The organism is Streptomyces sp. NPDC054783, from assembly GCF_053611725.1.
This window is the reverse complement of sequence record NZ_JBSHAY010000017.1, coordinates 56894-112427: the sequence shown is the minus strand read 5'-3', so window position 1 is coordinate 112427 and position 55534 is coordinate 56894. Positions and strand designations below refer to the sequence as shown.

At 71.5% G+C, this 55534-nt stretch carries 50 protein-coding genes, 2 tRNA genes and 1 pseudogene (2 of these 53 cut by a window edge); 20 read left to right on the top strand and 33 right to left on the bottom strand.

All coding sequences use genetic code 11. The features are described from left to right. A pseudogene (locus tag ACWGJ5_RS27460) lies at positions 1-183 on the top strand (MerR family transcriptional regulator); it begins 470 nt to the left of the window's first position. Positions 184-206: 23 nt separating this feature from the next. Here the strand turns inward: ACWGJ5_RS27460 and ACWGJ5_RS27455 are convergent. Continuing rightward, positions 207-1583 carry an amidase gene (locus ACWGJ5_RS27455; protein ID WP_453312338.1) on the bottom strand — a complete coding sequence of 459 codons (1377 nt, stop codon included), beginning with the start codon at positions 1581-1583 and terminating at the stop codon, positions 207-209. Positions 1584-1615: 32 nt separating this feature from the next. Next, a complete protein-coding gene (locus tag ACWGJ5_RS27450; RefSeq protein WP_453312337.1) occupies positions 1616-2566 on the bottom strand; it encodes a D-2-hydroxyacid dehydrogenase in 951 nt (316 codons plus the stop codon). A 138-nt stretch (positions 2567-2704) separates the two neighbouring features. Here ACWGJ5_RS27450 and ACWGJ5_RS27445 point away from each other — a divergent pair, with 138 nt between their 5' ends. The 3 genes from ACWGJ5_RS27445 (at position 2705) to ACWGJ5_RS27435 (ending at position 5439) form a co-directional block, all read left to right on the top strand. Then, positions 2705-3505, top strand: coding sequence for a maleate cis-trans isomerase family protein (locus tag ACWGJ5_RS27445; RefSeq protein ID WP_453312413.1), 801 nt, complete (start codon positions 2705-2707; stop codon positions 3503-3505). Next, positions 3502-4239 carry a maleate cis-trans isomerase family protein gene (locus ACWGJ5_RS27440; protein ID WP_453312336.1) on the top strand — a complete coding sequence of 246 codons (738 nt, stop codon included), beginning with the start codon at positions 3502-3504 and terminating at the stop codon, positions 4237-4239. The genes ACWGJ5_RS27445 and ACWGJ5_RS27440 overlap by 4 nt, the downstream gene beginning before the upstream one ends. Positions 4240-4302: 63 nt before the next feature. Next, positions 4303-5439: an LLM class flavin-dependent oxidoreductase gene (locus ACWGJ5_RS27435; protein ID WP_453312335.1), complete on the top strand. Its 1137-nt coding sequence runs from the start codon at positions 4303-4305 to the stop codon at positions 5437-5439. Here the strand turns inward: ACWGJ5_RS27435 and ACWGJ5_RS27430 are convergent. Then, a complete protein-coding gene (locus ACWGJ5_RS27430; protein WP_453312334.1) occupies positions 5418-7223 on the bottom strand; it encodes a putative bifunctional diguanylate cyclase/phosphodiesterase in 1806 nt (601 codons plus the stop codon). The two genes, ACWGJ5_RS27435 and ACWGJ5_RS27430, sit on opposite strands and share 22 nt — an antisense overlap. A 329-nt stretch (positions 7224-7552) precedes the next feature. Here ACWGJ5_RS27430 and ACWGJ5_RS27425 point away from each other — a divergent pair, with 329 nt between their 5' ends. Beyond that, positions 7553-8812 (top strand): M6 family metalloprotease domain-containing protein, encoded by a 1260-nt coding sequence (locus ACWGJ5_RS27425; RefSeq protein WP_453312333.1) that lies wholly within the window; start codon positions 7553-7555, stop codon positions 8810-8812. A gap of 142 nt (positions 8813-8954) precedes the next feature. Here ACWGJ5_RS27425 and ACWGJ5_RS27420 read toward each other — a convergent pair. The 7 genes from ACWGJ5_RS27420 to ACWGJ5_RS27390 all read right to left on the bottom strand — a co-directional run bounded on the left by ACWGJ5_RS27420 (position 8955) and on the right by ACWGJ5_RS27390 (position 15210). Next, positions 8955-9028, bottom strand: a tRNA-Lys gene (locus ACWGJ5_RS27420). Beyond that, on the bottom strand, positions 9019-9588 hold the full coding sequence (locus ACWGJ5_RS27415) for a bifunctional DNA primase/polymerase (protein WP_453312332.1): 570 nt from the start codon (positions 9586-9588) through the stop codon (positions 9019-9021). Before ACWGJ5_RS27415 ends, ACWGJ5_RS27420 begins: the two co-directional genes overlap by 10 nt. Positions 9589-9699: 111 nt before the next feature. After that, entirely contained in the window at positions 9700-10068 is a 369-nt protein-coding gene (locus tag ACWGJ5_RS27410; protein WP_228621837.1) for a hypothetical protein, read from the bottom strand. A gap of 127 nt (positions 10069-10195) precedes the next feature. Continuing rightward, positions 10196-11527 carry an AAA domain-containing protein gene (locus ACWGJ5_RS27405; protein WP_453312331.1) on the bottom strand — a complete coding sequence of 444 codons (1332 nt, stop codon included), beginning with the start codon at positions 11525-11527 and terminating at the stop codon, positions 10196-10198. Continuing rightward, positions 11524-13113, bottom strand: a complete 1590-nt coding sequence (locus tag ACWGJ5_RS27400; protein WP_453312330.1) for a hypothetical protein — start codon at positions 13111-13113, stop codon at positions 11524-11526. Before ACWGJ5_RS27400 ends, ACWGJ5_RS27405 begins: the two co-directional genes overlap by 4 nt. After that, positions 13104-14285 (bottom strand): hypothetical protein, encoded by a 1182-nt coding sequence (locus ACWGJ5_RS27395; RefSeq protein ID WP_453312412.1) that lies wholly within the window; start codon positions 14283-14285, stop codon positions 13104-13106. Before ACWGJ5_RS27395 ends, ACWGJ5_RS27400 begins: the two co-directional genes overlap by 10 nt. After that, complete coding sequence (locus tag ACWGJ5_RS27390) at positions 14266-15210, bottom strand: phosphatase PAP2 family protein (RefSeq protein ID WP_453312329.1); 945 nt, start codon at positions 15208-15210, stop codon at positions 14266-14268. The genes ACWGJ5_RS27395 and ACWGJ5_RS27390 overlap by 20 nt, the downstream gene beginning before the upstream one ends. A gap of 185 nt (positions 15211-15395) precedes the next feature. On the opposite strand from ACWGJ5_RS27390, the gene ACWGJ5_RS27385 reads away from it, so the two are divergent. Then, positions 15396-15992, top strand: coding sequence for a histidine phosphatase family protein (locus tag ACWGJ5_RS27385; RefSeq protein WP_453312328.1), 597 nt, complete (start codon positions 15396-15398; stop codon positions 15990-15992). Positions 15993-16031: 39 nt separating this feature from the next. On the opposite strand, the gene ACWGJ5_RS27380 is transcribed toward ACWGJ5_RS27385, so the two are convergent. Next, the gene (locus ACWGJ5_RS27380; RefSeq protein WP_453312327.1) at positions 16032-17492 is read right to left on the bottom strand and encodes a hypothetical protein; all 1461 of its coding nucleotides are present in this window, start codon (positions 17490-17492) and stop codon (positions 16032-16034) included. 266 nt (positions 17493-17758) lie between these two features. On the opposite strand from ACWGJ5_RS27380, the gene ACWGJ5_RS27375 reads away from it, so the two are divergent. Together ACWGJ5_RS27375 and ACWGJ5_RS27370 are read left to right on the top strand one after the other, a co-directional pair. Beyond that, positions 17759-18181: a hypothetical protein gene (locus tag ACWGJ5_RS27375; RefSeq protein WP_453312326.1), complete on the top strand. Its 423-nt coding sequence runs from the start codon at positions 17759-17761 to the stop codon at positions 18179-18181. A gap of 450 nt (positions 18182-18631) precedes the next feature. Further along, positions 18632-19519, top strand: coding sequence for a spermidine synthase (locus ACWGJ5_RS27370; RefSeq protein WP_453312325.1), 888 nt, complete (start codon positions 18632-18634; stop codon positions 19517-19519). A 56-nt stretch (positions 19520-19575) separates the two neighbouring features. Here the strand turns inward: ACWGJ5_RS27370 and ACWGJ5_RS27365 are convergent, their stop codons facing one another. Further along, complete coding sequence (locus tag ACWGJ5_RS27365) at positions 19576-20088, bottom strand: hypothetical protein (RefSeq protein WP_453312324.1); 513 nt, start codon at positions 20086-20088, stop codon at positions 19576-19578. A 99-nt stretch (positions 20089-20187) separates the two neighbouring features. Between ACWGJ5_RS27365 and ACWGJ5_RS27360 the strand changes: the two genes are divergently transcribed. The 3 genes from ACWGJ5_RS27360 (at position 20188) to ACWGJ5_RS27350 (ending at position 23885) form a co-directional block, all read left to right on the top strand. Further along, positions 20188-20907, top strand: a complete 720-nt coding sequence (locus tag ACWGJ5_RS27360) for a response regulator transcription factor (RefSeq protein WP_228621828.1) — start codon at positions 20188-20190, stop codon at positions 20905-20907. Then, positions 20904-22286 carry a sensor histidine kinase gene (locus ACWGJ5_RS27355; RefSeq protein WP_453312323.1) on the top strand — a complete coding sequence of 461 codons (1383 nt, stop codon included), beginning with the start codon at positions 20904-20906 and terminating at the stop codon, positions 22284-22286. Before ACWGJ5_RS27360 ends, ACWGJ5_RS27355 begins: the two co-directional genes overlap by 4 nt. A gap of 132 nt (positions 22287-22418) precedes the next feature. Next, complete coding sequence (locus ACWGJ5_RS27350; protein WP_453312322.1) at positions 22419-23885, top strand: glycoside hydrolase family 18 protein; 1467 nt, start codon at positions 22419-22421, stop codon at positions 23883-23885. An 85-nt stretch (positions 23886-23970) separates the two neighbouring features. Here ACWGJ5_RS27350 and ACWGJ5_RS27345 read toward each other — a convergent pair whose 3' ends face one another. From ACWGJ5_RS27345 to ACWGJ5_RS27330, 4 genes are all read right to left on the bottom strand, one after another. Further along, positions 23971-25401 carry a GH1 family beta-glucosidase gene (locus ACWGJ5_RS27345; protein ID WP_453312321.1) on the bottom strand — a complete coding sequence of 477 codons (1431 nt, stop codon included), beginning with the start codon at positions 25399-25401 and terminating at the stop codon, positions 23971-23973. Between the two features lie 127 nt (positions 25402-25528). Then, positions 25529-26413 (bottom strand): carbohydrate ABC transporter permease, encoded by an 885-nt coding sequence (locus ACWGJ5_RS27340; protein WP_453312320.1) that lies wholly within the window; start codon positions 26411-26413, stop codon positions 25529-25531. Then, entirely contained in the window at positions 26410-27435 is a 1026-nt protein-coding gene (locus ACWGJ5_RS27335; protein ID WP_453312319.1) for a carbohydrate ABC transporter permease, read from the bottom strand. Before ACWGJ5_RS27335 ends, ACWGJ5_RS27340 begins: the two co-directional genes overlap by 4 nt. After that, entirely contained in the window at positions 27432-28763 is a 1332-nt protein-coding gene (locus ACWGJ5_RS27330) for an ABC transporter substrate-binding protein (protein WP_453312318.1), read from the bottom strand. The genes ACWGJ5_RS27335 and ACWGJ5_RS27330 overlap by 4 nt, the downstream gene beginning before the upstream one ends. A 319-nt stretch (positions 28764-29082) precedes the next feature. On the opposite strand from ACWGJ5_RS27330, the gene ACWGJ5_RS27325 reads away from it, so the two are divergent. Continuing rightward, complete coding sequence (locus tag ACWGJ5_RS27325) at positions 29083-30138, top strand: LacI family DNA-binding transcriptional regulator (RefSeq protein WP_453312317.1); 1056 nt, start codon at positions 29083-29085, stop codon at positions 30136-30138. A gap of 87 nt (positions 30139-30225) precedes the next feature. On the opposite strand, the gene ACWGJ5_RS27320 is transcribed toward ACWGJ5_RS27325, so the two are convergent. Together ACWGJ5_RS27320 and ACWGJ5_RS27315 are read right to left on the bottom strand one after the other, a co-directional pair. Beyond that, positions 30226-31191 (bottom strand): NAD(P)H-dependent flavin oxidoreductase, encoded by a 966-nt coding sequence (locus ACWGJ5_RS27320; protein WP_453312316.1) that lies wholly within the window; start codon positions 31189-31191, stop codon positions 30226-30228. A gap of 18 nt (positions 31192-31209) precedes the next feature. Further along, positions 31210-31596, bottom strand: coding sequence for a DoxX family protein (locus tag ACWGJ5_RS27315; protein ID WP_453312315.1), 387 nt, complete (start codon positions 31594-31596; stop codon positions 31210-31212). 119 nt (positions 31597-31715) lie between these two features. Here ACWGJ5_RS27315 and sigJ point away from each other — a divergent pair, with 119 nt between their 5' ends. Beyond that, a complete protein-coding gene (gene sigJ, locus ACWGJ5_RS27310) occupies positions 31716-32660 on the top strand; it encodes an RNA polymerase sigma factor SigJ (protein WP_453312314.1) in 945 nt (314 codons plus the stop codon). An 84-nt stretch (positions 32661-32744) separates the two neighbouring features. Here the strand turns inward: sigJ and ACWGJ5_RS27305 are convergent. From ACWGJ5_RS27305 to ACWGJ5_RS27290, 4 genes are all read right to left on the bottom strand, one after another. Further along, a tRNA-His gene (locus tag ACWGJ5_RS27305) sits at positions 32745-32817 on the bottom strand. A gap of 129 nt (positions 32818-32946) precedes the next feature. After that, entirely contained in the window at positions 32947-33549 is a 603-nt protein-coding gene (gene orn / locus ACWGJ5_RS27300) for an oligoribonuclease (RefSeq protein ID WP_453312313.1), read from the bottom strand. A 113-nt stretch (positions 33550-33662) separates the two neighbouring features. Further along, a complete protein-coding gene (locus tag ACWGJ5_RS27295) occupies positions 33663-34877 on the bottom strand; it encodes a helix-turn-helix domain-containing protein (RefSeq protein ID WP_453312312.1) in 1215 nt (404 codons plus the stop codon). A 378-nt stretch (positions 34878-35255) separates the two neighbouring features. Further along, entirely contained in the window at positions 35256-35525 is a 270-nt protein-coding gene (locus ACWGJ5_RS27290) for a hypothetical protein (RefSeq protein WP_453312311.1), read from the bottom strand. A gap of 330 nt (positions 35526-35855) precedes the next feature. On the opposite strand from ACWGJ5_RS27290, the gene ACWGJ5_RS27285 reads away from it, so the two are divergent. Both ACWGJ5_RS27285 and ACWGJ5_RS27280 read left to right on the top strand, forming a co-directional pair. Beyond that, on the top strand, positions 35856-36383 hold the full coding sequence (locus tag ACWGJ5_RS27285) for a universal stress protein (protein ID WP_228621811.1): 528 nt from the start codon (positions 35856-35858) through the stop codon (positions 36381-36383). A 144-nt stretch (positions 36384-36527) separates the two neighbouring features. Further along, a complete protein-coding gene (locus ACWGJ5_RS27280) occupies positions 36528-37088 on the top strand; it encodes a GPR1/FUN34/YaaH family transporter (protein WP_228621810.1) in 561 nt (186 codons plus the stop codon). A 69-nt stretch (positions 37089-37157) separates the two neighbouring features. Here ACWGJ5_RS27280 and glmS read toward each other — a convergent pair whose 3' ends face one another. Both glmS and ACWGJ5_RS27270 read right to left on the bottom strand, forming a co-directional pair. After that, positions 37158-38975, bottom strand: a complete 1818-nt coding sequence (gene glmS, locus ACWGJ5_RS27275) for a glutamine--fructose-6-phosphate transaminase (isomerizing) (RefSeq protein ID WP_453312310.1) — start codon at positions 38973-38975, stop codon at positions 37158-37160. Positions 38976-38987: 12 nt separating this feature from the next. Continuing rightward, entirely contained in the window at positions 38988-39245 is a 258-nt protein-coding gene (locus ACWGJ5_RS27270) for a hypothetical protein (protein WP_453312309.1), read from the bottom strand. 165 nt (positions 39246-39410) lie between these two features. Here ACWGJ5_RS27270 and ACWGJ5_RS27265 point away from each other — a divergent pair, with 165 nt between their 5' ends. Continuing rightward, positions 39411-40976, top strand: a complete 1566-nt coding sequence (locus ACWGJ5_RS27265; protein WP_453312308.1) for a fibronectin type III domain-containing protein — start codon at positions 39411-39413, stop codon at positions 40974-40976. Positions 40977-41021: 45 nt separating this feature from the next. Here ACWGJ5_RS27265 and ACWGJ5_RS27260 read toward each other — a convergent pair whose 3' ends face one another. Further along, positions 41022-41912 (bottom strand): DUF4429 domain-containing protein, encoded by an 891-nt coding sequence (locus ACWGJ5_RS27260; RefSeq protein ID WP_453312307.1) that lies wholly within the window; start codon positions 41910-41912, stop codon positions 41022-41024. A 62-nt stretch (positions 41913-41974) separates the two neighbouring features. On the opposite strand from ACWGJ5_RS27260, the gene ACWGJ5_RS27255 reads away from it, so the two are divergent. Then, positions 41975-43576, top strand: a complete 1602-nt coding sequence (locus ACWGJ5_RS27255) for a beta-N-acetylhexosaminidase (protein WP_453312306.1) — start codon at positions 41975-41977, stop codon at positions 43574-43576. Positions 43577-43637: 61 nt separating this feature from the next. Here the strand turns inward: ACWGJ5_RS27255 and ACWGJ5_RS27250 are convergent, their stop codons facing one another. From ACWGJ5_RS27250 to ACWGJ5_RS27225, 6 genes are all read right to left on the bottom strand, one after another. Beyond that, positions 43638-45407 (bottom strand): IucA/IucC family protein, encoded by a 1770-nt coding sequence (locus ACWGJ5_RS27250; RefSeq protein ID WP_453312305.1) that lies wholly within the window; start codon positions 45405-45407, stop codon positions 43638-43640. Then, positions 45407-45952, bottom strand: a complete 546-nt coding sequence (locus tag ACWGJ5_RS27245) for a GNAT family N-acetyltransferase (RefSeq protein WP_453312304.1) — start codon at positions 45950-45952, stop codon at positions 45407-45409. The genes ACWGJ5_RS27250 and ACWGJ5_RS27245 overlap by 1 nt, the downstream gene beginning before the upstream one ends. Next, the gene (locus ACWGJ5_RS27240; protein ID WP_453312303.1) at positions 45949-47235 is read right to left on the bottom strand and encodes a lysine N(6)-hydroxylase/L-ornithine N(5)-oxygenase family protein; all 1287 of its coding nucleotides are present in this window, start codon (positions 47233-47235) and stop codon (positions 45949-45951) included. The genes ACWGJ5_RS27245 and ACWGJ5_RS27240 overlap by 4 nt, the downstream gene beginning before the upstream one ends. Continuing rightward, a complete protein-coding gene (gene desA, locus ACWGJ5_RS27235; protein WP_453312302.1) occupies positions 47219-48661 on the bottom strand; it encodes a lysine decarboxylase DesA in 1443 nt (480 codons plus the stop codon). The genes ACWGJ5_RS27240 and desA overlap by 17 nt, the downstream gene beginning before the upstream one ends. A 128-nt stretch (positions 48662-48789) precedes the next feature. Continuing rightward, complete coding sequence (locus ACWGJ5_RS27230; RefSeq protein ID WP_453312301.1) at positions 48790-49644, bottom strand: siderophore-interacting protein; 855 nt, start codon at positions 49642-49644, stop codon at positions 48790-48792. Between the two features lie 10 nt (positions 49645-49654). After that, a complete protein-coding gene (locus ACWGJ5_RS27225) occupies positions 49655-50701 on the bottom strand; it encodes an ABC transporter substrate-binding protein (RefSeq protein WP_453312300.1) in 1047 nt (348 codons plus the stop codon). 243 nt (positions 50702-50944) lie between these two features. Between ACWGJ5_RS27225 and ACWGJ5_RS27220 the strand changes: the two genes are divergently transcribed. From ACWGJ5_RS27220 to ACWGJ5_RS27210, 3 genes are all read left to right on the top strand, one after another. Next, complete coding sequence (locus ACWGJ5_RS27220; RefSeq protein WP_453312299.1) at positions 50945-52078, top strand: polyprenyl synthetase family protein; 1134 nt, start codon at positions 50945-50947, stop codon at positions 52076-52078. Further along, positions 52075-52767, top strand: a complete 693-nt coding sequence (locus ACWGJ5_RS27215) for a biliverdin-producing heme oxygenase (protein ID WP_453312298.1) — start codon at positions 52075-52077, stop codon at positions 52765-52767. Before ACWGJ5_RS27220 ends, ACWGJ5_RS27215 begins: the two co-directional genes overlap by 4 nt. A gap of 230 nt (positions 52768-52997) precedes the next feature. Further along, the gene (locus ACWGJ5_RS27210; protein WP_453312297.1) at positions 52998-53741 is read left to right on the top strand and encodes a dienelactone hydrolase family protein; all 744 of its coding nucleotides are present in this window, start codon (positions 52998-53000) and stop codon (positions 53739-53741) included. A gap of 54 nt (positions 53742-53795) precedes the next feature. On the opposite strand, the gene ACWGJ5_RS27205 is transcribed toward ACWGJ5_RS27210, so the two are convergent. After that, the gene (locus ACWGJ5_RS27205) at positions 53796-54956 is read right to left on the bottom strand and encodes an acyl-CoA dehydrogenase family protein (RefSeq protein WP_453312296.1); all 1161 of its coding nucleotides are present in this window, start codon (positions 54954-54956) and stop codon (positions 53796-53798) included. A 5-nt stretch (positions 54957-54961) separates the two neighbouring features. Next, positions 54962-55534, bottom strand: the 3' portion of a protein-coding gene (locus ACWGJ5_RS27200; RefSeq protein WP_453312295.1) for a hydroxymethylglutaryl-CoA lyase. Its footprint extends 372 nt past the window's final position; only the last 573 of its 945 coding nucleotides appear in the window; its start codon lies off the right edge, out of view; it ends in the stop codon at positions 54962-54964.

Genomic DNA, 55534 nt, shown 5'->3' with positions numbered 1-55534 from the left:
GTGCACCGCGGATCGATGGACACCGTCCTGCCCACCGCCCAGACCCTGGCCCGCTGGATCGACGCGGGCGGCCACCGGGCGACCGGATACCCCCGCGAGGTCGACCTGGAGTGCCCCGAGAACCGCGACGACTGGGTGACGGAACTGCAGGCACCGGTGACTCTGCCTGATTCCCGGCGGTAGCCACAGGGCCGGCCCTGTACCCGTCACACCGCTCCGGCCTCGTACAGCGCGTGCGCCGCCCGCAGTACCAGATCATCCCGGTGCCGGGCCGCCACGAGTTGCATCCCCACCGGCAGCCCGTCCCCGTCCGTGCCCACCGGGACGGTTGCCGCGGGCTGCTGGGTGAGGTTGAACGGGTAGGTGAACGGGGTCCAGCCCGTCCAGCGCCGGTGGGCCGAGCCCGTCGGCGTCTCCACGCCCGCCTCGAATGCCGTCAGCGGCAGGGTCGGGGTGACGAGGAGGTCGTAGCGCTCGTGGAAGCGGCCCATACGGCGGCCGAGGTCCATGCGGACGTCGACCGCGGCGAGATAGTCCAGCGCGCTGTAGCGGGCGCCCCGCACGCAGATCTCCCGCAGGCCGGGGTCCAGCAGCTGCCGTTTGCGCGGGGAGAACCGCTCGGTGAGCCGGGCCGCGCCGCTGAACCACAGAGTGTGGAAGGCCTCCACCGGTTCGCTGAAGTCCGGGTCGGTCTCCTCGACGTACGCGCCGAGGTCGGCCAGCAGGGCCACCGTCCGCCGTACCGCCGCCGCGACCGCCGGCCGGACCGCGACCTGGCCGCCGAGGGACGGGGAGTACGCCACCCGCAGACCGTGCACGCCGCCCCTCAACGCATCCTGGAAGGAGCCGGGCGCGGGCGGCAGGCCCGACCAGTCGCGTGGGTCCGGGGCGCCGATGACATCCAGCAGCAGGGCCGCGTCGGCCGCGTCCCGGGTGATCGGGCCCGCGTGCGAGAGGGTGCCGAACGCGCTCGCCGGGTACAGCGGCACCCTGCCGTACGTCGGCTTCAGGCCGAAGACGCCGCAGAACGCGGCCGGGATCCGGATGCTGCCCCCGCCGTCCGTGCCCAGCGACAGCGGGCCCGCGCCGAGCGCCACGGCCGCCGCGCTGCCCCCGCTGGATCCGCCGGCGGTGCGGGAGTGGTCGTGCGGGTTGCGGGTGATGCCGGACAGCGGGGAGTCCGTCACGCCCTTCCAGCCGAACTCGGGGGTCGTCGTCTTGCCCAGGAACACCGCGCCGTGCTCGCGCAGCCGGGCCACCGAGGGCGCGTCCTCGTCCCAACTCCCTTGCTCGGAGATCGTCTTGGAGCCGCGCAGGGTCGGGTGGCCGCGCAGGAGGAGGATGTCCTTCACCGTCACCGGCACCCCGTCCAGCAGCCCGGCCGGCTCGCCGCGCCGCCAGCGCTCCTCCGACTCCCGTGCACGGGCCAGCGCGTCCTCCTCGGTGAGCCGTACGAACGCGTTCACCTCCGGCTGGATGCGGCGGGCCCGCTCCAGGGCCTGCGCGGTCGCCTCCACGGGACTGAACTCGCCCTTGCGGTAACCGTCGAGGAGCTGGACGGCGGTCAGGTCGGTGAGCTGCATGCACCCTCCAAGAGGCCAAGAGGTCCGAGAGATCAGTGACCGGGGACGTAACCGCGTTTCTTGTCGACCACGTTCACCAGTGATCTGCCCGCCGCCCACCGCTCGTACAACTCCACGAACTGTGCGCCCAGTTCGTCCCGCCAGCCGACCGTGTCCCCGCTCATGTGCGGGGAGACGATCAGCCCCGGCAGTCCCCACAACGGGCTGTCCGGGGAGAGGGGCTCGGTGGTGAAGACGTCCAGTGCGGCGCCCGCGAACCAGCGCCGGGTCAGGGCATGGGCGAGGGCGTCCTCGTCGACGAGCGCGCCCCGGCCGACGTTCACGAAGAACGCCGACGGCTGCATCACGCCGAACCGGTGGCTGTCGAACATGCGGTACGTCTCCTCGGTGAGCGGCGCCGCCGCGATCACCCAGTCCGCGCGGGAGATCAGCCGGTCCAGGTCGGCCGGCCCGTGGATGCCGGTCCGCGGCACCCGCCCGACCAGCGCCGTCGTCACACCGAGGGCCTTCAGGGTGCGTACGATCGCCCGGCCGATCGGGCCCGAGCCGACCACGCACGCGCGCGTGCCCGCCACCCGCCGGCCCTCCCGGTGCCGCCAGGTCCGCTCCCGCTGGTACTCCAGCGTGCGCGGCAGGTCCTTGGCGGCCGCCAGCACCAGGGCCGCCACGTACTCGGCGATCGGCTGGTCGAAGATCCCGCGCGCGTTCGTGACCACCGTGTCGGACGCGGCCAGCTCGGGGCCCAGCAGATGGTCCACGCCCGCGCTCGCCGTGTGCACCCAGCGCGGGCGGGGTCCCTCCCCGGGCCAGGCCTCGCGCACCGCGTGCGAGGTGAAGTCCCAGACCAGCAGGACGTCCGCCTGCGGCAGCCGCTCGGCCAGGTGGGCGGCGTCCGTGTGCACGATCCGGGCGCGGCCGGTCAGCCGGCCGAGGCGCGGCGGCGGGTCGGCGTCCAGCACGAGGAGGGTCGGCAGGGTCGTCATACGGGGCGGCTCCGAGCGTCTGACGTGCACGGATTATGCGCGGATTGACCACGCTCGCACCCGAATCTACCTTCGTCAACACGGGCGTACTCGCGATCCGTTGCCCACTCGTCTCCCAGCGTGAGGCCGGTGCCAGCCATGGACGTCTCCTTTCTCGGTGGCCCCCGCCCCCAGCGCGGTGTGGGAGTCGTGGCCCCATTCGACTTCGCCCTGGACCGGGAGCTGTGGCGCTGGGTGCCCGACGAGGTGTCGCTGCATCTGACCCGGACCCCGTTCGTGCCGGTCGAGGTGAGTCTGGACCTGGCCCGGCTGGTGAGCGAGCACGAGACCCTCGGCGACGCCGTGCGCGCGCTGACCGCCGTCACGCCCGAGGTCGTCGCCTACGCCTGCACCTCCGGCAGCTTCGTCGGCGGGATCGCCGGGGAGCGGGCGATGTGCGCTGCGATGCGCCTCGCGGGCGCGCCGCCCTCGGTGACCACCTCCGGCGCGCTGCTGGAGGCGCTGGCCGAGCTGCGGATCCGGCGCGTCGCGCTGGTCACGCCGTACACCGTGTCCGTGACCCGGGCGCTGGAGGACTTCGTCGCCGAGGCCGGTGCCGAGGTCACCGGGTGTGCCTTCATGGGCCTGACCCGGCACATCTGGCAGGTGCCGTACCGGGATGTCGTCGCCATGGCCCGGCAGGCGGTCAGCCCCGGCACCGCCGACGCGCTCTTCATCTCCTGCACCAACCTGCCGACGTACGACGTGATCCCCCAACTGGAGGCCGAGCTGCGCATTCCCGTGCTGTCTGCCAACCAGGTCACGATGTGGGCTGCGCTGCGCCGACTGGGTACCCGGGCGGTGGGGCCCTATCAGGCGTTGCTGGACGAGTCGGCGCGCGCCTGGCCCTCCGCACTGCCCGAAGAGACGCCGGAAGAGACGCAGGAAGGCTGGACATGACCGCACTCGGATTCCTCTACCCGGGCCACTCCGCCGAGGACGACTATCCGCGCATCGAGCAGCTCCTGGGCAGCGACATCCGGGTGGACCTGGTACACACCGACATCGGCGAGGACGCGCACCGGGTGGCGGCGCTGCGCGAGATGGGCTCCGCGGAGCGGCTCGCGGCGGGCATGGAGCGCCTGCGGCTGACCGGGGCCGAGACGGTGGTGTGGGCGTGTACCAGCGGCGGTTTCGTGCACGGCTGGGAGGGCGCCCAGGAGCAGGTGCGCACGCTCGCCCGGCTGGCCGGGATGCCCGCCTCCTCGACGTCGTTCGCCTTCGTGCACGCGGCCCGGGAGATCGGGGTGCGCCGGGTCGCGGTCGGCGCGACCTACCCGGAGGACATCGCCGCGCTGTTCGCGGACTTCCTGGGGGCCGCGGGGCTCGAGGTGACCGGGATGCGGTCCTCGGGGATCGTCACGGCGGCGGAGGTCGGCACCTGGGGCGAGGAGGACGTGCTGACGCTGGCCCGGGCGGCCGACGTCCCGGACGCGGAGGCGGTACTGCTCCCGGACACGGCCCTGCACACGGCCGCGCATCTGTCGTTGCTGGAGAAGGCGCTGTCCAAGCCGGTGCTCACGGCGAACCAGGTGTCCGTGTGGGAGGGGCTGAGGCTGGCCGACCGGCGGGTCAACGCGCCGACGCTGGGGACGCTGTTCACCCGCGAGCCCCTGGTGCAGGTACGGGAATAAACGGGGACTGTCTCCTGTTAGTGCGCCCAGGACAGCTCACGCGCGAAACAGGAGGCCCGCACCGTGTCGGCAGACGAGGCAGACGAGATCCGGGGCACAGCAGACGAGATCCGGGGCACGGACGAGATCCGGGGCACCACGCACGGGACCGCCCCCGTCCCCCTCTCCGTACTGGACCTGGTGACCGTCGGCGCGGGCAGTACCGCCTCCGACGCCCTGCGCACCAGCGTGGCGCTGTCCCGGTTCGCCGAGGCCCGTGGCTTCCACCGGTACTGGGTCGCCGAGCACCACTCCATGCCCGGCGTCGCATCCTCCTCGCCCGCCGTGATCCTCGCCCACCTCGCCGCCCACACCGAGCGCATCCGGCTCGGCTCGGGCGGTGTCATGCTGCCCAACCACGCGCCCCTCGTCATAGCCGAGCAGTTCGGCACGCTGGAGGCGCTGGCGCCGGGCCGCGTGGACCTCGGCCTGGGCCGCGCCCCCGGCACGGACGGCGCCACGGCCGCGGCCCTGCGCCGCACCGACACCCTGAACGAGGGCGCCGACGACTTCCCGGAGCAGCTCGCCGAGCTCATCCGCTTCCTGGACGACGACTTCCCCGACGGGCACCCCTACCGCCGGATCCACGCGATCCCCGGCCCCGTCCAGGCCACCAGCCCCGGCGGCGTCCAGTCCCCGCACCGCCCGCCGGTCTGGCTGCTCGGCTCCTCCGGCTTCAGCGCCCGCCTCGCCGGTCTGCTGGGTCTGCCGTTCGCCTTCGCGCACCACTTCTCCGCGCAGAACACCATCCCGGCCCTGGACCTGTACCGGCAGACCTTCCGCCCCTCCTCGGTCCTCGACGAGCCCTACGCCCTGATCGGCGTCTCCACCCTCGCCACCGACGACGCGCACGAGGCCCGCCGCCAGACCCGGGCGATGGCCCTCAACATGCTCCGGCTGCGCACCGGCCGGCCCGGCCTCTTCCCCGACCCGGACGAGGCCGAGAAGCACGAGTTCAGCCCCATGGAGGAGGAGTTCATCGCCTCCTGGACGTCCAACATCGTGCACGGCACCGCCGACGAGGTCCGCTCCGGCCTGGACGACCTGCACAAGCGCACGGGCGCCGACGAGCTGATGCTCGTCTCCCACGCCCACCGCGGCGAACTCCGCCTGCGCTCCTACGAGTTGATCGCGGACGCCTACGGCTTGCCGACCGCGTAGGCCTGTGTGTCGAGCAGCTCGGAGATACGATCCGGCGGCACCGGACGGGAGTACAGCCACCCCTGGCCGGTGTCGCAGCCGATGCGGCGCAGCCGGGTGGCCTGGGCGGAGGTCTCCACGCACTCGGCGGTGACGGTCAGGCCGAGCCGGTGGGCCAGCTGGATCATCGCCTCGACGATGACCTCGTCGGCGGGGTTGGGCGGTACGCCCTTGGGTGCCTCCTCGTACTGGAAGCCGCGCACGAAGGAGCCGTCCAGCTTCAGGACCTTCACCGGCAGCCTGCTCAGGTACGCCAGGTTCGAGTAGCCGGTGCCGAAGTCGTCGATGGCGATGCGCACACCCATGTCGCTGAGCGCCTGCAGCGCCTGGAGCGGGCGGCCCGCCGAGCCCATCACCGCCGACTCGGTCAGCTCCAGCTGGAGGAGGTGCGGGGCGAGGCCCGTCTCGGCCAGGATCCCGGCCACGTCGGCCACCAGGTCGGAGTCCCACACCTGCCGTACGGCCACGTTGACGCTGACGAAGATGGGCGGTTCCTCGGGGTGGTCCAGCTGCCAGCGGCGGGCCTGGCGGCAGGCGGTGGCGAGCGCCCAGCGGCCGAGCTGGACGATCGAGCCGTCCTCCTCGGCCAGTCCGATGAACCGATTCGGCGTCAGTGTGCCGAACTGAGGATGATTCCAGCGGATCAACGCCTCGACCCCGGACAGGCGTCCGTCCTCCATGCCGACCAACGGCTGGTATTCGAGCGCGAATTCGCCGCGGTCGATGGCGGGGCGCAGAGTGGACGACAGGGCCTGACGGGTCATCCGGTGCGCGTTGCGCTCGGGGTCGAACAGGGTCCAGCGGCCCTTGCCGTCGGCCTTCGCCCAGTACAGGGTCGTGTCCGCGGCCTGCATCAGGCCGGTGGCCGTCGTACCGGCCGCGTGCCGCTCGACGACCCCGATGGACGCTGTCAGCGACAGCCGCTGGCCCGCCAGGTCGAAGGGCTCCTCCAGGGCCTTCAGCGCCGACTCGGCGAGTTCGGCGAGCTGTTCGGTGCCGGTGGAGTCCTCCACGAGCAGCGCGAACTCGTCGCCGCCGAGCCGGGCGACCAGCGGGATCACCGCGCGGGCGTAGCCGGCCTCGTCGGCCACCCGGGTCAGACGCTCGGCGACGGCCGCGAGCAGCCGGTCGCCGACGCGGTGGCCGAGGGTGTCGTTGACCGCCTTGAAGCCGTCGAGGTCCAGGTAGCACAGTCCGATCCGGCCGGTGCCGCTCTGCTCGTACGACTCCGCCTCCAGCGCGGCCGACAGCCGCTCGAAGAACAGCGTGCGGTTGGGCAGCCGGGTCACCGGGTCGTGCATCTGCAAGTGCCGCAGCCGTGCCTGGAGTTCACGGCGGGCGCTGATGTCGGCGACGGACAGCAGCACCCCCGGCCGGCCGTCGCCGAGCGGGGAGACCGTGACCTGCACCCACACCGAGTGTCCCTCGGGGTGCTTCAGCCGGCGGGTGCAGCGCAGCTTCGCCTGCCGTCCGCGCAGGACCTCGCGGTAGGCGTGCCAGCTGCGCGCGTCGGAGGCGAGGTCGACCAGGTCGGCGGCGACCCGCCCGGTGAGCGCGTCCGGATCGGTGCCGAGCAGCTCGCCGAAGGCCGCGTTGGCGCCGGCGACGAGTCCGGCGTGGTCCACGACGGCCATGGCGAGCGGGGCGGCCGTGAAGACACGGTGGTAGGTGGTGTGGTCACTGTCTGTGACGGCTGACCGGTCGAGGTCTGCCGCGGGCGTCGGCCCTTCGGACGTTCCGCTCACCGCTCGCTCCCGCAGTGCACTCGATCTGTGTCCGTGCCTGTCCGTGCCGGAAAGTGTGCCGATCATAGAGGCTGGCCCCGGGCCCTTCCAGCCACTGTCCAGTGTCCCGGACGGAGCACAGTTTCTGACAGATCGTTTCTGCCCGCACGTGGACGGGTTCTTCAGGCCCCCGACCAGTTGTGACGTTCCGTGAGTGTTTCGGGGTGTCGGGCGCCGGAGCGCGCCGGCGCTTTCGGGGGCGCGCTCACCCTTGTGGTGCAGGCGAACAGGGCACAGCGCAATAAATACCAGCAATCTGGATGCGGTCCCGCGAACCGCGTCCGGAGGTCATGTCCGTGCCCAAGCTGCGCAGCACCGCCGCCGTGTGCACCACGCTGTCGGCGCTCGCCGCGACATCGATCCTCGGCGGTCCGGCGGCCGCCGAGCCCTTCTCCACGGCCCCCTGCGCCCTGCACCGGACCGACGCCCACCACTCCGAGGGCGCGGACACCTGGAACGCCGACTACACCCGCCCGACCGGCGCGCTCGACGCCGTGATGGTCTTCCTGTCCTTCCCGGACGCCGCCCCGCGCACCACCCCCGCCGAGCTGGCCGCCGACCACTTCCCGGCCACCAGCCGCTACTACGAGCAGGCCTCCTACGGCAGGTTCACCCTCCGCCCGCACCCGTTGCGGCACTGGCTGCGCATGCCGCGCCCGTCCACGGCGTACGCGATAAAGCGGGACTGGGACGTGGACGACCGGGCCGCATACCTGCGGGACGCGTTCGCCGTGGCCGACAAGGAGGTCGACTTCTCCCGCTACCGGGTCGTGTACCTCGTCGCCGACCCCGACGCGCCCGGCGTCGACTCGGACGCCACGAAGGTCGTGAACCTCGACACGCCCGTCCATGTGGACGGCGTCGACATCCGCCGGGTCGTCACGGTCTTCGAGAAGCACCCGCCGGACCGCCTGGTCCTCGCCCACGAGACCGGCCACGTGTTCGACCTGCCCGACCTCTACCACCGCCCGGTCGACGGCAAGGGCGACTGGGACACCTACGTCGGCGACTGGGACCTGATGGGCAGCCAGTTCGGGCTGTCACCGGACGTGTTCGCCTGGCACAAGTGGAAGTTGGGCTGGCTGGATCCGCGCCAGGTGGTGTGCGTGCGCGGCGCACGGCCGACCCGGCTGACCCTGGAGCCGCTGGAGGCCGGCCCGGGTGTCCCGGTACAGGGCACGGCGGGCGCCCCGGCCTTCGGCCTGGGGCACGGGGTGAAGCTGGCGATCGTGCGCACCGGGCCCGACAGGGCCCTGGCCTTCGAGGCGCGCGGGGCGGCCGGCAACGACCGGGCCACCTGCCGGCAGGGCGTCCTGGTGTACCGGATCAGCAGCGGGGCGGAGTCCGGCGGCGGCCCGGTGGAGGTCGTGGACGCCCACCCGCACACCGAGGCCTGCTGGGAGAACTCGGTCTATCCACCCCTCGCCGACGCCCCGGTCGCCCTCGGCGAGAGCTTCACCGTGCCCGGGGAGGGCGTACAGGTGGAGGTGGAGGGGAGGACGGCTTCGGGGGCGTGGACGGTGAGGATCACGCCGGGGGTCCCGGGCTGACTCCTGCGGCCCACGGCCACTGGACCGACCTGATGGGGGGGTGTGGGTGGTGAAGTCCCACAACGCGCGGCGAAGCCGCCCACCAACGACGATGGCGAGGCCTTCCGCGTCTGCTGCGGACATGCCTCGCCATTCGCCATCGTGCGCCGCCAGGGACTCGAACCCCGGACCCGCTGATTAAGAGTCAGCTGCTCTAACCAACTGAGCTAGCGGCGCCTGCTGACGTCGTAGACCTTAGCATCCTGGTCGGCGGGAGGAAAAATCGAAATCCGCACGGCCGCGCGGGCCGCCCGCACGGCCGCCCAGAGCACGACCTCCGGCCCCGGCAGCCAGGGGTGGCGGTTGTCCGGAGCGACCAGCCAGCGGGAGTCGCCGGGGATGTCGCAGCCGGCCGGCGCCGGGACGGTCACCGCGTCGCCCGTGCCGTGACAGAGCAGCGGCGGCACCGCCTGCGTACGGTTCGAGCCCCACTCCTCCCACGCCAGCAGCGAGGGCAGCCGCTGGGCCGTGCCCGGTGCGGCGAACAGCAGCATGCGGCCCCGGAACACCGCGACCGGGCCCGAGCCCGGGCCGTCGTCCCACAGCCGGTCCAGCATCCGGCGGCCGAAGATCACCGGGGCGCTCACCACGTCGAACACGGTGCCGCAGGGCAGGACGACCGGGGCGTGCGGGCGCTCCTCCCAGAGGGCGAGGGTGCTCCGCGGATACGGGCCCGCCGAGGCGAGCCAGTCGACGCCGTCGGAGGTGACTCGGGTGACGTTCGGTGCGCTGCTCATGCCACCTACATGTACCGGCCGTGAGCGCGCGATTCTCCTGAGTTGCGGAAAACCGGGACAGGACGGTGAGGGCAGGAGTATCTTGCCCGCCTGGCATATGCCAGGCGCGGATCACACCGGATCGGGGTACGCCCGCCCCTCGGTGTTCCCCCGCATCAGGTCCCGGCCGAACTCGACCATCTTCTTCGCGTAGTCCTCGGTCCACTCCGCCCGCTCGGCGATGTCCGCCGGGGTCAGCCGGTCGAACCGGCGCGGGTCGGCGAGCTGGGCCGCCGCGATGGCCTGGAACTCCACGGCCCGGTCGGCGGCCGCACGGAACGCCTGGGTCAGCTCCGTGGCCCTGGCCAGCAGCGCCCGCGGATCCTCGATCGACTCCAGGTCGAAGAAGTGCTCGGGATCGCCTGCGGCCTCCGCGGGCTCGAAGATCAGAGGCGCGGGGCGTAGCCGCGGTTCGTTCCGACGCGGCGTGGGCTCCGCCATGTCCTGTCTCCTCCTCGTACGGTTCGCTCGGCACCGCCTTCAGGTGGGCCACCGTCCATTGTCCCGCGCCCCCGCAAGAGGCCCTCATGGCCGAAGGCTCACCTGGCACTCGTGTCTCCGGTCACGGTCACCGGCTCACCCTGTGTTCCGTCAGATGTGCCAGCACCGCGTGGTTCGCCTCCCAGCCGTCCGGGAACTTCACCAGCGTGCCCAGCTGGACCGGTTCCGTGGACGGGTAGGCGTCCAGGAGGTCGCCGACGCCCGCGCGGCAGACCACGATGCAGGCGTGGCGGTGCCGGGAGGCCAGGACGCACAGGCGGCCGGTCTCCAGGTGGAAGGCGGTGGCGTCGGGGCGGCCGGAGAGCGGGTGCAGGACGACCGTGACGTCGTACTCCCGGCCCTGGAGACGGTTCGCGGTGTCCACCGTGACGTCCACGACGCCCAGCTCGGCGAGCGCCGTGCGCACCGCCGCCGCCTGGTCGCGGTGGGCCGTGCCGACGGCGATGCGGTCGGCGGTGAGGGGAGCGGGGTCGTCCGAGCGCTCGGAGAGCGCCGCGCCGCCTCTGTCCAGCAGACGGCGCACGACCGCCGCCACCGCCCGCACCGCCTCCGGGTCCGTGCGCGGGGTGTGCCGGGCGGGCAGTTCCAGCAGGCCCCAGCCGGACTCCGCCGCCTCGTCGATCACCCGGTCCGGGCCGGAGCCGTCCGAGGGCACCGCGAAGGCCAGCCGGCGGTCGCCGTGGCCGGTGCCGCTGCGGAAGGGGGTGTACGGGTAGAACGCGTCGGAGACCAGGGGCGCGGCTGACGCGGGCAGGCGCCAGGAGACCGGGAGGCGGTGCTGGGGGAGGCCGGGGTTGTGAGCCAGCAGGGTGGTCACGGCGGAGGCCGAGGGGTCGTACGACAGGCCCGCCCACTGCTCGCTGCCGACGATCGCGAACGGGTCCAGCTGCCCGGGGTCGCCGACGAACAGCGCCCGCTCGAACAGGCCCGCCACGGCCAGCAGGGAGTCCGAGCGCATCTGGTACGCCTCGTCCACGATCGCGTGCCGCCAGGGCTCGTCGGCCTTCACATGCGCCCACTTCGCCGCCGTGGACAGCACGACCGGCAGGCCGTTCAGCTCGGCCGCCTTCGCGGACGTGCGGACCTGCGGAAGGTCGTCCAGCGCCTTGTCGTAGGGGTCGCTGTCGCTGCTGTGCAGGCGGCCGACCGGCAGGTCCGGGTTCTTCTCGGCGAGCCGGAGGACGAGGTCGTCCACCTGGGCGTTCGTCTGGGCCACGATCATCAACGGGCGCCCGGCGTCGGCCAGTTCGAGGGCGGCGCGGACCACGAGCGTCGACTTGCCGGCGCCGGGCGGGGAGTCCACGACCACACCGCGCTCGGTGCCGTGCAGGGTGTCGTGGAGGATCGCGTCCGTGGCGCGGGCGGCAGCGGCTCCGGGGTCGAAGTCGACCGTCGTCACAGGACGTCCTCCTCGGTGATGGGGTCGGCCGCCTCCTGAACGACTTCACCCGGCGGGCCGCCGTGCGTCCACGGGGTCTCCTCCGGGTCGGGCAGCTTCGCCCCGCCGCGCTGCTCATGCTCGAACAGGGTGAAGCAGATCCGGTCGCCCTTCTCCGGCACCGAACCGGGCTCCGGCTCCTTGCCGCGGCCCATCTTGTCCAGGACGCGGAGCACCAGGACGCCTTCGGCTTCATGGCCGACGAACTCCGCCGACTGCGGCTTGCCGCCCAGCGAGCGGTACACCTTCGCCCGCTCGGCGAGATGCGGCCGGTCGTCCGTGCGGACCGTCACCAGCGGGCGCGGGCTCGGCCGCTTGCCCTCGTTGCAGGCCATGACGACATCGGTCACCTCGCCCGCGAACGCCTCCCCGGCCAGCCGCCGCCCCGCCATCACCAGCGGGTCGTCCAGCGCCTCCTGCGCCTCGAGACGCGCCTGCTCGCGCTCACGCGTGGCCAGCTTGTTCGCCGCCGTCACCGCGTCGTCCCGGCGCGGCTGCGGGGGCTCGCCCGCCAGCACCCGGTCGCGGTGCCCGGTGAAGGACCAGCGGTCGCGGGTCCAGCGCTCCTCCACGTGCGCGCCCTCCGGCAGCGCCCGCAGCAGGTCCAGGCCCCGCCACACCGCGTCCCAGGTGGGCCGGGTGCGGCTTTCCACCAGGTCGCGGATCTCCCGCTCGGCCGCCGTGAGCGCGGCCAGCCGGTCGTCGGCGGTCAGCGCGTCCTCGGCGGCGGCGAGCGCGGTGCGTGCGCGGTCGTAGCGCTCGATCGCGGGGGCCAGCAGCTTGTTGTCGAAGGCCGGGTCGGTGGCGGGACCGGCCGGCGGGCACAGCAGCTGGCCGGCGGCGTCCCGGGCGAGCTCGGCCCGGCGCGCGGCCTCGGCGCCGGATTCGCCCCGCGGAGGGTCGATCCAGGCGAGCAGCGCGCCCAGATGCTGGTCCTCCAGGCTGGACTGGCCGGTCGCCCAGTGCCGGGACAGCACATCGGTCAGGGCGAGCAGGAGGGAGGAACCGGGGACGCGGGAGCGCTCGCCGTAGTGGGTGAGCCAGCGGCCGAGCAGCGGCACCCGGGGCGGCGCCGGACAGGGGGCCTCCGGGTCCTGCTCGGCGGTCCGGCGAAAGCGCATCGAGCGGCCCAGCAGCCGTACGAGGTCCAGACCGGCCCGGCTGGGCACGATCAGCTGGGGAGCGTCCGCGCACAGCTCGACCTCGACCTTGACCCGCTTGCCGGTCTCCGGGTCGGTCTCGGTGCGCTCGGCCGCCTCCACCGACCCGGCGCAGGAGTCGATGTACGGCAGGACGACGTCGGCCAGGTCGGCGAGGAAGGAGAAGCGCAGGTCGCGGTCGCGGGGCTGCGGTACGACCAGCAGGCGGGGCGCGTCCCGGTCGGTGCCGACCAGCGCGCCGAGCGGGGCGCCCGCCTCACCGGCGGTGGTGAGCGGCACGAACACCAGCGGGCGCGCCGACAGATGGCGGAGCCGGACGGTCGCGGCGGGCCGGGCCCGGCCGCTGCTGACGGCCTCGAGCCGGGCGAGGGTGGCGATCAGGGACACGGGGCGACCTCCCGGTGGGCCGCGTCCGCTGGCGCCTCCGCCGTCGCCAGCGCCTCCGCGCGCAGGGCGGCCGCCCGGCGCAGGGCCGCGACCGCCGGGTCCTCCGGGTCGCCGCGCTCGCCGCGGGCCGCCGCGAGGACGTCCTCGACCGTGGTCAGACCGCCCAGTTCCGCGCGCAGCGGCCGACCCAGGCGGGTGACGGCGCCCTCCTCACGTGAGCGTTCCCGGCAGTGGAAGGCCAGTTCGCACGCGGACAGGCACTCGGGCGCGTACGTCGCCGGGACGGCCTCGACGGCCGCCGTCAGCTCCTCGGCACTCCGGTCGGGCGCGAAGCACGTGCCCTCGGGCAGGGTCCCGGCGATCTCCTCGATCCGGGTGAGCCGGGCCAGCTGGCGGGCGGTGACCGCGCGCTGCTTGCGGATGTCGACGGCGGATGCCGCGGGCAGGTTGGAGAAGTCCTTCGGGCACACGAGCAGGATCCGGTGATGCACGCGCGGCGCGGGAGCGCTGTCATGGGCGCTCGCCCCCTCGGCACCGGCGCGCCCCGGCGGCTCCGCGCCGAGCCGTCCCGCCACCTCCTCCAGGGCCAGCACGTACACCGCCGCCTGCCGGGCCGCCGCGCCGACCTTCGCCGGGTCCGCCGAACCGTCCAGCAACGGGAAGGACTTGATCTCCACCACCGACCAGCTGCCGTCCGGGTGCACCACCACCGCGTCCGGTTCCAGGAAGGCGAGTGAGCCGGCCACGTCCAGCGCGAGCATCGGATGGTCCAGCAGGGTCCAGCCGCCCGCCCGCGTGGCCTCGCGCAGCGCCAGCGCCGTACGAGCCGTACGCCCCTCGGGGCCGTGCGCGGTCAGGTCCGGTACGGCGGCCCCCTCGGGCGGTTCGGCGCCCGGATCCAGGCGGGCGTGCGCCAGCCGCAGCAACTCCGCGCCGCCGTCGGCCTTCACCTTCGCCTCGAACGCGTTCCCCCGGGTCAGCGCGAACTGCGACTGCCCGAACCCGGACGGCGCGCCCAGCGCGCCCGCCAGCCGAGCCTTGTCCACCCCGGCGCCGTCCAGGATCGCCCGCCGGGCGCACCCGGGGTTCGCGGCGAGCGCCGCGAGGGCGCGCGCGTCCAGGGCCTTGGCCGGTACGTCGGGACCGCGCAGCTCAGCGAGCCGGTGCCGCAGCCCCTTCTCCCGCGTCGCTGGGGGAGGCGTCCGGTTCGGCCCCGGCGTCGACCTGCGACTCGCGCTGCCGTGGAATTCGCTCACCCGCGGAAGTCTGGCATCCGGCACTGACAATCGGGGAACCCGTGCCCTCCGTGACCGGTGCGCGGCGCGGGAGCAGGCGGCCCCGGACCAGGTCCAGGATCCGCATGACACGCGGCGCGAGCAGCAGGCCGACGCCCATCACGGCGACACCGGCGACCGCGTCGAGGAAGTAGTGGTTGGCGGTGCCCATGACCACGAGCGCGGTGCCCAGCGGATAGAGGACACCGAGGATCTTCGCCACGCGCGTGCCGCCGTGCCGCCACAGCATCACCCCGCACCACAGCGCCCAGCCGACGTGCAGGCTCGGCATGGCCGCGTACTGGTTGGTCATCCCGCCCATGCCGCGCGGCGCACTCGCCTCGCCGCCCCACCAGCCGTACGAGCTGTAGTGCGCCATGGTGTCCACGAAACCGTGGCCGGCGGACAGCAGCCGGGGCGGGCAGGTCGGCAGCAGTGTGAAGCCGATCAGGCCGATGAACGTGGACGTCATCAGCCAGGTCCGGGCCCGCCGGTAGTACTCGGCGCGCCTGCGGAACAGCCAGATGAGGACGGCGGGCGTGACCAGGTAGTGCAGCGAGGCGTACCAGAAGTCGGCCGGCACCCCGAGCCAGGGCTCGCGCGTGAAGAGCCGGTTGAGCGGGTGCTCGGCGTTGAGGTGCAGGGCCTTCTCGAGGCGCAGGATCGCCAGGCCGTGGTCGACGGCGGAGGAGACGTCACCGCGGGCGAGGAGTCGGCCGGCCGAGTAGCAGCCGTAGATGAGGAGGATCAGGGGCAGCTCGGTCCACCAGCGCAGCCGGGTGCGCGGAAGCACCTCGGTGCCCGGTGTCTCGGTCTGCGGCATCCGATCGCCCTCCCCCTTGTCGCTGTACGGCGTGCCCCGGAGGGCGACCGTGTCACTTTACGGTGTCCGTATCCCGCCCATGAGGGCGCTCCGGCCCACAAAGACGCCGAGATCGCCCGCCGGGTTGCCCCGGAACCGGTTGAGCGATGATGGAAGGGTCCCCTTCGCTCCCGGAAAGGTCTCCCATGGCACCCCGCATCCTGCTGGCCCGGCACGGACAGACGGATTGGTCACTGTCCGGCAAGCACACCGGCAGGACCGACGTACCGCTGCTGGAGGAGGGCAGGCGGGGAGCCAAGCTGCTCGGCGAGCGACTGCACCGGCCGCCGCTGGACGGGCTGCCGGGCGTGGAGGTGCGCACCAGTCCGCTGGCACGCGCGCGTGAGACGTGCGAACTGGCCGGTTTCGGCGACCGGGCCACCACCTGGGACACGCTCATGGAGTGGGACTACGGCGCGTACGAGGGCATGACGCCGGCCGAGATCCAGGCCGTGCGGCCGGGTTGGCTGATCTGGCGGGACGGGGTGCCGGAGGGGGAGAGCATCGCCGACGTGACCGCGCGCGCGGACGAGGTGGTGGGGTGGGCCCGGTCGGCCGACCGCGACGTCCTGGTCTTCGCCCACGGCCACATCCTCCGCTCCATAGGCGCGCGGTGGCTGGGCCTGCCGCTGGAGTTCGCCGCCCGGATCCGCCTCAACCCGACGTCGTTGTCCGTACTGGGCTGGGCTTACGGGGAGCCGGCGATCGAGAGCTGGAACGACCTGGGGCACTTGGCGGGATAGCCACAGCCTCCCGTGCCGCCTACACCCTTCCCGTACGGCCTACACCCGCCCCGTCCTCGGCACGGAGGCATGCCGATCGAGGAACTCGGAGACCCCCGACGCCCGCCGGTGAGGCAACAGCACCCGAGCCGTTCCCGCCAGCATGCTCTGGATCCGCGAGGACTGGACCTGGTCCAGCAACGACAGCACCTGCAAACCGGCGGCGGCCGCCTCGTCCGGGCGGCCCTCACGCGCGAGGTCGTCGGCGAGTTCCGCGGTGTAGAGCGCGATGTTGCGCGTGAAGTGCGGATCCTGCAGATGCGCCGCCCGGCGCGCGTGCCGGGCCGCACGGCGCCAGTCGCCCAGCATGGACCAGCACTGCGCCTCCAGCCCCTCCAGCTCGGCCTCGCCGTAGAAGCTCATCCACTCCGGGTCGTCGTCCGAGCGGCCCCGCGCGAAGAGGGCCTGCGCCCGGACGAGTGCCTGCTCGCAGGCGGTGCGGTCGGCGAGCCCGGCCCAGCCGCCGGCTTCCCGCAGCGCGAGCAGGGACATCAGGCGCGCCGAGCCCAGCGGAGCGGCCGCGCGCTGTGCGGCCTGCGCGGCGCGGACCGCCTCGCGGGGGCGGCCGGCGTCCCGCGCCAGGAACGCGGTGTTGCAGAAGGCGTGCGCCTCCAGCGCCGGGTCCCCGGTCATGCGGGCCGTGGCCAGCGCCTCCGCGTAGTGCGAGCGGGCGTCGTCGAAGCGGCCGGAGTCGTGCGCCAGCCAGCCCACGGAGATGGCGAGTTCACCGGCGCCCGAGTGGAGTCGTTCGGCGGTGGTCTGCCGGGTCGCGCCGGCGTCCAGAAGCGCGTAGGCCGCGCGCAACGGGGCCGCCGCGCGCCGGTAGAGGCCGTCCGCGCCGTGCCGGTCGTCGAGCAGCCGGATCCGGCGGACGGCCTCCTCCAGGGCGAGTGCCTCCGGGGTTCCGGGCCGGCGGGTGGTCCGGACCGCAGCCGCGGCGTCCGTGGTGAGCCCCAGCGGGCCCAGCGTGGCGGCGGCCACCGTGGCGCCTCCGCCGGTCATGAATGCGCGACGCAGCACGTCGCTCTCCTCGTGGTTCAGATGGTCTTTCGCGTACGGTTCTGGCGCGCCGCACGGGTCCTGCCTGTCATACGGTTCGACAGCCTCCCGCGACTCACCGAGCGCCTCCGCGGCGACGGGTTCCCCGGGTTCCGCGGCCGTACGCGCCGCGCGGCCGCGGACGGCCGAGCGGGGCACGAAGCCGAGGTCGGTGAGCGTGCGACCGGGGAACATGTGCAGGAACACCCGTTCGTACGCGTAGTTCGGGCAGCGGATCTCGCCCGCCTCGACCCTGCCGATGTAACGCGCGTCACAACTCACCCGCTCACCGATCTCGCGCGCGGCGCGCCGTACGAGCGCCGCGAACTCGGCCGGTGAACGCCTGCCGCGCAGGTGCCGGAAGGCGAGGTTCGGCCGTGGTGGCCGGTCGGGCTGTGACGAGGTCTCGGTTGACGACGCCATGGCCGGGTCCTCTCGTGCGAACCGTCGAACCATGCCGGTGCCGGGGCGATACGCGACGAGTTGTCCGAGTGACGCCCTGGTTCCGGCGGGCATGAACGTACCTGCTGTGAAGGACCCGCCACGCTGTGTTTGGCTACAAACCGGATATCTCATCCTCGATCTGCCATGAAGTGCCATCCTTTGCGGCGCACTTGTGCCGTAGCCGTTGACGGGCTCGCGCGTTGGGTTCCATGGACCGCAACAGGGCTGTGTGGTGGAGGCCGGCAATGGAGACCAGGGAGTCCAGCCAGAGCAACGAACCTTGTGCGTCGCCGTCGTCGGTCGGGGTCGACGACGGCGACGCGGCGGCCTGCGACCTTGTGACGGTACCGGCCCGGCAGGGCCTCGAGGCGGTCGACATCCTGCGGCGCGGCGCCGGTGAGGCGATGGGGCCCGTGCTGCACGACGGCGGCTGCGCCACCCTCGGCTTCCTGGTTCCGGCGGGTACGGCGGCCGGCTGGGACATGCCGGGCAGCACCTGTACGGAGACCGACGGACGCGGACTCAGACTGAACCCCGAGCCCCCGGTGGAAGGCTCCGACTGGCTGCTGCCGCCCGGCAAGGCCGACCTCGCCACCGACCCGGTGGTGCTGCGCCGGGCCCTCGGGGAGGCGGCCCGGCTGATCGAGGCGGCCGACGGCTGCCAGTGAGGTGACCCGGCCGGGGCGCGGACAAATGCCGATGAAACGATCCGCCGGTCCAGCGACCGCCGGCTGCCGGCGGAGCGGCTCGGCTGGTCGGGGGGTCGGCGGTTGTCGGTGGAGCGGCCCGGCCCGGTCGGGGATCGGCGGTTGCCGGTGTGGCGGTTCGGCCGGCCGAGGGTCGGTGGCTGCCGGTGAACCGATCCGGCTCGGTCGGGGGATCGGTGGCAGCGGCTCGGCTGGTTGAGGGGCCGGTGGTTGTCGGTGGCAGCGGCCCGGCCGGGCGGGGGGGTCGGTGGCTGTCGGTGGAGCGGCTCGGCCGGTCGGGGGATCGACAGCTACCGGTGGAGCGGCACGGCTGGTCGGAGGGTCGGCGGTTGTCGGTGGAGCGGCCCGGCTGGTCGGGAGGGGGTGGTTGTCCGTGCGGCGGGGGTGCGGGCGGGCTGCGACAATGGTCCGGTGGGCGGGTCCAGGAGCACGCGGAAGGCACAGCACACGCGGCGCAGGCCGGCGGCCGTCGAAGCCGTCGTGGAGGCGGTCGACGGCGGGCTCGCGCAGCTCGTACCCGACCCCGACCGGGGCCGTGCCTGGACGCTGCTGATCGACGGCGCGCCCCAGTCGCACGTCGACCTGGACGACCCCGCCCATCTCTCCTTCGAGTACCAGCGCCGTCTCGGCCATGTCATCGACCTCGTCGCCCCGCCCGGCAAGCCCGTGCACGTCGTGCACCTCGGCGGCGGCGCGTTCACCCTCGCCCGGTACACCGCCGCCACCCGGCCCCGCTCCACCCAGCAGGTCGTCGAGCGGGACGCGACTCTGGTCCAACTGGTCCGCCGGGAGCTGCCGTTGGACCCGAACGCCCGGATCCGGGTCAGATCGGCCGACGCCCGCGAGGGCCTCGCCAAGATGCCCGACGGCTGGGCCGACCTGGTCATCGCCGACGTCTTCAGCGGCGCCCGCACCCCGGCGCATCTCACCTCCACCGAGTTCCTGGACGAGGTCCGCCGGGCCCTGAAGCCGAACGGGGTCTACGCCGCCAACCTCGCCGACGGCCCGCCGCTCGCCCATCTGCGCGGCCAGATCGCCACCGCCGCCGCACGGTTCGCCGAGCTCGCGCTGATCGCCGACCCGGCCGTCCTGCGCGGCAAGCGCTTCGGCAACGCCGTCCTGGTCGCCTCCGACGCCCCGCTCCCGGTCGCCGAACTCACCCGCCGCGCCGCCTCCGACCCGCACCCGGTCCGGGTCGAACACGGCAAGCCGCTCACCGACTTCACCGGCGGCGCGGCCCCCGTGACGGACGCGGCGGCCGTGGCCTCCCCGGCCCCGCCGCCGTCGGTGTTCCGGTGACCCGGTTCTCCGCGGGCGCGCGGCTCGGCTGACCCGATTCCGCCCGGGCGCGGGGCTCAGTAGTTCCCGATGTCCACATGCGGCGGCCCGTCGTGCCAGGTGCACATCACCGACACCCGGTCCGTGCCGCTGCTGAACTCCACCCGGATCCACGTCTCCGTCTTCCACACCTGCATCGACCAGCCGGTCCCCGGTGTCGCCGAGACGAGCGTGGCACTGGACGGGCCCAGGTCGAACACGGCCCGGCCGCCGTCGGTGTCGTACGACTTGACCCGGCCGGACGCGGACGAGGAGGCGGTGGAGGAGAGGGCGTGGCCCGGTGACCGCGTGGGTGCCGGGCTCGGTGCCGTCGGGCTGGCCGACGGCCGCCTCGACGGGGACGGGCGATGCGTCGGCGAGTTCACGGACTTCGAGCCCTGGGCCGTCGCGTCGGCGGCCGTGACCGGCAGGGCGCGCGGTGGGTCGTACGCCGTCCCGGCCATCACCGTGTGCACACCCCACCACGACAGCGTGACCGCCGCTCCGGTCGCGAGCAGCCACGCCAGTACGTGTACGAGTCCTCTGCGCATCGCGGGCCATCCTGCCCCAGGGGGACGGCCGTGCGCACATCATCCGAGTTATCCACAGGCGTCCGCCCGGCACGGGCGCCATGGCGTACGGTGCGGCGCATGGCAAGTGTGCTCGTGGTCGAGGACGACCAGTTCGTACGCTCGGCGCTCATCCGGCATCTGACCGACGCCGCACACACCGTGCGCAGCGTCGGTACGGCACTGGAGGCGCTGCGCGAGGTCGCCCATTTCCGTTTCGACGTGGTCATCCTGGACCTCGGACTGCCGGACCTGGACGGCTCCGAGGCGCTGAAGATGCTGCGCGGCATCACCGACGTCCCCGTCATCATCGCCACCGCCCGGGACGACGAGACGGAGATCGTCCGGCTGCTCAACGCCGGCGCGGACGACTACCTGACCAAGCCGTTCTCCGTCGAACACCTCTCCGCGCGGATGGCGGCCGTGCTGCGCCGGGCCCGGTCGGGAGGCGGCGAGGCCCCGCCGTCCAGCGTCCTGCGGGTCGGCGGCCTGACCGTCGACCCGCTGCGCCGCCAGGCCGAGTTGGACGGGATCCGACTGGACCTCACCCGCCGCGAGTTCGACCTGCTCGCCTTCCTCGCCGGCCGCCCCGGGGTGGTCGTCCCGCGCAGGGAACTGCTTGCCGAGGTCTGGCAGCAGTCCTACGGCGACGACCAGACCATCGACGTCCATCTGTCCTGGTTGCGCCGTAAATTGGGGGAGACGGCCGCACGGCCCCGTTATCTGCACACGCTCCGGGGTGTCGGCGTGAAGCTCGAACCGCCCACGGAACCATCGGCGGACGGGGAGCCGGTGCGATGAGATGGGCCCTGGTCAAGGTGTGCCTGGCGGTCACCACGATGGTCGTGGTCGCCTTCGCGGTCCCGCTCGGCCTGGTCGTCAAGGAGATGGCCCGCGACCGGGCGTTCTCGAACGCCGAGCGGGAGGCCGCCGCCGTCGCGCCGGCGCTGTCCATCACCACGGACCGGGACAAACTGGAGCGGGTCGTGGCCTCGGCCGGCGCCGACTCCGGGATGGCCGTGCATCTGCCCGCCGCCGGAGCCCGGCCCGCGCTGGACATCGGCCGCCGGCGCGCCGCCGACCGCGACATCCAGGCGGTACGGAGACTGGGCCGCGCCTCCACGACCTCGGTGGCCGGCGGCTCCACACTGCTCCAGCCGGTCGCGCTCGGCTCCGGTGACATCGCGGTCGTCGAGGTGTACGTCCCCGAGTCCGAGGTGACCAACGGCGTCGGCACGGCCTGGGCGGTGCTCGCGGGCGTCGGCCTCGCGCTGATCGTCGGCTCGGTCGCGGTCGCCGACCGGCTCGGGGTGCGCATGGTGCTGCCCGCCCAGCGGCTGGTCGAGGGGGCGCACGACCTGGGCGAGGGCAAGCTGGGCGCCCGGGTGCCCGAGGACGGCCCGACCGAACTGCGGCTCGCGGCCGTGGCGTTCAACTCCATGGCCGACCAGGTCGTCCAACTCCTCGCCAACGAGAGGGAGTTGGCGGCGGACCTTTCGCATCGCCTGCGTACACCGCTGACCGTGCTGCGGCTCAACGCGGCCTCCCTGGGCGGCGGACCGGCCGCCGAGCAGACCCGGTCCGCGGTCGCCCAGCTGGAGCGCGAGGTCGACACCATCATCCGTACGGCCAGGGAGGCCAAGCCGCAGACGGCCGCCCTCGGTCCCGGCGCCGGGTGCGACGCGGCGGAAGTGGTGCGCGAGCGCATGGAGTTCTGGTCCGCGCTCGCCGAGGACGAGGGCCGCAAGTGGCGGGTGGCCGGCGTCGAGCGGCCGGTGCGCCTGCCCGTGGCCCGCGCCGATCTGGCCGCCGCGCTCGACGCCCTGCTCGGCAATGTGTTCCGGCACACCGCCGAGGGCACCGCCTTCGCGGTCGACGTGCACAACGGCGAGGACGCGGTGATCGTGCTGGTCTCCGACGCGGGCCCCGGCATATCCGACCCGGAGGCGGCGATGGCCCGCGGCCGCGGCTCCGGAAGCGCCGGTTCGACCGGCCTCGGGCTCGACATCGTGCGCCGGCTCGCCGAGTCCACCGGCGGGGACGTCCGAGTCGGCACCTCGGTGCTGGGCGGCACCGAGGTGCGGATCTGGTTCCAGCTGGGCGGGCGGCGGCCGGTGGCGCGGGGCCGTGTCCGAAGACGCCGATCGGGCAAACCGGTCCCCACTGGTCTCGACCATTAATCGTCCCCGATGCCTTCCTTAAGTGAACCCTAAGGTCTGCAACGGCCGTCCGGATCAGGCCGTTTGCCCGATTCCGGATCGCTAGCGTGCTGCCGCACCTCACCCCCGTGAACAGCGAAGGCAGGCACGCGCATGACCACGCACCGGCGCAGGATCAGTGGCAGGAACAAGGCGATAGGCGGTCTCGTGGCCGCGGCCGTGGTCGGCGGTGGCGCGCTCCTGCTCACCGGCACCGCAAACGCGGCCGGCGTGAACGCCGCGTACACCAAGACCAGCGACTGGTCGACCGGCTACACCGCGCAGTACGTCGTCACCAACAACAGCGGCCAGACCGAGAAGACCTGGACCCTGGAGTTCGACCTCCCGGCGGGCGCCAGGCTCGGCTCGCTGTGGAACGGCGAGTCGAGCGTCAGCGGCTCGCACGTCACCGTGAAGCCCGCGAAGTGGGACACCGAGGGCCTCGCCGCCGGCAAGTCGGTGACCGTCGGATTCGTGGTCGACGGGAAGGGCGACCCGACCGGCTGTCGTATCGACAACTCCCAGTGCTCCGCGGACGGCAGCGCCACCCCGGAGCCCAGCGGCCGCCCCACCGCGACCCAGTCGCCGACCCCGACCGCCACCCCGACCAAGAGCCCCACTCCCACCCCGACCAGGACGGCCACCCCGACGCCGACCGCCTCCCAGACCACCGGCAGCGGCACCACCGCCTCCGCCGGCTTCGCCCCGTACGTCGACACCTCCCTCTACCCGGCCTTCGACCTGGTCGGCGCGGCCGACGCGACCGGCGTGAAGAACTTCAACCTCGCGTTCGTCACCGACGGCGGTGGCTGCACCCCCAAGTGGGGCGGTGTCACCGACCTGACCAGCGACGCCGTCGCCACGCAGATCGGCTCCCTGCGCGCCAAGGGCGGTGACGTCCGGGTCTCCTTCGGCGGCGCGTCCGGCTCCGAACTGGCCACCACCTGCTCCTCGGCGGACGCGCTGGCGGCGGCGTACGGCAAGGCGGTCGACGCGTTCAAGCTGACCAAGGTCGACTTCGACGTCGAGGGCGGCGCGCTGCCGAACACGGCGGCGAACACCCTCCGGGCGAAGGCGATAGCGAAGCTCCAGGCGCAGCACCCGAACCTGGACGTCTCCTTCACCCTCCCGGTGATGCCCGAGGGCCTCACCCAGGACGGCGTGAACCTGCTGTCCAACGCCAAGTCCAACGGCGCGAAGATCTCCACCGTCAACATCATGGCGATGGACTACGGCGCCTCGTACAACGGCGACATGGGTGACTACGCCCAGCAGGCCGCCACCGCCACCCAGGCCCAGGTCAAGAGCGTCCTCGGCCTGTCCGACGCCGCCGCCTGGAAGACGGTCGCCGTCACCCCGATGATCGGCGTCAACGACGTCTCCACGGAGATCTTCAAGGTGGACGACGCCACCCAGCTGGTGAACTTCGCCAAGTCCAAGGGTCTCGGCGGCCTGTCGATGTGGTCCGCGGCCCGCGACAAGCAGTGCGCGGGCGGCGCGAAGAACTCCGCCGACCCCACCTGCAGCTCGATCGTCCAGGACAAGTTCGCCTTCTCGAAGGCGTTCGGCGCCTTCAACTGACCCGCGCCCTCAACTGACCCGCGACGACGGGCGTCATGCAAGGGGCGCGGCAATCCGGGGGGATTGCCGCGCCCCTTCGCGTGGGTCAGGCCGCCGACTCCACCCCCGGCAGCACCCCCGTCCGCGCGACCTCCCCGTACCACCGCGCGCTCGACTTCGGCGTCCGCTCCAGCGTGGCGTAGTCCACGTACACCGCGCCGAACCGCTTGCCGTAGCCGTAAGCCCACTCGAAGTTGTCCATCAGGGACCACAGGTAGTAGCCGCGGACATCGGCGCCGTCGCTGATCGCGCGGCGGACCTCGGACAGGTGGCCGTGCAGGTAGGCGATGCGCTCGGGGTCGTGGACGCGGCCGTCGGGGTCGGGCTTGTCGTCGTAGGCGGCGCCGTTCTCCGTCACGTACAGCGGCAGACCCGGCGCCTCGCGCGCGTAGCGCATGAGCAGGTCGTACAGGCCGGTCGGATCGATCGTCCAGCCCATCTCCGTGCGCTCGCCCGGGGTCTGGTGGAAGAGCACGTCGTCGGCGCCCGGCCAGGGGGAGTGCGCGCTGGCGCCGTGGCCGTCCGCCCGGGGGCCTTTGACCTCTACGGACGCGGCCGAGACCAGGGCCGGGGTGTAGTAGTTCAGGCCCAGCGCGTCCAGGGGGACGTTGATCGTGCGGGTGTCGCCGTCCAGGACGTACGACCAGTCGGTGATCGAGGCCGTCGCCTCCAGCAGCGACTCCGGGTACGTCCCGTGCAGCATCGGGCCGTGGAAGATCCCGTTGGCCAGGTCGTCGATCCGGCGAGCCGCCGCGAGGTCGGCCGGGTCTTGCGAGAGGGGCCGTACGACGGAGGAGTTGAGGCTGATCGCGACCTCGTTGCGGGCCGGCATGACCGAGCGCAGGGCGGAGGCCGCGAGACCGTGCGCGAGGTTGAGGTGGTGGGCGGCGCGCAGCGAGGCCGCCGGGTCGGTACGGCCGGGGGCGTGGACGCCGGAGCCGTAGCCCAGGAAGGCACTGCACCAGGGCTCGTTGAGGGTGATCCACTGTTCCACCCGGTCGCCCAGCGCCTCGCCGACCAGCCCTGCGTACTCGGCGAACCGGAGCGCGGTGTCCCGCTGCGGCCAGCCGCCCGCGTCCTCCAGCTCCTGCGGCAGGTCCCAGTGGTAGAGGGTGAGTGCCGGTTTGATGCCGTGGGCGAGGAGTTCGTCCACCAGCCGGCGGTAGAAGTCCAGGCCGCGCTGGACCGCCGGGCCCCGGCCCGTGGGCTGTACCCGGGACCAGGAGACCGAGAAGCGGTACGCGGTCAGGCCCAGCTCCGCCATCAGCGCCACGTCCTCGCGGAAGCGGTGGTAGTGGTCGACGGCGGTGTCACCGGTCTCACCGCCGGCCGTCCTGCCCGGCGTATGGCTGAAGGTGTCCCAGATCGAGGGGGTGCGGCCGTCCTCCCGCACCGCCCCCTCGATCTGGTAGGCCGAGGTCGCGGCGCCCCACAGGAAGGCGGGAGGAAAGGTCACGGAGGTAACGGGTTCAGGCATGGAAGCGCTCCCATTGGGGGTCGTAGGAGACCAGGGGTCGATGGAGGGGGAGGGGAGGGGGAGGCGGAGGCGGAGGGGGGAGGAAGGGGCCGGGGCGGCGGTGGCCCGGCCCCTGTGCACAGGGGTGTCAGCCCTTGATCGCGCCCTGCATGATCCCGCCCACGATCTGCTTGCCGAACAGGACGAACGCGACCAGCAGCGGCAGCGTGCCGAGCAGCGCGCCCGCCATGATCACCGCCTGGTCCGGGACATACCCGGTGCCCAGCGAGTTCAGGGCCACCTGCACGGTCGGGTTCTGCTGGTTCAGGGCGATGATCGGCCACAGGAAGTCGTTCCAGGCGAACACGAACGTCAGCAGGCCGAGTACGGCCATCGCCGGACGCGCCGCCGGGAAGACCACGTGCCAGACGATCCGCAGGCTGCTCGCCCCGTCCACCCGGGCCGCCTCGATCAGCTCGGTCGGCAGCGCCTGCACCAGGTACTGCCGCATGAAGAACGTACCGAAGGCGGTGACGAGACTCGGCAGGATCACCGTCTGCAGCTGGTTCGACCAGCCGAGGTCCGACATCCACAGGTACAGCGGTACGACGGCCAGCTGCGGCGGGATCATCATCGTGCCGATGGTCAGCAGCAACAGCAGGCTGGAGAAGCGGAACCGCAGCTTGGCGAAGGCGAAGCCGGCCAGGGTCGAGAACAGCACCGTGCTCACCGTGATCGTGCCCGCCACGATCACCGAGTTGAACATCGCGGTGCCCAGCCCCGCCTGGTCCCAGGCCGTCTGCAGGTTCTTGAACAGGTTGCCGCCGAACCACAGCGGCGGCGGGGTCTGCGCGAGCCGCCGGTCGGTGCGGGACGCGGCGATCGCCGTCCACACCAGCGGGGCGAGGGAGACCAGCGCGAAGACGGTGAGCACGACGTACGTCACCGGGCCCGCGTGCAGCTGCTTGCCCGCGCCCATCCGGCCCCGGCGCAGGACGGTCCTGCGGGGCAGTGTCAGTTCACCGGTCGTCATTGGGACTTCCTCAGCCGTCGGGTGAGCAGCAGATTGACCGCGGCGATGACCAGCAGGATCAGGAACATCGACCAGGCGATCGCGGACGCCTTGCCGAGGTTGCCGATGATCCAGCCCTGGTCGTACATGTACAGACCGAGCGTCTGGTACTGGTGCTCCGAGCCGCCCTTGGACCCGCTGACCCCGCCGAACAGCAGCGGCTCGCCGAAGAGCTGCGTCGCGCCGATCGTCGAGACCACGACCGTGAACAGGATCGTCGGGCGCAGCTGCGGGATCGTCACATGCCGGAACTGCTGCCAGCGATTGGCGCCGTCGATCGCCGCCGACTCGTACAGATCGGTCGGGATCGCCTGCATGGCCGCCAGATAGATCAGCGCGTTGTAGCCGGTCCAGCGCCAGATCACGATCGACGACACCGCGAACTGCGAACCCCAGTCGGACTCACGCCAGTTGACGGGGTTCACCCCGAAGAAGTGCAGGATCCAGTTGACCATGCCGCCGTCCCACGAGTACAGCAGCGTGAACACCAGGGTCGCCGCGGCCACCGAGGTGGCGTACGGGGTCAGCATCACCACACGCCAGACGGTGGAGCCCCGCAGCCGGTAGTTCAGCAGATGCGCGAGCCCGATCGCGGCCAGCAGCTGCGGCACGGTCGAGATGACACCGATGGTCAGGGTGTTCTTCAGGGCGTTCCAGAAGAAATCCGAGGACCACAGGTTCTTGTAGTTGTCCAGGCCCGCCCAGGTCTGGTGGTCGAGGGCCGACAGCTGCACGTCGTGCAGCGAGTACCAGGCCGTGTAGAGCAGCGGGACCAGCGTGAACGCCCCGAACAGGACGAAGAACGGGGACACGAAGGCGTACGGCGACGCCTTCATGTCCCAGCGGTACAGCCGGCTGCGCCAGGAGTCGGCGCCCGCCGGCGTACCGCGACCGTGAGCGCCCCTCGCCGCGCCCGGCGGGGTGCCGGGCGCGGCGTCGGCACTCGACGCGGGGTGCGCGAGAGCCTGCTTGGGGCTGGTCACTGGCCGAGCACGTCCTTGATCTCCTTGGACGCCGCGTCCCAGCCCTGGGAGGGCGACTTGCCCTTCTGCTCGACCTGGAGGATGCCGACGTCGGTGATCGCGGAGTTGATCGGCTGGTCCTTGATGCCGAAGTACTGCGTCGGGATCGTCTTCGCCGAGTCGGAGAAGATCTGGGTGAGCGGCGCGTTCGAGAAGTACGTCGTGGTGTCCGCGGCCGGCTTCAGGTTCGCGTACGCCGACGGGGTCGACGGGAAACTCGCCTGCTTGGCGAAGACCTTGGCCTGCTGCTCGGGCGCGGTCAGCCACTTGGCCAGCGCGACGGCCTCCTTCTGGTGCTTGCTCGCGAGCGGCACGCCGAGCCAGGAGCCGCCCCAGTTGGCCGCGGTGGGCGCCGCCGCCACGTCCCACTTGCCCTTGCCGGAGTCGCCGGACTTCTGCTCGATGTAGCCGACCATCCAGGCCGGGCAGGCGACGGTGGCGAAGCCGGCGTTGGCGTAGCCCTGGTCCCAGGTGGGGTCGAACTGCTTCAGCTTCGCCGACATGTTGCTGGTGGCGACGTCCATGGCGACGTTCCAGGCCTTCTTCACGCCGTCGGACTTGTCCCAGGAGACGTTGCCGTCGTTGTCGTAGTACCGCTCGTCGGCGCCGCCGAGGGCCGCGTTGTAGACGGAGGACGCGGAGTCCACGAACTTGGTGCCCTTGGGTGCCTTCTTCATGTACTGCTTGCCGACGTCGACGTACTTGCTCCAGTCGCCCTTCCACATCTCGGCGAGCTTGGTCCGGTCGGTCGGCAGCCCGGCCTTCTGGAACAGGTCCTTCCGGTAGCAGATGGCCATCGGCCCGATGTCCGTCCCGAGCCCGATGAGCTTGCCGTCCTTGGTGGTGGCCTGGGCGTTCTTCCAGTCCAGCCACTGGGACTTGTCGACCTCCTTGCCCAGGTCGACGAACTTGTTCGCCTGGGTCTGCACGGCCTCGGTGATGTTGCCGATCTCGATGGCCTGGATGTCGTCGGTGCCGGACCCGGCCTGGAGGCGGGTGAGCACCTTCGGCCAGTACACGTCGGTGCGGGTGGTGACGTTCTCCTTGATGTTGATGTCCGGGTGCAGCTTCATGTACTCGTCATAGAGGCCGGACTGCTTGTAGCCGAAGACGCCGAAGGTACCGATGGTCAGCGTGATCTTGCCTTTGCCACTGCCGTTTCCGCCGCCGGAGCCGTCCGACGAGCCGTCGTCCGAGTCCTTGGCGCAGCCTGCCAGCAGCCCCGTGGCCAACGCGGCAACGGCCGTGAGGGCCATCAGCCGCTGGGACCGGCGGATGCTCGTGCGCATTGCGTCCTCCTGTTGCCTGACGTGCCGACCCCCCGGCCAACTGCATGGAATTGGGCCCGTTCGTACTCGCTGCGGCTCGGGCGGGGAACGTGCGGGATGTGTAGGTGCCAGGTACTGTGGGAGCGCTCCCATGAGTGATGTGTTGAAGAGTCGCCGGTCCGGAGCGGGGTGTCAAGGGAGCGGACAGCGGCAACTGCGTTCAGTTATCTGAGCGTTAACTGCGGGTCCCGGGGCGCGGCGCCCGGGGGCGGTCACCGCAGCGAACGGTGCTGTTACATTCCAGGCCAGCACCACGAGTCGGTCGAGAAAGGCGGAGCCCATGGCAAGCCACGGAGCGCGGGGCCGGAGCGGGGGCCGGCCCACGCTCGAGGAGGTCGCCGCCCGTGCCGGGGTCGGCCGGGGCACGGTCTCGCGGGTGATCAACGGCTCGCCCCGGGTCAGCGACGCCACCCGCGCCGCGGTCGAGGCGGCGGTCGCCGAGCTCGGCTACGTCCCCAACACCGCCGCCCGCGCCCTCGCCGCCAACCGCACCGACGCCATCGCGCTCGTCGTCCCCGAGCCGGAGACCCGCTTCTTCGCGGAACCGTACTTCTCCGACATGCTGCGCGGAGTCGGCTCCGAACTCTCCGACACCGAGATGCAGTTGCTGCTGATCTTCGCCGGCAGCGACCGCGAGCGCCGACGCCTCGCGCAGTACCTGGCGGCCCACCGGGTGGACGGCGTCCTGCTGGTCTCGGTCCACGCCGACGACCCCCTGCCCGATCTGCTGGCCCAGCTGGAGATCCCGGCCGTGATCAGCGGCCCCCGCTCGGTCGGCGAGACGCTCACCTCGGTGGACTCCGACAACTACGGCGGTGCCCGCTCGGCCGTGGAGCACCTGCTCTCCCGCGGCCGCACCCGCATCGCCCACATCACCGGCCGCCTCGACGTCTACGGCGCCCAGCGCCGTGTCGACGGCTACCGCGACGCCCTGCGCGACGCGGGCCGGGAGGTGGACGAACTCCTCGTCGAACCCGGGGACTTCACGGAAGAGGGCGGCCGCCGGGCCATGTCCGTGCTCCTGGACCGACGCCCCGACCTGGACGCGGTCTTCGCCGGCTCGGACGTGATGGCGGCCGGTGCCCGCCAGGTGCTGCGCGAGGCGGGCCGCCGTATCCCGGACGACGTGGCCCTCGTCGGCTACGACGACTCCGCCATCGCCCGCCACATGGACCCGCCGCTGACCAGCGTCCGCCAGCCCATCGAGGAGATGGGCCGCGCGATGATCGACCTCCTCCTCACGGAGATCGCCGACCGCCGCCCGCCCGCGTCCCGGGGGCTGGAGCGGCAGCACGCGGTGCTGCCGGCGGAACTGGTGGCGCGGGCGTCGTCGTAGTCCTCGTACGAGCCAGTCCCCGTAGTCCTCGTACGAGCCAGTCCCCGTAGTCCTCGTACGAGCCAGTCCCCGTAGTTCTCGTACGAGTCAGTTCCCGCCGGCCCGTTTCAACGCGGCCTCGGCCTGTGCCGCCAGCGTGGTGACCAGGTGGGCTGCCGAGGGAAGGTCGGTGATGAGGTCCGCGCCCTCGCCCGCCCACCGCGGAAGTGCGGGGATGTCACCGCGTAGGACGGCCTCCCGGTACGACCGCCCGGCCTCGGGGTCGGCGGCGAGTTCCGTCTCCCGTCCGCGCCAGCGGTCGAGGAAGGGGTGCGGGAGAGTACGGGCGGTGTACTTCGCCGGCCAGCGCGAGCCGCGGGCGATGTCCAGCACCCGGTTGCGCTCGGTGTCCTCGCTGCGGCCCGCGACGATGGCCCGGGCGGTCGCGGGGTCGACCAGGGCCTCGGCCGTGGCCTGGAAGCGGGTGCCGAGCAGCGCACCCGCGGCGCCCAGGGCCAGGGCGGCCGCCACACCCCGGCCGTCGGCGATCCCGCCGGCCGCGAGCACCGGCACGGGCGCCGCCAGGTCCACCACGACGGGCACGAACGGCAGTGTGGACCGCCCCTGCCGGGCCCCGTGCCCGCCGGCCTCGGTGCCCTGCGCCACGATCACGTCGGCGCCCAGATCCACCGCCCTGCGCGCCTCCTCCAGGTCGGTCACCTGAAGGATCAGCGCCGCATCGGAGGCGCGGATGCGCTCGGCGAACGGGCCCGGGTCACCGAAGGACAGCATCACCGCCGCAGGGCCCTGCTCCAGCGTCCACTCCACCGCACCCACATCGACGGCCCACGCCTGGAAGCCGACACCCCAGGGCCTTCCTGCGCGCTCGGCGGCCAGGACGGGCAGTTCGCGGGCCAGCCAGTCCCGGTCGCCGTTGCCGCTGCCCAGCAGTCCGAGCCCGCCGCCGCGCGAGACCGCCGCGGTCAGCGCCCCGCCGGCCGAACCGCCCATCGGTGCCAGGGCGATCGGATGCTCGACACCGAACAGCCGTGTGAACGCCGTGGACAACGCCATGACAGCCGTCCTCTCTTGTCAGCGGATGAAGGACTCGGGGCCGAAGCGGCCCCACGCCACGAACGCTGCCAGGACGATGTAGACCACGTCCACCATCATGAGTCCGACCTCGTGACGCCGGAGTCGGGTGATCGCCGCACCGATCATGAGCAGCACCAGGCCGAGGGCGGCCAGCGGCACCAGAACCGGCGCGATGCCGAGCGCGGCGGGCAGGACCAGTCCGACCGCGGCCAGCACCTCGAGGGCACCGATGGCCTTCACACCGCCGCCGCTGAAGTCGTTCACCCATTGCGCACTGGGTCCGAAGGCGGCGATCTTCTCCTTGGCCAGGACCACCTTGCCGCCGCCGCTGAGCAGATAGGCGACGGCGAGCAGTCCGGTGACGATCCACAGCGCGAGGTTCATGTGCGGTCTCCTTGTTCCCGTCCTTCGATGTCGCCCCTCTGAGACAGGGCAGCCCGGCGATCTGTGACAGGAGCGGATACGCTGCTGGACGTCTTGCGGATGTTCGAAGGGGGGAATCCGTGCCGGCAACAGCGGTTGGGACGGACGCGGACGGATACCGGTCGCTGCTGTTCTCCATCGCCTACGGGATGACCGGTTCCGTGGGCGACGCCGAGGACATCGTGCAGGACGCCTTCCTCGGCCTGACCCGGGCGCGCCGGGCCGGGACCCCGGTGGCGAACCTGAAGGCGTACCTGACCACCTCGGTCACGCGACTGGGCATCAACTACCTGAGCTCGGCACGGGTTCGGCGGGAGACCTATGCGGGCGACTGGCTGCCCGAGCCGGTGGTCGTGTCCGCCGACCGGCCCGGACCGGCCGAGCACGCCGAACTGTACGACTCGCTGTCGATGGCGTTCCTCGTGCTGCTGGAGGCCCTCTCCCCGGTGGAGCGGGCGGTGTTCGTGCTGCGCGAGGTCTTCGGGTACGGCTATCCGGAGGTGGCGAGCCTCACCGGCAAGTCCGAGGCGAACTGCCGGCAGATCTTCGCCCGCGCCAGAAAGCGCATCGGCCCCGGCGGACAGGTCGTCGACAGCCCGACCCCGGTGCGGCGGGCGGAGAGCGAGGAGCTCGCCCGCAAGTTCTTCGCGGCCGCAGAGGGCGGCGACATGGACGCGCTGCTCGACATGCTCGCCCCGGACGTGGTGTTCCACGGGGACGGCGGTGGCAAGGCGCGGGCGCTCGCCAGATCGGTGACCGACGCGCGGCGCGTCGCCCGGCTGCTGGTCGGCGGCCTGCGCCGGGTCGGGAAACTTGGCGCCTTCCTGGAGGCGGCCCGGATCAACGGCCGCCCGGGCGGCGTGATCTACGACGCGGAAGGGCGCGTGGCCAGTGTGATCGAGGTCGACGTCGTCGAGGGGCGGATCCGGGCGATCCGTTCCGTGTCCAACCCCGACAAGCTCGACCACCTCGGCCCGGTGTCGGACATCGGGCGACTGCCGGAACGGGGGGCCGCCGATCACTGACGGCCGACGGCCACCGGTGCGGCCACCGGGGCAACGAAAGAGGCCGATGACTGCAGTGCGCAGATCATCGGCCTCTCGGGCGAGGGTGAGTGACGGGACTCGAACCCGCGACATCCTGGACCACAACCAGGTGCTCTACCAGCTGAGCTACACCCACCACGACCGGCGGTTGAACTCGTCGTTTCCCCGACCGGCCGAGAAGAAGTCTACAGGGTCCGAAGGGGTGCTCGCGCACAGGTTTTCGCGCGGGCCGCCGAGCGGACCCCGAAAGGCCGCAGATGTGTCGTTACTGCGCGGGCAGTACGTGCTTGGCGGCGATCTTCTTCGCGGTGTCGGAGTCCGGGCCGGGCTGCGGGACGAAGACGGCCTCGCGGTAGTAGCGCAGCTCGGCGATCGACTCGCGGATGTCGGCGAGGGCCCGGTGGTTGCCGTTCTTCTCCGGGCTGTTGAAGTACGCCCTGGGGTACCAGCGGCGGGCCAGCTCCTTGATGGAGGACACGTCGACGATCCGGTAGTGCAGGTAGTCCTCCACGGTCGGCATGTCCCGCAGCAGGAAGCCGCGGTCGGTGCCGACGGAGTTGCCGCACAGCGGGGCCTTGCCGGGCTCCTTCACGTACTCCTTCACATACGCCAGCACCTGCTCCTCGGCGTCCTTCAGGGTCGTGCCGTTCGGGAGCTCGGCGAGGAGCCCGGACGCGGTGTGCATCTGACGCACCACCTCCGGCATCGTCTCCAGCGCCTGGTCCGGCGGGCGGATGACGATGTCCACCCCCTCGCCGAGTACGTTCAGCTCGGAGTCGGTGACGAGGGCGGCCACCTCGATGAGCGCGTCGTCGGACAGCGAGAGGCCGGTCATCTCGCAGTCGATCCACACCATGCGATCGTTCATGCGACCACCCTAAAGCTGACGTCGGCTTTTGGGGTCACCCGTGTTCGGCGGGGAAAGCACGGGGCTGGTCGTCGGGGCGGCGAAAAGGGGGCGAGCTGTGCTCGCCCCCTCTCTCAGCTACCGCTCCGCGGCCCCGGCAGCAGGCCCACCGCGCCCGCCGCCGTACGGCGGCTCTGCATGGGGACCCCGCTGTCGCGGTCCGGGTGCAGCATGGGTGCATGACCCACCGGTCCGGGGCCCGCGAGGCCCGTGGGCGGGCCCGGCTGGCCGGCGGGTGGCAGGGGCTCCGCGTCGACGGGCCTCTCGCCCTGCGGCCTGCGGGCCCGGTAGGCGGCCCGGTAGGCGGCGGGGGAGGAGCCGAGCTGGCGGCGGAAGTGCCCGCGCAGCGCGACGGGGGAGCGGAAGCCGCAGCGGCCCGCCACCTCGTCCACGGAGTAGTCCGACGTCTCCAGGAGGCGCTGTGCCTGCAGCACTCGCTGGGTGATCAGCCACTGCAGCGGCGCGCTGCCGGTCAGCGAGCGGAACCGGCGGTCGAACGTGCGGCGGCTCATATAGGCGCGTGCCGCCAGGGTCTCCACGTCGAACTGCTCGTGGAGGTGTTCCAGCGCCCAGGCGACGACCTCGGCGAGCGGGTCGGCGCCGATCTCCTCGGGTAAAGACCGATCGAGATAGCGCTCCTGACCGCCGCTGCGGCGCGGTGGGACCACCAGGCGGCGGGCCAGCGCGCCGGCCGCCTCGTTGCCGTGGTCCATCCGCACGATATGGAGACAGAGATCGATTCCGGCCGCCGTACCCGCCGACGTCAGGACGTCGCCGTCGTCCACGAACAGCTCTCGTGGATCGACGTGCACCGACGGATAGCGCTTGGCCAGCGTCGGCGCGTACATCCAGTGGGTCGTCGCCGGGCGGCCGTCCAGCAGGCCCGCCGCCGCGAGGACGAAGGCGCCGGTGCAGAGCCCTACGATGCGGGCACCCTCCTCGTGCGCCCGGCGCAGCGCGTCGAGCGCCTCCTCCGGTGGCGGCGCGGTGATCGACCGCCAGGCCGGTACGACGACCGTCCCGGCGCGGGATATCGCCTCCAGTCCATGCGGTGCGCTGAGTTCCAGGCCCCCTGTGGTCCGCAGCGGGCCCTCCTCGCCGGCGCACACCAGCAGTCGGTAGCGCGGCACGCCGGCGTCCTGGCGGTCTATCCCGAACACCGACAGCGGAATGGAACTCTCGAAGATGGGGCCGCCGCTGAACAGCAGCACCGCGACGATCTCCTTGCGGCGTCGCCCGGAGAGCTTCCGGGCTGCGGCTTCCGGCGCGGCAGTGGAGTCGTGGCTCATACTGCTAAGCCCCCCTCGGTGGTCGCGGCTCCTCGGTTGTGTCGCTCCTGCACGTTTCCCCTCGGTCCTGCACGAGTCCCCCGCCGTAAGACAGTCAAGATCGAATCTACTGGCTCCCGCGGTCTCACGGTGACCAGTTCCACACGCCCGAGATTGTCGACATGACAACTTGGCGTGAAGCATTCGATCACGAAGCGTTGCACTCGCGGAGCGTGCAGGGAAGTGCGCCTTGTCGCAGTGGCCAAACCACGTAGGGTGCGCAGCCGCCCGTGGACCCTTTCCGTGCAGGTCGAACGGGGGTTGGGGGGTGGTTGGGGGCCCTTTTCGGCAACATTCAGAAGTTGGCTGAAAAGAAGCGTTCGGGGGTGCGAAAACAGGTCAGTCGACCGGTGTCCGTCGGCGGGTGTGACGTCCGCCTCTTTGCTCGGCGCAACCCGCCGCACACCGCTCCGACCGGCGCAGCAGGAAGCGGCACACGGCCGTGACGGCGGCCAGGCCCAGGGCGGCGCCCGCCGCGCCGGCCAGCGAGGTGCCGTACCAGACCAGGACGACGGGGACGAGGACGCAGCTGAAGACGGCCCAGCGGATCACATCGCTCACGGTGTCCGGCGCGGGCCGCGGCTCGGAGGTGGATCGGTGACCGGGCATGACTCGTATCTCCCTGTGGCGGTGGCTCGCACGGTTCAACGTCTGTTCGACCGGTCGGTCACCGGCCGTACATCTGTTGATCCTGTGCAAACCGCCTGTACGGGGCAGCAACCATTGCGTTACGGGCGCCGCTCGTGCATGCTCCGGTGAACCCCTACGGACGTCGGGGGACCGCTTACGGAGCGTGCGCGGGATCTGGGCTCGGGAGGCGTGCCGCCGTACCCTTGGGGGTATGGGGTTGGGAAGATGTTTCCCGGACACAGCTCCGTGACACAGTTCCGCGCGCACTGTTGTCCAAACCCATAAAAGGATCACAACGCCGAGACAGCCATGGCCGGTCACGAATTCTTCGAACCCGCGGACCGCAAGCGACCGGTCGCCGACCCCACGGCGGCCGATCCCCAGGCGGCGGAAGAGCCACGCCCCATCTGCGACCCAGCCTTCCGGCACGGAGTCGTCGTCGGCTTCGACGGCTCCACGTCCAGTGAGCGCGCCCTCGCCTACGCCATCGGCATGGCCCACCGCTCCCACTCGGGTCTGATCATCGTCCATGTCGCCAACCGGCTGCCCACCACCGTCTGGGCCGGCTGTGAGCCGCCCGTCTTCGTGGACGTGCCGGACCATCGCACCGAGGTCCTCGGCCTGGAGCTGGCGTGCGCGGACTATCTGGCCGAGGTGCCGTGGATCCTGGTCGAGCGGGGCGGGGACATCTGCCACGAACTCGAAGAGGTGGGGCGGGAGTACGAGGCGGACGCGATCGTCGTCGGCTCCACGCACGGCATCGTCGGGCGCATCTTCGGCTCCGTCGCGGGGCGGCTCGCCAAGCGGGCGCAGCGACCGGTGATCGTCATCCCGTGACCCGCGTCCTCTGAGCCTCTCGGCTGCCTGCCTGTCAACTCCCTTTGTGCAGCGCGAAACTACTCGCGCGTAGAGGTGGTTTGTGCCCTTGTGAAGGGCATATACCGGTCACCGCGCAACAGCACAGCATGAAGGGAGCCCGCCGTGGACAACGAAGTCTCTGCGGGAAGCGGAAACACCACCGTGGTCGGCCGACTCGCCCTGGGAATCACCCTGTTGGCGTTCGGGCTCGGTACGACCGGTGTCATTCACGGCGTAGCCGCGTCCGACGCCGTCTCACTCGCCCACTACGTGGGCGGAGTTGCCCTGTTCCTCGTCGGTCTGCTGGCCTTCCGGGGCGGCGACAGCGCCTCCGGTACGGGCTTCGTGGCCCTCGGCGCACTGTGGTTCACCTGGGCCGTGGCAGGTCAGTCCTCCGCCAACGGAGCCGGGCTCTTCCTGCTCCTCTTCGCCCTGGTGGCGCTCACCCTGACCCTCGCGGGCGGGGACAGCCTCGGTCAGGTCATGCACGGGCTGCTGTTCCTGGCCATGCTGGTGCTGGCCGTCGCGGCCTTCGCCGACAGCTCTTCTCTGGCCAAGGTGGGCGGCTGGGTCGCCGCGGTGTCCGGCGCGGTGGCCTGGTACGCCGCCACGGCCGCGCTGGCGCACTGGCCGACGGCGCTTCCTGGTCGTGCTGCGGGCCGGGGGGTGACGGCCGCCGGCTGATTCGAGCAGCACTGAACGGACCCCCACGTGGAGGTGGCACACGTGGGGGTCCGTTCTGCTGTGGCGGAATTACTCCACCGTCACCGACTTCGCGAGGTTGCGGGGCTTGTCGATGTCCCTGCCCAGGGCCTTCGCCGTGTGGTAGGCCAGCAGCTGCAGCGGGATGCCCATCAGGATGGGGTCGAGTTCGTCCTCGTTCTTCGGGACGACGATCGTCTGGTCGGCCTTCTCCTGGTGCTGGTGGGCCACCGCGAGGATCTTGCCGCTGCGGGCCTTGATCTCCTCCAGGGCCGCGCGGTTCTTCTCCAGCAGGTCGTCGTCGGGGACGATCGCGACCGTGGGCAGGGCCGGCTCGATCAGGGCCAGCGGGCCGTGCTTCAGCTCGGAGGCCGGGTAGGCCTCGGCGTGGATGTAGGAGACCTCCTTGAGCTTCAGGGAGGCCTCGCGGGCCACCGGGTAGCCCCGCACGCGGCCGATGAAGAGCATCGAGCGGGCGTCGGCGTACAGCTCGGCCAGCTCCTTGACCTTCTCCTCCTGCTTGAGGATCTCGGTGATCTGCTCCGGCAGCTTCCTCAGGCCCTCGATGATCCGCTTGCCGTCGCGGACCGAGAGGTCACGGGTGCGGCCCAGGTGCAGGGCGAGCAGGGCGAAGGCGACGGTCATGTTGGTGAAGCACTTGGTCGACACCACGCAGACCTCGGGTCCGGCGTGCACGTAGATGCCGGCGTCCGCCTCACGGGCGATCGCCGAGCCGACCACGTTGACGACGCCGAAGACCCGGGCGCCCTTGCGCTTCAGCTCCTGGACGGCGGCGAGGACGTCGTACGTCTCACCGGACTGGGAGACGGCCACGTACAGGGTGTCGGGGTCCACGACCGCGTTGCGGTAGCGGAACTCGGAGGCCGGCTCGGCGTCGGCGGGGATGCGGGCCAGCTCCTCGATCATCTGGGCGCCGATCATGCCCGCGTGGTACGAGGTGCCGCAGCCGAGGATCTTCACGCGGCGGATCTGCCGGGCCTCGCGGGCGTCCAGGTTGAGGCCGCCGAGGTGCACGGTGGAGAAGCGGTCGTCGATGCGGCCGCGCAGCACGCGGTCCACGGCGTCGGCCTGCTCGAAGATCTCCTTGTGCATGTAGGTGTCGTGGCCGCCCATGTCGTACGACTCGGCCTCCCACTCCACCGTGGTGGGCTCGGCGGTGGTGCGCGTGCCCTCGGTGGTGTAGGTGCGGAAGTCGTCGGCCTTGAGGGTGGCCATCTCGCCGTCGTCCAGCGTCACTATCTGGCGGGTGTGGGTGACCAGGGCGGCGATGTCGGACGCGACGAACATCTCCTTCTCGCCGATGCCGAGGACGACCGGGGAGCCGTTGCGGGCCACCACGATCCGGTCGGGGAAGTCGGCGTGCAGGACCGCGATGCCGTAGGTGCCCTCGATCACGCGGACGGCCTGGCGGACCTTGTCCTCCAGCTTCTCGGCGGTGGAGCGGGCGATGAGGTGGGTGAGGACCTCGGTGTCGGTCTCGGAGAGGAACTCGACACCGTCCGCCTCCAGCTTGCGGCGCAGGTCGGAGGCGTTGTCGATGATGCCGTTGTGCACGACGGCGACCTTGTTGTCGGCCGACATGTGCGGGTGGGCGTTGGTGTCGGAGGGGGCGCCGTGGGTGGCCCAGCGGGTGTGGGCTATGCCGGTGGTGCCCTTGAAGCGCGCCGGGACCTTGGCCTCCAGGTCGCGTACCCGGCCCTTGGCCTTGACCATCTTCAGGCCGGGCGCCTTCGGGGAGGTGACGACGATGCCCGCGGAGTCGTAGCCGCGGTACTCCAGCCGCTGCAGACCCTCCAGGAGGAGAGGGGCGACGTCACGCTTCCCGATGTATCCGACAATTCCGCACATGTACAGGTATTCCTAGCCGTAGACGATGCGTCGCAGCTGCCTGAGCGTCAGCTCGGGCGGTGCCACCGCTCGATATTTGAGGTCCGCCCCGATCCGTTCGAAGATCTCCGTGTTCACCAGGCCCTGGGCCTGGAGTTCGCGGTGGCGGCGCCGGACGAAGTCCTCCGTCGACTCGTCGAAGTAGGCGAGCACCTCCTGGACCACCCGCAGCGCCTCGCCCCGGCTCAGGGGCGTGGACCGCATCAGGTGATCAAGAAGTTCGTCGTGCACCCGGTAGATCCTGGGCCACCGGCGCCGGATTCGCAAGAATCCTGCCCGATATCGGGCAGCTGCCTGTTGTCGGGCTGGTGGATCTCTGTTCCTCGGCTGTCCATCCTGTGTCTTGCGTCTCGTTGGAGATGTACACCATTTTCAGACTCCATGGACATTCCTCGTATGGGAGTACCGGAGAAGCTGGCCGCGCGCATGAGCATGGCGGAGCAGCACGAGTACCTGCGCGCCAGATTCTCCCGGCGCACCATGATCAGAGGCGGCGCCGTCACGCTCGGCGCCGTCGCGGGTGGCGCGTTCGTGCCGGGCGCCACCGCCCAGGCCGCCGTGCCGACGCAAGCCACCGCCCCCGCCACGGAGGCGGTCGACGGCGCCCTCGTCGCCCCCTTCGGCCGCCACCTCGCCTACGGCAACGACCCGCGCACCGAGATGACGGTCTCCTGGCAGGTCCCGGTCGCCGTGAAGAACCCGTTCATCCGCATCGGCGCCCACCCCTGGGACCTCTCCCGCAAGATCGACGCCGAGGTCCGCACCCTCTACACCCCGGCCGGCGTCGGCGCGAGCGGCGATCACACGCAGTACTACCTGCACGCCCAGCTCACCCACCTGCGCCCGGGCAGGACCTACTACTACGGCGTCGGCCACGAGGGCTTCGACCCGGCCGAGCGGCACCTGCTGGGCACCCTGGGCACCTTCACCACCGCTCCCGCCCACAAGGCGCCGTTCACCTTCACCGCCTTCGGCGACCAGGGCGTCAGCTACCACGCCCTCGCCAACGACAGCCTGATCCTCGGCCAGAACCCGGCCTTCCACCTGCACGCCGGCGACATCGCCTACGGCGACCCGGCCGGCCAGGGCAAGACCACCGACACGGGCTTCGACTCGCGCACCTGGGACCAGTTCCTGTACCAGACCGAGTCGGTCGCCAAGCAGATCCCGTGGATGGTCAGTTACGGCAACCACGACATGGAGGCCTGGTACTCGCCCAACGGCTACGGCGGCGAGGAGGCCCGCTGGACCCTCCCGGACAACGGCCCGGACGCGAAGAACCTGCCCGGCGTCTACTCCTTCGTCCACGGCAACACCGCGGTCGTCTCGCTGGACCCCAACGACGTCTCCTTCGAGATCCCGGCGAACCTGGGCATCTCGGGCGGAACCCAGACGACGTGGTTCGAGACCCAGCTGAAGAAGTACCGGGCGTGTGACGACGTCGACTTCATCGTCGTCTTCTTCCACCACTGCGCCTACTGCACCTCCACGGCGCACGCCTCGGAGGGGGGCGTGCGCCAGGAGTGGGTGCCGCTGTTCGAGAAGTACCAGGTGGACCTGGTCATCAACGGCCACAACCACCAGTACGAGCGCACCGACGTGATCAAGGACAACAAGGTCACCAAGAAGCTCCCGATCGGCGGCACCGCCTACCCCGAGACCGAGGGTGTGGTCTACGTCACCGCCGGCGCGGCGGGCCGCAGCCTGTACGCGTTCAGCGCCCCGGACTCCTACGAGGGCAACGAGCACGAGGTCGACTCCGTCGCCTCCTTCATCAACACCAAGGACGGCAAGGTCAACGAGACCGTCGCCTGGTCCCGGGTCCGCTACCTGAACTACTCCTTCCTGCGCGTGGACGTCACCCCCGCGCCGAAGGGCCGCCAGACCACGCTGACGGTGTCGGGCATCGCCGAGACCGGTGACCGCATCGACCACTTCACGGTGTCCCGCACCGCGAAGTAGGGATTCGTCAGCGTCTTCGGGCCCCGGGCGGTCCTCACCCGCGCTCTACATGCGCTTGAGGACCGCCTGCTTGGCCAGGGCGAACTCCTCGTCGGTCAGCACCCCGTCCCGGCGCAGTTCGCCCAGCTCGCGCAGGCGCCGCAGCAGGGCGTCGTGCTCGTTCTCGGCGGCCGGCTCCTTGGCGAGCACCACGGGCTGCGGGCGTACGCCGTCCTCCTCGGCGGGGGCCGCAGGGGCCGCGGGATGCGGCAGCCGCGCCTGCACGGCGGCGGCCACCAGCGCCATCAGCGGATCCTTCTTGAACCCCCACAGCTCGACCGCGTTCGGGTCGTACTTCGGCGGTGCCGTCACCGGGGCGTCGCGCACCAGGAACCGCAGATGGCCGTTCTCCAGCCCGGCCGCCGGCTGCCACTCCACGCCGACGACGTCCGCGAGGCGGATCGCACGGGGGCCGCCGGAGGACTTGGCGTCCTCCGTCTTCCAGTTCCACTCCAGCCGCACCCGCTCCCCGTCGAAGGTCGCCGTGCCGTCCCCGGCGGAGGCGGACACCGGCAGCGACGGCCCCGGCAGCAGGTACCCGTCGACCGGCTGCGGTGAAACCCCGTCCAGCAGCAGGGCGTTGCGCACCTCGTCCGCGAAGTACTCGGCGACGCCGTACCGGTCGGACTCCACCGTCAGCTGGTACGGGTCGTTCGGCTCGGCGAGCCGGCCGCCGGTGGCCTGCGTCAGCGGATCGGCGCCGTCGCGCAGCCGCAGCCGCAGCCGCCCCGACCGCCGGCCCTGCTCGAAGGAGACACCGGCCAACGCCCCCAGCGGTACGACGAGTTCCCCCAGCTCACGGCGGAGCGGGCTCACGTTCTTGTCCCGCCCCGGGGTGAGCCGCAGGGCATCGCCGTCGAAGGCCCAGGTGCCGTCCTTCTGGATGATTTCCGCCATGGAGGGATTGTTTCATCGGATCTGCGGGAGAGTGGTCTCGACCACATCTGAAGGGAGCGCATGTGAGACGGAACCACAGCACGACTCCCCGAACACCTCGCATCCTCGGATCCCTGCTGCTTCTGGCGGCGGCGGGGGCCTTCACCCTCGGCGCCGCCCCCGCGGCGCGCGCGGCCGCCCCGACACCGCTGGACCAGGTGGTGCCGGCCCCCGCCTCGGCCAAGCCCGGCGGGGCCCCGTACCGCATCACCGGGGCGACCGGCGTCCACGTCGACGACTCCGCCGAGGTCCGCCGCGTCGGCACCTACCTCACCGGCATCCTCCGCCCCTCCACCGGCTATCCACTGCCGCTCACCGACCACGGCACCGGCGGCATCCGGCTCCACCTCGCCCAGGGCGACTTCGGGGCCGAGGGCTACCGGCTGCACAGCGACCCGGCCGGCGTCACCATCACCGCGAGCGCGCCCGCCGGCCTCTTCCACGGCGTCCAGACACTCCGTCAGCTGCTGCCGGCGGCCGTGGAGCGAAAGACGGTCCAGCCGGGCCCCTGGCAGATCGCGGGCGGCACCCTGGAGGACCACCCCCGCTACTCCTACCGGGGCGCCATGCTGGACGTCTCCCGGCACTTCTTCACGGTCGGCCAGGTCAAGCGCTACATCGACCAACTGGCTCTCTACAAGATCAACGAGCTGCATCTGCACCTCAGCGACGACCAGGGCTGGCGCATCGCCATCGACTCCTGGCCGCGCCTTGCCACCTACGGCGGCTCCACCGAGGTCGGCGGCGGCAAGGGCGGCTACTACACCAAGGACCAGTACCGGGAGATCGTGGCCTACGCCGCCTCCCGCTATCTGGAGGTGGTCCCCGAGATCGACATGCCCGGCCACACCAACGCGGCCCTCGCCTCCTACGCCGACCTCAACTGCAACGGCGTGGCACCCCCGCTGTACACCGGCACCCAGGTCGGCTTCAGCTCACTGTGCGTGCCGAAGCAGGTCACCTACGACTTCGCAGACGACGTGATCAGGGAGCTGGCCGCCCTCACCCCGGGCCGCTACCTGCACATCGGAGGCGACGAGGCGCACTCCACCAGCCATGACGACTACGTGACGTTCATGGACCGCGTCCAGCCGATCGTCGCCAGGTACGGCAAGACCGTCATCGGCTGGCACCAGCTCACCGGCGCCCACCCCGCCAAGGGCGCCCTCGCCCAGTACTGGGGCCTGGACAGCACCAGCGCGACCGAGAAGGCCCAGGTCGCCCAGGCCGCCCAGAACGGCACCGGGCTGATCCTGTCCCCGGCGGACCGGCTCTACCTCGACATGAAGTACACCAGCAGCACCAGGCTGGGCACGAAGTGGGCCGGTTACGTCGAGGTGCAGCGGTCGTACGACTGGAACCCCGGCAACTACCTCCCGGGCGCACCGAGTTCCTCCATCAGGGGCGTGGAGGCCCCCCTGTGGTCGGAGACCCTGACGAAGTCCGCCGACATCGAGTACATGGCGTTCCCGCGCCTTCCGGGCGCGGCCGAACTGGGCTGGTCGCCGTCGGCCACCCACGACTGGAACACGTACAAGGTCCGGCTGGCCGCCCAGGCCCCCCGCTGGGACGCACTCGGGATCGAGTACTACAAGTCGCCGCAGGTACCTTGGCCGACGAGCTGACCAACCCCTGACGGGCACCCCGGAGGACCGTACTCCGGGCTGCCCGTCCGTCTGGGAGGCGTTACAGGTTCGCCATGGGGTTCTTCAGGGTGCCCACCAGTTGCAGGGCGCCGGAGGGGTCGGTGAGGTCGACCATCTGCTTGTTGTTGCGCAGTTGGAGTCGGTTCAGGCAGGACAGGGCGAACTCCGGGGCGAACATGTCGTACTGGCGGAACCTGTCGGCCAGTTGGGGGTTCGCGTTCTGGTATTCGCGGGTGACCTCCGCGACCGTGCGCCAGAAGGCGTCCTCCTCCAGGATCGCCTCGGCGGCGAGATGGGCAGCGAGGAAGCGGAAGAAGCAGTCGAAGACGTCCGTGAAGAGGGAGAGGAGCTTCTTCTCCTCCGGGACCTCGACGCGGATCCGGCGCACCTCCGGCGGCAGGACCGCGTCCGGGTCCATCACCGCTATCTCCTCGGCGATGTCCTTGTAGACCGCCCGTTGCACCACCCCGTCCTTCAGAACCAGGATCACGTTCTCGCCGTGCGGCATGAACACCAGGTCGTAGGCGTAGAAGCTGTGCAGGAGCGGGGTGTAGTAGGCGCGGAGGTAGCGGCGCAGCCACTCCGCCGGGCTGAGGCCCGAGCGCTCGATCAGGGCGCCCGTGAAGGAGGCGCCGGTGTGGTCCACGTGGAGGAGGGAGGCCATGGTGGCGAGGGACTCACCGTCCTGGAGGCCCGGCACCGGGCTCTCCCGCCACAGCGCGGCCAGCATCCTGCGGTACGGCGAGTAGCGGTCGGTCGCCTGCTCGTACTCCAGGTGCCGGTAGCCGACTGCCGCACGCTCCCGGATGATCGACAGACCTGTCGACTTCAGCAGGGTGTCGTTCTCGATCAGCTGGGCCAGCCAGTCGTTGATCGCCGGGGTGGCCTCCATGTAGGCCGCCGACAGGCCCCGCATGAAACCCATGTTGAGGACGGACAGGGCCGTCTTCACATAGTGCTTGTGCGGGTCGCTGGAGTTGAAGAAGGTGCGTATGGACTGCTGGGCCAGGTACTCGTCGTCGCCCTCGCCGAGGCAGACCAGGTGCCGGCGGGCCACCTCGGCGGCGAAGGTGACGGAGAGCTTGTTCCACCACTGCCAGGGGTGGACGGGGATGAGGAGGTAGTCGGCGGGGTCCAGTCCCTGGCCGGTGAGGGTTGCGTGGAAGCGGGTCAGGGTCGGCTCGCCCAGTTCCTCCCGCAGGAAGGAGCCGTACTCGATCCCGGCACCCGCCGTGAACGCGGCCCGCGAGCGGTGCGCGGCCAGCCACACCAGCCGGACGGGGCTCGCGGTCTCCGGGGCGTACGACAGGTACTCGTGGATGCCGAACCCGAGCCGCCCGTTGTTCGCGACGAAGCACGGGTGACCCTCGGTCATCCCGGTCTCGATCGCCTGGAAGCCCTGGCGGGCCAGCTCGGCGGAGGTCACCTTCGGTTTGGCGAGCTTGTAGCAGGTGCCGGAGAGGGTGGAGGAGATCTCCTCCAGGTAGACCGGCAGGATCTCGTCGCTCAGGCCCAGTGAGTCCTTCAGCTCCATGAAGAAGTCGAGGACGGCCAGGGGGAGTTCGGCGCCGTCGCGGTGGCGGGTGATGGAGTCGGTGTCGATCTGCCAGTGGTCGAGGGCGCGCAGGGTGGCGGCGAACCGGTAGGCGGTGAGTCCGTCGTCGCTGCGCACGACGTACCGGTTGCCGTCCCCCTCGGGCGTGATCAGGCGCTCGTGCGCGAACTCCGCGAGCGCCTTGCGGATGAGCAGGCGGCTGGCACTCGCCCAGCGCTCGGGAGAGAGGTGGGCCACGGCGTCGGCGGGGCTCATCAGGCAGCCACCCCCGTCGCGGCGACGAACCGCTCGCGCGTGCAGAAGCTCAGCAGGGCCTTTTTCTCCGGCTTCTGGATCTCCCGCTCGGGTGCGAAGCCGACGGCCTTGTTCAGCGCGTGCACGGCCTTGTTGTCCACGTCCGGTTCGACCACCACGCGCACAGTCGCCGGATCCTCGAAGAGATGCGCCATCACGGCGGTGATGACTGCCCGCGTGAACCCGTGCACGGGCGTGTCGGTCGGTGCGACCAGGAAGTGCATGCCGACGTCGCCCGGTCGGCGCTCGTACAGGCCGACCAGTTCGCGGTGCGCGGGGTCGTACCTTTCCATCAGGAACACCGGCTCCCCGTCGCGCAACCCGAGCAGCGCGTGATGGTGTTCGTCCGCCGCGATCTTCATGTACGCCCGCTCGACGTCCTCCAGTCTCGCGTCCTGCATCATCCAGAAGGCCGCCTTGGGGTGGGTGACCCAGGAGTGCAGCAGCTCGGCGTCCTGCAGCGGGTCGACGGGGCGGACGGTGAAGCTCGTGTTCTCGCTGGTCATACGGCGAACTCCTGGAACGCGATGGTCTTCTCGACCGGGTAGTACTCGCTGCCGAGCAGCTCGCGGATGATGTACGAGTTGCGGTACGCGCCCATGCCCAGGTCGGGGCTGGTGATGCTGTGGGTGTGGACGCCGGCGTTCTGCAGGAAGACGCCTCGGCCGGTGACGTCGATGGCGTAGTTGCGGGCGACGTCGAAGCGGCCGTGTCCGTCGAAGCGGAGGCGGTCCCGGACGGGGGCGAGGAAGGCCGGGGGCTCGTAGTGGTAGCCGGTGGCCAGCAGCAGGCCCTCGGTGCGGATCTCGAAGTCCTTGCCCTGCTCGTCCTGGTGGAAGCCGAGGGTGTAGGTGCCGTCCTCGTAGCTGGCGTGCGTGAGCGTTGAGTTGGTGAGGAGGCGGGTGGGGACCGGGCGGTCCCCGCTCTCGACGTCCTTCTGGTAGAGCAGGTCGAAGATCGAGTCGATCAGATCCGAGTTGATGCCCTTGAACAGGCCCTTCTGCTGCTTCTCCAGCCGGTAGCGGGTCTCTTCCGGCAGCGCGCGGAAGTAGTCGACGTAGTCCGGGCTGGTCATCTCCAGGGTCAGCTTGGTGTATTCGAGGGGGAAGAACCGGGGGGAGCGGGTGACCCAGTTGAGCTGGTAGCCGTGGGCGTCGATCTCGGCGAGCAGCTCGTGGTAGATCTCGGCCGCGCTCTGGCCGCTGCCGACGATCGTGATGGACTTCTTCCGCTGCAGCTCCGCCTTGCGGTGCAGGTACTGGGAGTTGTGCAGGAAGTCACCGGCCAGCTGCTGGCAGGCCTGCGGGACGTAGGGGGTCGTCCCCGTGCCCAGGACCAGGTGCCGGGCGCGGAACGTCTCACCGGCCTGCGTGTGCACGACGTACAGCTCGTCCTCGTACGTCACCTCGGTGACCGTCGTGCCGAAACGGAGGCTGCCGAGTTTGCCCGCCGCCCAGCGGCAGTAGTCGTCGTACTCGGTCCGCAGCGGATAGAAGTTCTCGCGGATGTAGAACGGGTACAGTCTTCCCTTTTCCTTCAGGTAGTTGAGGAAGGAGTACGGCGAGGTCGGGTCGGCGAGGGTGACCAGGTCCGACATGAACGGGGTCTGGAGGTGGGCGCCGTCCAGGAACATCCCGGCGTGCCACTCGAAGTGCGGCTTGGAGTCCAGGAAGACCCCGTTCAGGCCGGCGATGGGTTCGGTGAGGCAGGCGAGGCCGAGGTTGAAGGGGCCGAGCCCGATCCCCACGAAGTCGTAGGTGTTTTCCGGGGCTTCAGGACGCGCGGTCAAGGCACTCTCCCAGGTACTGCTCGGCGTGGCCGGCGATCAGGTCGAGGACGGCGGCGATGTCGGCCGGCGTCGTCTCGGGGTTGAGCAGGGTGAACTTCAGGTAGTGGCGGCCGCCGACCTTGGTCCCGGCGACCACGGCGTCACCGGAGGCGAACAGGGCCTTGCGGGCTTGGAGGTTGGCGCGGTCGATCTCGGTCGGGTCGGTGACGGCCGCCGGGATGTAGCGGAAGACCAGGGTGGACAGGGCGGGCTCGACGACGACGTCGTAGCGGGGGTCGGCGGCGAGCAGTTTCCAGCCCTCCGCTGCCAGGGCGCAGACCTCGTCGAAGAGTTCGCCGACGCCGTCCGCGCCCATCACCCGCAGGGTCAGCCACAGCTTGAGGGCGTCGAAGCGGCGGGTGGTCTGCAGGGACTTGTCGACCTGGTTGGGGATGCGTTCCTGCACCATGCGGCGCGGGTTGAGGTACTCGGCGTGGTAGGTGGCGTGGCGCAGGGTGGCCGCGTCGCGGACCAGCACGGCGGACGAACTCACCGGCTGGAAGAAGGACTTGTGGTAGTCGACCGTGACGGAGTCGGCTCGGTCGATGCCGGCGAGGAGGTGACGGCGGGTGGGCGAGGCGAGCAGTCCGCAGCCGTAGGCCGCGTCGACGTGCATCCACACGCCGTACTGGGCGCACAGCTCGGCGATCTCCGGGAGCGGGTCGATCGAACCGAAGTCGGTGGTGCCGGCGGTGGCGACGACCGCCATCGGCACCAGCCCGTCGCGCCGGCAGCGTTCCAGCTCATGGGCGAGGGCGACGGTCTGCAGCCGCTTGTCGTGGTCGACGGGGACGGGGACGACCGCCTCCTGGCCCAGCCCGAGGAGTTTGGCGGACTTCTGCACACTGAAGTGGCTGACCTCGGAGGCGAAGACCCGTAGTTCGGCCGGGCTGTCGGTCTTCGCCTCCTCCCGCGCCAGCAGCAGCGCCTGGAGGTTGGACTGCGTGCCGCCCGAGGTGAACACGCCGTCGGCGGCGGGCCCGAGGCCGATCCGGTGGGCCGTCCAGTCGATGAGCCTGCGCTCGATGAGAGTCCCGCCGGCGGACTGGTCCCAGGTGTCGAGGGAGGAGTTGACCGCCGAGAGCACGGCCTCGCCGAGCACCGCGGGGATGACGACCGGGCAGTTGAGGTGGGCGAGGTAGCGGGGGTGGTGGAAGTAGACCGCGTCGCGCAGGTAGACGTCCTCCAGTTCGTCCAGGGCGGCGGCGGTGTCACCGAGCGGGCGGTCCAGGTCGATGGCGTCGATCCGGGGGGAGAGGGCGTCGACGGTGACGCCGGTGAACGGACGGTCGGTGGTGGCGAGTTTGGCCGCCACCCGCTCGACTCCTTCGGTCACGGAGCTGCGGTAGTGCTCCGTGGTGAGGCCATTGAGCAGGTGCGAGCGCATGTGGGGGTCCTCCGAGGGGACAGTCCGTGCGGGGATTGAACGGAACCGCTTTCAGCTTAGGTTAGCCTAACCTAACTTTATTGGATCAAGGCGCTCCTCACCCGTGACCGGCGCCACGCGCAAGGGAGTTACCCGGCCGCCCGCAGCTCTTCCTCGGCCATCCCCTGTCGCCAGTACCCGACGAAGGTCACCCGCCGCCGGTCGACCCCGCGCTCGCCGACGAAGTGCCGCCGCAGCGCCTTCACCCGCCCCGACTCGCCGGCGATCCACACGTACGGCCGCCCGGCAGGGGGAAGTCGTGCGGCCCGTACGGCGTCGACGGCCATGGGGGACCCGTCGTGCCGTACGAGCCACGTGATCTCCGCGTCCGCCTCCGTGTGCACGTCCTGGATGTCACCGGCGTGCGGCACCTCCAGCCAGGCCCGGGCGCACGTGCCGGCGGGCAGGGACTCCAGGATGGCGGTCGCGGCCGGTACGGCGGTCTCGTCGCCGCACAGGACGACGAGGTCGGTGTCCATGGGCGGGCGGAAGCGGATGGCGCGGTTGTCGGCGATCGCCGGGCCGAGCAGCAGCACCCGGTCGCCGGGGGTGGCGCCGGCGGCCCAGCGGGAGGCGGGGCCGGCGGGGGCGGGGGCGCCGGGCTCGATGCCGTGCAGCGCGAAGTCGATGTCGATCTCGACCGTGCTGCCCTCGGCGTCCCGGCGCAGCGACCGGAGCGTGTACGAGCGCATCACCGCCCGTACGTCATCGGGCAGTTCACGCCAGGCCTGCCACCAACTGTCGCCCAGGTCCAGGGGAACGACGGGCTCCGGTTGGCCCGGATGCGGCAGGAACAGGGAGAGGGACTGGTCGCGCCCGTCGGAGTGGAACGCGTGCAGATCGGCGCCGCCGAAGGTGACGCGGACGAGGGACGGCCCCAGCCGCCTCGTCCGTACGACCTGCAGAGAGAAGAAACGGAAGGGGGTGGCTACGGCCGTCGTCATCAGGAGCTCCTCAGCTGGCCTTCTTGGCCTTCTCCAGGGCCTCGGCCAGGTTGTTCAGAAGCGGCACGCACTTGTCGTACGAAAGGATCGGCTCGGGTGACCGGGCGATGACCTGACCCGCCTTCACCGCGGGCAGCTTCTGCCAGGTCGGCTTGGTGATGTCGGCCGGCTGGATGGCCGACGACCGGTCGTCCATCATGATGACGTCGGCCTTGTACTTGTCGACGTTCTCCCAGCTCAGCGACTCGTACCAGCCACCGCCCTGCTTCTTGGCGCTCTGCGGGGGCTCGACGAAGTTCACGCCGAGGGCCTTGAAGTACTCCAGGTCGACCGAGAGTTTGGTGCCGGAGACGTAGAACAGCTGGTCGCCGGCGCTGCCTGCCATGACCTTGATGTCCGGCTTGGCCTTGGCGGCGGCGCGCAGCCGGGCCGCCGCGGCCTCGAACCGCTCCTTGGCGTCGGTCACCTTCGCGGCCTTCATGTCCGCCCCCAGCGATTCGGCCAGGTCCCACATGCGCTGCAGCGGCTGGGTGATCTGGCGGTCGTAGACCGAGATGCCGATGTCGGGGGCCAGCTGGGCGATCTTCTTCTTCGACTCCTCGGGGACGTACCAGAGGGTGCCGGCGTCGTCGAACATCGTCGTGATCAGCACGTCCGGCGCGAGCGAGGCGTACTTCTCGATGTTGAACTGGCCCCAGGCGTTGCCGAGAACCGTCACCTTGCTGACGTCCATGTCGCCGGCCTGGACATCGGCCTTGCCGTCCTTGGTCGTTGTCGGACCGAAGACGCCCTTGACCTGGACGCCGTAGTCGTGGAGCGCGGCGCCGACGCCGGTGAAGGCGACGATGTTCGCCGGGACCTCGCCGAGCTTCACGGTCGTGCCGCGGTCGTCCTTGAAGGACCAGGGCCCGGACTTGGCGGCCGTCGTGCCCTTGCCGGACCCACCGTCTTTGCCCTTGTCGTCCCCGCAGGCGGCGAGCGCGGCACCGAGTCCGACGGCGCCGCCGACGGCGAGGAGGCCGCGGCGAGTGAGGTGGGTGGCACGGGCATGCGACATGGGTATGACTGCTTTCGAACGGGGCGGAGCGCCCGCCGGACAGGTTCGAAGGTAGGTTAGCCTAACCTTCCTTGATGTCCAGGAGGGGGCGGCTCACGCGCCCCGTGCGAGACGAGCGAATCCGGTCAACTTCCGCCGTCCGCCTCGCGACTTCCCCCCTCTTCCGTGGCCGTTTGGATCATGTCTCGCTACGTTGAGTCGCGCGTTGGCTCCTGTGAGGTGTTGATCGAGACGGAGGTGTGCGTGACGACGACGTCGAGCGGCGTACGGGTGGATGCGGTGGTCCGGGAGGACGCCGCACTTCTGGAGGCGGACCTGGACCGGTTCCTCGCCGCACTGGCCCCGGTGCCGTCCGGAGCGGCGGACTCCGTCTACGACGCTGCCCTCGGGCGCGCCCTGTACGGGCCGGTCGCCGACGCCGTCGGATCCAAGGCCGGCCAGGAGGCCCTGCGGCCCGCTCCCGGCGCGCCCGGCGGCGGACGGCCGCTGCGGCCGTCGATGGTCTACTGGGCCTACCGCAACTACCGGGGATTCGACGGGCCGGCGGCGGAGGGCGAGGGACTCGCCGCGGTCCGCCGGGCCGCCGTCGCCGTCCGCGTCCTGCTGAAGGCCGCGGTCGCGCTCGACGACGTACAGGACGGCAGCGCCGTCCGCTACGGCGAACCCGCACTGCACAGCACCCACGGTGTGCCGCTCGCCGTCAACACCGGCTCCTGGCTGATCGCGGCCGCCCTGGCGCACGCGGCCGACCCCGCCGTCGTCGGCAGCCTGCTCGGATCAGTGGCCCACGGTTTCCAGGGGCAGGCCGTCGACATCGCCACCCGCTCGCCCCGCACCCGCGCCGAACTGGCCGACGCGCCGCACGCGGCGCGGGTCGCGTTCTGGGAGTCGATGGCCGCGCTGAAGACCGGCACGCTGTTCCGCATGCCGCTCGACGCGGCGCTGGCCGCCCTGCGCGTCGTCGCGGACGAGCGCGACACCCTGAACGAGGCCATGCGCCAACTCGGCCTGGCCAGCCAGCTGTTCAACGACCTGACCGACTTCGTGCCCGAGTTCGCCGGCGCCCGCACCCACGAGGACTACGCCGGGCTGGGCAACCGCGTCTTCCTGGAACTCCTCGACTCCGCGCCCCCGTCCGGCCGCGCGGCACTGCACGGCGAGCGGCTGCGGCAGTACGTCCTCGGCCACCCGGACCTCGACCGCACGCTCCTCGCGCTGTCCGGCGAGGCCGTCGAGCGCAAACAGGCCGCCAAGGACGCCGTCCGCCGCGTGTGCCGCTCCCCGCACAGCGCCGCCTACTTCGACCTCACCGTCGAACGCAAGGGCCACCTCATCGACCGCCTCCACGACACCCTCCGGCGCCGGAGCGCCGTATGACGACGACCGCATCGGCCCGGCTGCGCGCCGGCACCCGGGACTGCCACGACGCCCTGGAGCGCACCGGCTTCGCCACCGCGCTGCTCGACGGCACCCTCCCCCTCGCCCGCTACACGGCCCAACTGGCCGCTCTGCGCCTGGTGCTGGGTGAGCTGGAGACGGAACTCTCCCGAGCCGTCGCCCCGTCCGTCGCCGGTCTGTGGGCGGCGGAGGACCTGCGGAAGGCCCCGCTGATCGAGCGCGATCTGCGCCATTTCGCGAGCCGTGGCACCACCCCCGGCCGGTGGCCCGCGGCGCACGCGGCGGCCTTCACGGCGGACATCCGTACGACGGCGGCCGCGGACCCGCTCTCACTGCTCGGTTTCCTGTACGTCCTGGAGGGCTCGACCCTCGGCGCCCTGCACCTGTGCCGGTACGTCAGCCGCGCCTACGGCCTGCACGGCACCGACGGCACGGCCTACTACGCGAGCGGTGACCGGGCCCGCTGGAACCGGTTCACCACCCGGCTGGACGAAGCCCTGGCCGCCCCGCCCGCCCAGGGCCGCGCCTTGGCCGCCGCCCTGCGGGCCTACCGCCACACGGCCCGCATCACCGGCGCTCTCCCGTCGGGGCTGACGCCGGCCGACGGGCCCGTGCGGCAGGGCGGGGCCGTTCTCGTCGGCCGCTCCCATCGGCAGCAAGCCGACTGAGTGGACCTGGCGAAAGGGTGCTGGCATCGGTTCTGTCCGGTGGGCTAGGTTGGGCGGCGATGACTACCGGGACGGCATCGCGCCACACACGGACGGGTGACCCGGTGCTCCGCTGAGCGCCGTACGGGCCGGTGCGGGCCCGCTGTTCGACCGGGGATCTGCTGCTGCGCGCGCTCCGCCTCCGTCGTGTTGACCGCAGGCTCGACACGTCAACCACGACAGGAGAACTCATGTCCACCAAGATGCTGCAGATCCCCACCCCGGACGGACGGGCCGACGCCTTCGCCGCCTTCCCCGACGGTGGCGGGCGGCACCCAGGGGTGCTGATGTACGCGGACGCCTTCGGCATCCGGCCCGTGCTGCGGGAGATGGCCTGCGAACTGGCCGGGCACGGGTACTACGTGCTCGTCCCCAACTTCTTCTACCGGCACGGCCCGGCACCGCTGTTCGAGCTTCCCGAGTACATCGGGGGAGACGTCCGGCGCGCGCTCATCGCCCAGCTGATGCCCTTGATCGAGGCGCACACCGCCGAACGTGTCCTGCGCGACGCCGACGCCTACCTCGGGTTCCTCACCAGCCGGCCCGAGGTCGCCGCCGGACCGGTCGCGGTGACCGGCTACTGCTTCGGCGGCCTCCTGGCGATGCGCACCGCCGCGGCCCACCCCGGCCAGGTGGCCGCCGTCGCCGAATTCCACGGCCCCGTGGGCGCCGACGGGCCCGAGATGCACCGCCTCGTGTCCGAGCTCACCGCCGAGGTCCACCTCGGCCATGCCGAAACCGACATGACGCCCGAGGCCCTCGGCGAACTCAACCAGGCCCTGGACGCCGCGGGTGTCAGCTACACCTCCGAGATCTACCCCGGCACCGTCCACGGCTTCACCATGTCCGACACCGACGCCTTCGACACCGACGCACTGCAGCGCCACTGGGACCGCCTGCTGCCCCTCCTGGACCGCACCCTGACCGACGGCTGAGGCTCCGGCCCGGGTGAGGGCGGGCCTGGCTCGCCCTCACGTCAGGCCGCTGTCTCAGCTCACCAGCCCCAGTTCCCGCGCGATGAGCATCCGCTGGACCTCGCTCGTGCCCTCGCCGATCTCCAGGATCTTGGAGTCGCGCCACATGCGGGCCACCGGGTACTCGTTCATGAAGCCGTAGCCGCCGTGGATCTGGGTGGCGTCCCGGGCGTTGTCGACGGCGACCGTGGAGGAGTAGAGCTTGGCGAGGGCGGCCTCCTTCTTGAAGGGCTCGCCGGCCACCAGGCGGCTCGCCGCGTCGCGCCAGGCCAGGCGCGCCGTGTGGGCCTTCATCTCCATGTCGGCGATCTTGAACTGGATGGCCTGGTTGGCGCCGATCGGCCGGCCGAAGGCCTGGCGTTCCTTGGCGTACTTCACCGACTCGTCCACACAGCCCTGGGCCAGGCCCGTCGCGAGGGCCGCGATGGCGATCCGGCCCTCGTCCAGGATGCGCAGGAACTGGGCGTAACCGCGGCCCTCCTCGCCGAGCAGGTTGGCGGCCGGGACGCGGACATCGGCGAAGGACAGCTCGCGCGTGTCGGAGGCGTTCCAGCCGACCTTCGAGTAGGGAGCCGCCACCGTGAAGCCCGGGGTGCCGGACGGCACGATGATCGACGAGATCTGCGGCTTGCCGTCCGGCTTGCGGCCCGTCACGGCGGTCACCGTCACCAGGCCCGTGATGTCCGTGCCCGAGTTGGTGATGAAGCACTTCGTGCCGTTGATCACCCATTCGTTCGTGTCGGGGTCGAGGCGGGCCGTCGTACGGGTCGCTCCGGCGTCGCTGCCGCCGTCCGGCTCGGTCAGGCCGAACGCGCCCAGGATCTCGCCCGAACACAGGCGGGGCAGCCACGCCTGCTTCTGCTCCTCCGTACCGAAGAGGTGGAGGGGCATGGCACCCAGGGAGACGCCCGCCTCCAGGGTGATCGCCACCGAGGAGTCCACCCGGGCCAGCTCCTCCAGGGCGATTCCGAGGGCCAGATAGTCGCCGCCCATGCCGCCGTACTCCTCCGGGAACGGCAGCCCGAACAGGCCCATACGGCCCATCTCGCGGACGATCTCGTACGGGAACTCGTGCCGCTCGTAGAAGTCGCCGATCTTCGGCGCCACCACGTCGTGCGCGAACTCCTCCACCGTACGGCGGAGTTCCTCCAGCTCGGGGCTGAGACGGTGGTCCATGCTGATCACTGGTCCTTGTGGGAGAGGGCGCGGACGGTACGGGACGGGCTGGGCCGGTCCAGATGGGCGGCCATCCACACGCTCGTGGCGGTCAGACGGCCGAGGTCGACCCCGGTCTCGATGCCGAGTCCGTGCAGCATCCAGACGAGGTCCTCGGTGGCGAGGTTGCCGGTGGCGGACTTTGCGTAGGGGCAGCCGCCGAGCCCGCCCGCCGAGGCGTCCACGGTGGTGACGCCGTGCTGCAGGGCGGCCAGGGTGTTGGCGAGCGCCTGGCCGTAGGTGTCGTGGAAGTGCACGCCGATCACGTTCGTCGGCACGCCCTTCTCGTTGAGGACGGAGAGCAGTTCGAGGACGTGGCCCGGAGTGGCGACGCCGATCGTGTCGCCCAGGCTCAGCTCGTCGCAGCCCATGTCCCTCAGGGCCGTGCAGACGCGGGCCACCTGGTGGAGGGGGACCGCGCCCTCCCAGGGGTCGCCGAAGCACATGGACACATAGCCGCGCACGTGCACGCCCCGGTCCTTGGCCTGCCGCACCACCGGCCCGAACACGGCGAGCGACTCGTCCAGCGTGCGGTTGAG

Coding starts and splice junctions, on each gene's coding strand:
- ACWGJ5_RS27455 (WP_453312338.1), bottom strand. CDS start 1,583: ATGCAGCTCACCGACCTGACCGCCGTCCAGCTCCTCGACGGTTACCGC.
- ACWGJ5_RS27450 (WP_453312337.1), bottom strand. CDS start 2,566: ATGACGACCCTGCCGACCCTCCTCGTGCTGGACGCCGACCCGCCGCCG.
- ACWGJ5_RS27445 (WP_453312413.1), top strand. CDS start 2,705: ATGGACGTCTCCTTTCTCGGTGGCCCCCGCCCCCAGCGCGGTGTGGGA.
- ACWGJ5_RS27440 (WP_453312336.1), top strand. CDS start 3,502: ATGACCGCACTCGGATTCCTCTACCCGGGCCACTCCGCCGAGGACGAC.
- ACWGJ5_RS27425 (WP_453312333.1), top strand. CDS start 7,553: ATGTCCGTGCCCAAGCTGCGCAGCACCGCCGCCGTGTGCACCACGCTG.
- ACWGJ5_RS27415 (WP_453312332.1), bottom strand. CDS start 9,588: ATGAGCAGCGCACCGAACGTCACCCGAGTCACCTCCGACGGCGTCGAC.
- ACWGJ5_RS27410 (WP_228621837.1), bottom strand. CDS start 10,068: ATGGCGGAGCCCACGCCGCGTCGGAACGAACCGCGGCTACGCCCCGCG.
- ACWGJ5_RS27390 (WP_453312329.1), bottom strand. CDS start 15,210: ATGCCGCAGACCGAGACACCGGGCACCGAGGTGCTTCCGCGCACCCGG.
- ACWGJ5_RS27385 (WP_453312328.1), top strand. CDS start 15,396: ATGGCACCCCGCATCCTGCTGGCCCGGCACGGACAGACGGATTGGTCA.
- ACWGJ5_RS27380 (WP_453312327.1), bottom strand. CDS start 17,492: ATGGCGTCGTCAACCGAGACCTCGTCACAGCCCGACCGGCCACCACGG.
- ACWGJ5_RS27375 (WP_453312326.1), top strand. CDS start 17,759: ATGGAGACCAGGGAGTCCAGCCAGAGCAACGAACCTTGTGCGTCGCCG.
- ACWGJ5_RS27365 (WP_453312324.1), bottom strand. CDS start 20,088: ATGCGCAGAGGACTCGTACACGTACTGGCGTGGCTGCTCGCGACCGGA.
- ACWGJ5_RS27360 (WP_228621828.1), top strand. CDS start 20,188: ATGGCAAGTGTGCTCGTGGTCGAGGACGACCAGTTCGTACGCTCGGCG.
- ACWGJ5_RS27355 (WP_453312323.1), top strand. CDS start 20,904: ATGAGATGGGCCCTGGTCAAGGTGTGCCTGGCGGTCACCACGATGGTC.
- ACWGJ5_RS27350 (WP_453312322.1), top strand. CDS start 22,419: ATGACCACGCACCGGCGCAGGATCAGTGGCAGGAACAAGGCGATAGGC.
- ACWGJ5_RS27345 (WP_453312321.1), bottom strand. CDS start 25,401: ATGCCTGAACCCGTTACCTCCGTGACCTTTCCTCCCGCCTTCCTGTGG.
- ACWGJ5_RS27340 (WP_453312320.1), bottom strand. CDS start 26,413: ATGACGACCGGTGAACTGACACTGCCCCGCAGGACCGTCCTGCGCCGG.
- ACWGJ5_RS27330 (WP_453312318.1), bottom strand. CDS start 28,763: ATGCGCACGAGCATCCGCCGGTCCCAGCGGCTGATGGCCCTCACGGCC.
- ACWGJ5_RS27325 (WP_453312317.1), top strand. CDS start 29,083: ATGGCAAGCCACGGAGCGCGGGGCCGGAGCGGGGGCCGGCCCACGCTC.
- ACWGJ5_RS27320 (WP_453312316.1), bottom strand. CDS start 31,191: ATGGCGTTGTCCACGGCGTTCACACGGCTGTTCGGTGTCGAGCATCCG.
- ACWGJ5_RS27315 (WP_453312315.1), bottom strand. CDS start 31,596: ATGAACCTCGCGCTGTGGATCGTCACCGGACTGCTCGCCGTCGCCTAT.
- orn (WP_453312313.1), bottom strand. CDS start 33,549: ATGAACGATCGCATGGTGTGGATCGACTGCGAGATGACCGGCCTCTCG.
- ACWGJ5_RS27295 (WP_453312312.1), bottom strand. CDS start 34,877: ATGAGCCACGACTCCACTGCCGCGCCGGAAGCCGCAGCCCGGAAGCTC.
- ACWGJ5_RS27290 (WP_453312311.1), bottom strand. CDS start 35,525: ATGCCCGGTCACCGATCCACCTCCGAGCCGCGGCCCGCGCCGGACACC.
- ACWGJ5_RS27285 (WP_228621811.1), top strand. CDS start 35,856: ATGGCCGGTCACGAATTCTTCGAACCCGCGGACCGCAAGCGACCGGTC.
- glmS (WP_453312310.1), bottom strand. CDS start 38,975: ATGTGCGGAATTGTCGGATACATCGGGAAGCGTGACGTCGCCCCTCTC.
- ACWGJ5_RS27265 (WP_453312308.1), top strand. CDS start 39,411: ATGGGAGTACCGGAGAAGCTGGCCGCGCGCATGAGCATGGCGGAGCAG.
- ACWGJ5_RS27260 (WP_453312307.1), bottom strand. CDS start 41,912: ATGGCGGAAATCATCCAGAAGGACGGCACCTGGGCCTTCGACGGCGAT.
- ACWGJ5_RS27250 (WP_453312305.1), bottom strand. CDS start 45,407: ATGAGCCCCGCCGACGCCGTGGCCCACCTCTCTCCCGAGCGCTGGGCG.
- ACWGJ5_RS27245 (WP_453312304.1), bottom strand. CDS start 45,952: ATGACCAGCGAGAACACGAGCTTCACCGTCCGCCCCGTCGACCCGCTG.
- desA (WP_453312302.1), bottom strand. CDS start 48,661: ATGCGCTCGCACCTGCTCAATGGCCTCACCACGGAGCACTACCGCAGC.
- ACWGJ5_RS27230 (WP_453312301.1), bottom strand. CDS start 49,644: ATGACGACGGCCGTAGCCACCCCCTTCCGTTTCTTCTCTCTGCAGGTC.
- ACWGJ5_RS27225 (WP_453312300.1), bottom strand. CDS start 50,701: ATGTCGCATGCCCGTGCCACCCACCTCACTCGCCGCGGCCTCCTCGCC.
- ACWGJ5_RS27215 (WP_453312298.1), top strand. CDS start 52,075: ATGACGACGACCGCATCGGCCCGGCTGCGCGCCGGCACCCGGGACTGC.
- ACWGJ5_RS27210 (WP_453312297.1), top strand. CDS start 52,998: ATGTCCACCAAGATGCTGCAGATCCCCACCCCGGACGGACGGGCCGAC.
- ACWGJ5_RS27205 (WP_453312296.1), bottom strand. CDS start 54,956: ATGGACCACCGTCTCAGCCCCGAGCTGGAGGAACTCCGCCGTACGGTG.